Source organism: Streptomyces sp. NRRL S-37, assembly GCF_000721605.1.
In the GTDB taxonomy this organism is placed as follows: domain Bacteria; phylum Actinomycetota; class Actinomycetes; order Streptomycetales; family Streptomycetaceae; genus Streptomyces.
On sequence record NZ_JOIZ01000027.1, the window covers coordinates 1 to 55,341 of the forward strand.

Here is a 55,341-nt window from a genome sequence, read left to right on the forward strand (position 1 = left end):
GGCGAGGCCCGCCTCGACGCCTTCCGCTGGCTGAACCGCTACAACACCCGACGCCGTCACTCCCGCCTCGGACACCGCAGTCCGATCGCCTACGAGAACGCCTTCCGAACGACATCAACTACGCTGACGCAAGCCGCATAACCCGTGTCCAGGAACCGGGGTCAAGGCCCGAGCTGCTGTTCGTCGGCTCGGTGAAGTGGCTTGAGAACGCCCCGTTCGACCGGCACGATCTCGCGGCTCTGCACCGACACCGCGCCGCGCTCACGCTTGCCCCCGTGCCTGTGATCGCTGTCTCGCGCAGCGGGACCGACTGCGCGGGGCTCGACGCGGTGTACGGCCCGGCGGAACTCCTCGCGGCGTGGTCCTCCTGACCATGCCGGAACACGTGTGGATGCCGGATGTCTGTGGCTTGTCGCCCCGACTCGGGTCGACCGAGCCCCCGGCCTACCGCGCCGGTGACCTCCTTCCGCTCACGCAAACGGCCCCGGACGAGGAGTCCGAGGCCGGAGCGGTAATGCGTTGTACACCGGCAGGATTCGAACCTGCGACACCCGCTTGAGGAGTTCGATCCATCCCCGACCTGGCCGGGGCCCGTGTTGTGCACCGGTGCCACACGTGGCCGCTGTGTGTCGCCGCCGTCCAGGATCGTTGATGTCAGCGTTGGATGTCAGCGGATCAACTCCGGTAGCTCCGGTAGCGGGAGGCTCCCAAAAGCTTCACAGCACACTCGTCCTGCGCCGGTAGTACGCGAGCGTCGTGGCCGCGAGGAGGGGTGCCCACGCCAGCAGCGGGGAGTAGCAAACCACCAGGAGTACTTGCTGGGCCGGCGTCTGGGCGACACGATCGATCAGCCCTACCGCCTGAGTACAGGCGAACCACCCCACTATCGCGCACAGCGCCGCCGCCCCGAGTATTGCCGGTACCACCACCGCGAGCGTGTGCACGCGACGGCCGCCGATGAGCGGAAGCCAGCGGGGTGCGACCTCACCCCATGGCCGCACCAATCCGAGTGTGAGCAGGGCGAGACCTTCTGTTATCAAGGTCAGCAAGATGGCTACGACGGCCTCGCGACCGTTCCGGCCCAACTGGTCGGCCACCGGAAGCCCGGCCACCTGGGCGATCCGCCACAGGCCGGAGGGCAGGGTGACAAGTGGCACCGTGTGGGCGGCGAGGACAGCCCAACGTGGAACATCGGGTAACGCGTCGATCTTCACCATGAACTCCATCGTGCTCACGCCCAGATGCCCGCGCATCCGCATACAGGATGACAAGCCCTCCTCTATGGGGAGTACCTCCGCTACGACGGCGGGGGCAGACGTCGGCATCGCTGCACTCCCAAAGCTGAGACCGGTGGTCGCAATGAGCGAGCCAAGACCCGTCTTCTTGCCCCGGGTCTTGCCGGGGATCTTGGCGACCTGCGTTTTCGCTGCTCAGGACCGGTGGGCTCGTACACCTGGCCGTCGACGTCGGTCGTCATTGGCCGTTGTTGATTCGAGCTGACCGCCGTCATCCCCCATACGAGATGCGGAGCCCCGGAGCATGGCAGTCCCGGGGCTCCGTGGCCTTTCAGAGGTTGGTCTCGGGCCCTTTGTGCCCGATGAGCGCGCGGGCGGCGACAAGGACCTCTTCCTTGAGCTGCTCCAGTGGAGTGCTCCAATCGGCGTTCCAGTCGTCCAGCTGGATGGCAAGCTCGACGATCGGCTGCAGGCGGTCGGGATAGTCGAGTTCCCTCGCTGCTTCGGCCCATATGAGGTCGGCGCCGGTCGCCGGGTCCAAGGAACCGTCGACGATCTGAGCGGCCAACCAGGAGGCCAAGGCCCACTTGGCGGCGATCGGATCCGCGGGTGCCTCGAATCCCAACCCCAGCTCGTCCACGACGTGGTCGAACAGCTCCTGTGCCTCATGCTCCTCACGGCGGCCCAGGCCGGCCAGGAGGGCAAGCGACGGGGAATCGACATCGGCCAGGAGAGCGTCGAGACCGGCTTGGATCAGGCGGTCCGAGCCGACGTGACGTCCGAGTGCCCGAGCTCGTGCCAGCTGCCTCAACCGGTCGAGGCCTTCGTCTCTCGTCACGCCGGATGCACCCCGTCCCGCCCGCATTGATGCCAGAAGTGGATGTCAAAAGCCCCGGACCATGATCGGTCCGGGGCCTTTGCCCTGGTGCCCCCGGCAGGATTCGAACCTGCGACACCCGCTTTAGGAGAGCGGTGCTCTATCCCCTGAGCTACGAAGGCGGGGCCTGATCGTGGACGGTCCTGGGCGGGTGTCCCTGTCAAGCCCTGAGCGTCCTGGGCCGGTGGCTGTTGCCTGCCAGGGCGCTCGATCCACAGGGTACCGGATCGGTGCTGCGGCGGGTGGGGGTGGAGCACCGGACGGGGTTGTCGCCCCGTCCGGTGGGGAGGTGTCCTCCCGTGTCGGTGGCCGCGAGGCTTTCCGTCAGGATTCGGCGAACAGTACCCAGAGTGCCATCAGGGTCAGGAAGCCGGTCACCGCCAGTGCCGGGAGGCCGAGGATCGCGGCGGCCACCCCCCACCGGGTACGTCCTCGGGGTGCTTCCGGCGGCCCGTCGGCGTTCGCCGTCGTCCGGTGTGTGCCTGTCATGAGTCCACCTGTCGATTCGTAACTGCCTTGCAGAGTGTTTCAGTTGACACCGGATCGAAGGAACGGGCCAGTGGGTGTGGTCTGTTGTGTCGCGTCGCACCGTCCTCGTCGGCGGGATCAGTCCGAGGGCGTACGGGTCACCCGTACCCGGTACTCCTCCGCTTTTGCCGCCGTCACCGTCACCCGGACGCCCGCCCGGCGGTCCACGAAGGTCTCGCCCGGGGCGAACGTCGCGTCCGAGAGTTCCGCGTGGACGTTGGGGGAGCGGGTGCAGCCGCCGCTGTCGCGGTGGGAGTCGTGGACGGTGATGGGGCCCATGCCCGTGTCGACGCCGGCGTCGACGCGGTAGATGAGGACGCCGGGGCGGCACACGGCCTCGTCGTTGCCGGCGCGGGTGCGCAGCTCGACGGCGTAGCCGGAGTGGTCGTCCAGGGGGATGAAGACGAGTTTCGGGCCGCCCGCCCGTGCGAGGGGGGTGAGTGTGTACTCCCGTGTGCCCGGGTCCGCCGCGCAGTCGACCTGGGACGCGTCCAGCCAGCCCAGCTTCCACTTGTGCCAGGCGAGGAGGTCGTTGTTGGCGCCCCAGTCCTCGCTCATGATGTCCCAGTGGCCGACCGCGCCGCCGCCCTCGGCGGTGTAGAGGTCGGGCAGGCCGAAGACGTGGCCGTTCTCGTGCGGCAGCACGCGGTAGCCGGTGCGGTCGTAGGAGCCGGAGCCGTCGTCCTGGCGGGAGTAGACGAAGGACGCGTTGGAGACGGTGACGCCGTCCGCGCTCGGGGCCTCCTTGTTGCCGGCGAAGGTGACGGACAGGACCGTGTCGAGGGCGGTGGGGCCCGCGTTGGGGGTCACCAGGACGTTCAACAGGTCGTACGCCTGGAAGTCCACCTCGGGATCGGCCTCGGCCACGATGTCGCGGACCAGTTCGCGGTAGCCGGGCTCGAAGGGGGCGCCGCGCTCTATGCCGTACGCGCGGAACGACTTGGGCATCCGGAGCCAGTCGGGGACGGGGAGCTCGGGGCGGTAGTCGAGGCGGCCGTAGGAACTGGTGGCGAACCACTCGCTGGTCTCGGGGAAGAACTCGCGGTAGCGGTCGAGGGCGTCGCCCTCGCCGGGCGCGTCGGAGAAGTCGATCATCAGGGTGAGGGCGCGGACCGTACCGGTGGAGCGGGTGTAGCCGGGAGCCGTGGGGATGCCCTCGGACATCTGGACCTCGCCCTCCGGGCTGATCATGCAGGGGCCGTGCGCGGAGGTGCGGGAGAGGGCGCGGGGTCCGGCGCCGGCGGTGGAGGTGCCGGGGGAGAGGCCGCTGTTGCCGGCCGAGGTGCTGACGGCGAGGGTCAGGGCGGTCACCGATGCCAGGGCGGCCAGCCGGCGCGGGGATATCCGGCGGCGGCTCGGCTGCGGCTGCATGCGGGAACCTCCGCTCCACATGGCAGTCGCCGGTCTCCGACTGCGCCCTCCCGATCACCCTCCGTCGCCGGGTGGGCGGGCGCCTGCTGGGAGGTCCGATCGTGGGGCCGCGCGACCGGTGTGATGTGAGGCGGGTCACAGAAGAAGGGGGCGGGGGCGGGAAATAAGCGGGGATCGTTTCCCCGTTTAGACCTGTGTCCGAGCGAAACGGGGACTCGCTCCCCGGATCGCGGACATGACACAAGGATCACGCCACCACGACCAGGAGTGCACCGTGCAGACCGCCATCCCCGTACCGCGCAAGGCACCCCGGCCCCGCGCCGACGCCCTGCGCAACCGGGAGCGGATCGTCACCGCCGCCCGGGAGATGTTCGTCGAGTTCGGGCCCGAGGTGCCGCTCGACGACGTCGCCCGCCGGGCCGGCGTCGGCAACGCCACGGTGTACCGCAACTTCCCCGACCGCGACGCGCTGGTGCGCGAGGTCGTCTGCTCCGTGATGGACCGTACGGTGCGGGCGGCCGAGCAGGCGCTCAGCGAGACCGGGGACGCCTTCGAGGCACTGGAGCGCTTCGCGCACACGGCCGCCGACGAGCGGATCAGTGCGCTGTGCCCGATGGTCTCGAGCACCTTCGACCAGCACCACCCCGACCTGGAGGACGCACGCCGGCGCGCCGAGAGCCTCGTCGCGCAGCTGATGGACCGCGCCAAGGCTGCCGGTCAGCTCCGTACCGACGTGGAGTACGGCGATCTGATGGTGGGCGTCGCCCAGCTGAGCCGGCCCCCGGCCGGCACCGGCTGCGACAACGCCGACCGTTTCGTCCACCGCCATCTGCAGCTGTTCCTGGACGGGATGCGGGCCCCGGCCCCGACCGTCCTGCCGGGTTCGGCCGTGACCGTGGAGGATCTGCGCCGCTGAGCGATCTCTGACGCGAGCAGGATTCCGTACCGGAGCGGGATTCCCGTGCCCGAGCGGATTCCCGTACCTGAGCGGGATTCCGGTACCTGAACAGGACCCGGACCAGCGGCCGTCCCCGGGGCGAGTCGTTCCCTTGACGACACCGTTTTTTCATCTCATTTTTCAAAATTTCCGTCACACACTTCTGAAGTGGGTACCCCCATGTCTGCAACAGCCTCAGCGGCCGGAAAGGCCCGGGCCGACCGGAGCGCTCCGGCCGGCCCGGACGCCAACCGCTGGAAAGCGCTCGTCTTCATCGCGCTCGCCCAGCTGATGGTCGTCCTGGACGCCACCATCGTGAACATCGCCCTGCCCTCCGCCCAGCAGGACCTGGGCATCTCGGACGGCAACCGTCAGTGGGTGGTCACCGCCTACGCCCTCGCCTTCGGCGGACTGCTGCTGTTCGGCGGCCGGATAGCCGACCTGTGGGGGCGCAAGCGGGCCTTCGTGCTCGGTCTGGGCGGGTTCGCCGCGGCCTCCGCGCTCGGCGGGGCGGCCACCAACGAGGCCATGATGTTCGGCGCCCGCGCCCTTCAGGGCGTGTTCGGCGCGCTGCTCGCGCCCGCCGCGCTGTCCCTGCTCGCGGTGATGTTCACCGACGGCAAGGAGCGCGCCAAGGCGTTCGGCATCTACGGCGCGATCGCCGGCGGCGGCGGCGCCGTGGGCCTGATCCTCGGCGGTTTCCTCACCGAGTACCTGGACTGGCGCTGGACGTTCTTCGTGAACATCCCGTTCGCCGTGGTCGCCGCGGCCGGCGCGTACTTCGTCATCCGTGAGCCGGCCGGCGGTCGCAACCGCTCGCCGCTCGACGTCCCCGGTGTGCTGCTGTCCACGGTGGGCCTGGTCGCGCTGGTCTACGGCTTCACCCGCGCGGAGTCCGAGGGCTGGAGCGACTCGCTGACCATCGGCATGTTCGTCGCCTCCGCCGTGCTGCTCGCCGCCTTCGTGGCCGTCGAGGCCAAGGTCAAGGCGCCGCTGCTGCCGCTGCGCGTGGTCACCGAGCGCAACCGCGGCGGGGTCTACCTCTCGCTGGGTCTGGCGATCATCGCGATGTTCGGCCTGTTCCTCTTCCTCACCTACTACCTGCAGGTCGTGAAGGGGTACTCGCCGGTGAAGACCGGCTTCGCCTTCCTGCCGATGATCGCGGGCATGATCACGGGCTCCACCCAGATCGGCACCCGGCTGATGACCCGGGTCGCGCCCCGGCTGCTGATGGGCCCCGGCTTCCTGGTCGCCGCGCTCGGCATGCTCTTCCTGACCCAGCTGGAGATCGACTCCTCGTACGCGGGCGTCCTGCTGCCCGGCATGCTGCTGCTCGGCCTCGGCATGGGTACGGCCTTCATGCCGGCCATGTCACTGGCCACGCTGGGTGTCGAGCCGCGTGACTCCGGTGTCGCCTCCGCGATGGTCAACACCTCGCAGCAGGTGGGCGGCGCCATCGGTACGGCGCTGCTGAACACGATCGCGGCCTCGGCCACCACGTCCTACGTCGCCGACCACATCGGCGGCGCCACGAGCCGGTCCCAGCAGCAGCTGGTCCAGCTTCAGGGGCAGGTGCAGGGCTACACCAGCGCGATCTGGTTCGCCGTCGGGATCCTGGTGGCGGCCGCGGCCATCGCCCTGACGCTGATCAACGCCGGCCGGCCGGGCGGCACCACGGTCGCCGGGTCCGCCGACGAGACCGTCGGGGACGAGATGGCGGTGCCGGTGGCCATGCACTGACGGCGATCCGCCGATCCCTCACCGCCCGTACGGAAGAGGAGGGGACGCCTCCTCCGTACGGCTTCCCGGACCTGCCCCGGCTCCCGCTTCGTCAGCGGAGCCAGGGCAGGTCCGCGCCCGTTCCGCTCGGCTGGAGTCCCTCGGCGACGATCCGCATGATCTCGCCGAGGGACTTCTGCTGCTCGGGGGTGAGCCGGTCGAAGACCGCCTGGCGCACGGCGTCCACATGGCCGGGCGCGTGCCGGCGCAGCACCTCCTGGCCCTCGTCCGTCAGGACGGCGAACTGGCCCCGCTTGTCGGAGGGGCAGTCCTCACGGCGTACCCAGCCGTTCTTCTCCAGGCGCGCGACGGCGTGCGAGAGGCGGGAGCGGGTGATCTTCGCGGACATCGCCAGTTCCGTCATCCGCAGCCGGCGGCGCGGGGACTCGGCGAGCTTGACCAGCAGGCCGTAGTAGACGTGCGGCATTCCCGCGTCACGCTGGAGCTGACGGTCGAGGTGGTCCTCCAGGAGGGTGGCGGCCTCGATGTACGAGCGCCAGACGCGCTGCTCCTCGTCGGTGAGCCAGCGGGGCTCGTCGGCGGGCGCCGGTGATGCTGCGGGTGCCGTGTTCATGTACTCCACTGTACGGCCGCCCTTCTTGAAGATTAAACAAAATCGTCGTACAGTCGGTGGAGGAAGTTGAGACTTCAAGCAAGTTCGCCGCCCCGGAAGGGAGCCGCCGTCATGACCGCCGCCGCCCAGGAGCGCATGCCCGCTCTCTACCTCAGCCACGGCGCCCCGCCCCTGGCCGACGACCCCGTCTGGCCCGGCGAACTGGCCGCCTGGTCGGCCGGACTGCCCCGCCCGAAGGCGATCCTGGTCGTCTCCGCCCACTGGGAGGAGGCCCCGCTCGCCCTCGGCGCCACCGAGCCCGTCCCCCTGGTCTACGACTTCTGGGGCTTCCCCGAGCACTACTACCAGGTCACCTACGGCGCCCCCGGCGCCCCCGCGCTCGCCGAGTCCGTACGCAAGCTGCTGCGCGCCCCCGGTACCCCTGTCCAGGACGTCCCCGACCGGGGGCTGGACCACGGCGCCTACGTCCCGCTGGTCGAGATGTACCCCGAGGCCGACGTCCCGGTGCTCCAGGTCTCCATGCCGACACTGGACCCGGTACGGCTGATGGAGATCGGGCGCAGGCTCGCGCCGCTGCGCGACGAGGGCGTGCTGATCGTCGGCTCCGGGTTCTTCACCCACAACCTCGCCGCGCTGCGGCAGGGCGGCATCCCCGCCTGGTCGGCGGAGTTCGACGCCTGGGGGCGGGAGGCCCTGGAGGCGGGTGACGTGGACGCGCTGCTCGACTTCACCCTCAAGTCCCCGGCCGGCCTGCTGGCCCACCCGCGCACCGAGCACTTCGCCCCGCTCTTCGTGACCATGGGCGCCGCGGACGCCGCCGGGGAACTCGGGGAACAGAAGTCCGTGATCGACGGGTTCTGGCTGGGGCTGGCCAAGCGGTCGGTGCAGTTCGGCTGAGGCCGGCACGGCGGGGCTACAGCGGTTTCTCGTACCAGGCCACGTCCCACCAGCGGCCGAACTTGCGCCCCACCTCCCGGTACGTGCCGACGTGCCGGAAGCCGAAACGCTCGTGCAGCCGCGCCGAGGCGTCGTTCGGCTGGGCGACGCCGGCGTAGGCGCGGTGCAGGTCCTCGCCCGCCAGGGCCTCGAAGAGGGCCTGGTAGAGGAGGGTGCCGATGCCGCGCCGGCCGGCGCCGGGGGCGACGTAGACCGTCGTCTCCACCGAGGTCGCGTAGGCGGGCTTGGCGTGGAAGGGGCTGGAGGTGGCGTACCCCAGGATCCGCCGCGAACCGGCGCCCGTGGCAACCATCAGGCGGTACGGGCCGTCTACAGGGTGGGAGAGCAGCCAGGGGCGGCGCTCCGCCGGAGTGAAAGGCGCCGTGTCGAATGTGATCGCCGTCTCACGTACGTAGTGGTTGTACAGGTCGGTGAGGGCCGTCAGATCGCCCTCCGTGCCCGGTCTGACCTGGACCTCTTCGTGCTCCGACGGCATCGCGCCTCCTCGCGTGGCCCGACAGGGTACTGCATGATCAGAAAAATCGGGGGGCGGGTTGGGAATTCTGTCCGGATTCCAGTCGTTGTTTCCCTTGGATGCAGGGCACTCGACCAGAGTCCGGAGGGACCTGGGAGACGCGTCAGGCGTCCACAGGACCGCCCGCTGACCTCATCATCGCAAGGGAGCACGCATGGCAACCCGCGCCGTCGCCCGTCGTCAGTCCGCCACCGGCGAGACGGCCGACTCGGCACGCAATGTCCGCGCCCATGGCGGCGAGATCGCCGACCGCGACCTGGTCGGCATGTACTTGGACGAGATCGCGCGCACGCCGCTGCTCGACGCCGCCAAGGAGGTCGAGCTGTCCCAGATCATCGAAGCGGGTGTGTTCGCCCGGCAGATCCTCGACGGCCTCGAGGAGAACAAGGCAGGGGCCACCCCCGAGGAGCTCGAAGCCCTGTACGACGCCAGTGAGCGGGCCAAGGACGTCTTCATCCGTTCCAACCTGCGCCTGGTCGTCGCCGTGGCCCGCCGCTACCCCCGCAGTGGTCTGCCGCTGCTCGACCTGATCCAGGAGGGCAACGCCGGCCTGGTCCGCGCGGTCGAGAAGTTCGACTACCGCAAGGGCTTCAAGTTCTCGACGTACGCGACCTGGTGGATCCGTCAGGCCATCACCCGGTCGATAGCCGACCAGTCGCGCACCATCCGCCTGCCCGTCCACCTGGTGGAGGAGCTGGGCCGGATACGGCGCGTGCAGCGCGAGTTCAACCGTGAGCACGGCCGTGAGCCGGAGCCCGCGGAGGTCGCCGCCGAGCTCGGCTCCACGCCGGAGCGCGTCGTCGACGTGCTCGACTGGGCCCGTGACCCGGTCTCGCTGAACATGTCGGTGGACGACGAGGGCGAGACCCAGTTCGGCGACCTGCTGGAGGACACCTCGGCGGTGTCGCCGGAGCAGTCGGTGCTGACGCTGCTGCGCAGCGAGGAGCTGGACGACCTGATCGGCCGCCTCGACCAGCGCACGGCCTCCATCATCAAGATGCGGTACGGCATCGAGGACGGCCGCGAGCGCACGCTGACCGAGGTCGGCAAGGAGCACGGCCTGACCCGCGAGCGCATCCGCCAGATCGAGAAGCACGCGCTGCTGGAGCTGAAGAAGCTGGCCCGCGACACCGGGTTCGACGCGGCGGCGTGAGAACGGACGGGGTCCGGCGCGGCGGAGCGACCGCCGGGCCGGACGCGGGGGCGTGAGGGCTCACGGAGCGCGGTAGCGTGACGGGTGGGCCGTCGGAGGTGAACGGGGCGGTGCTGATGCCACCGTGCGGAACCCGGGGGAGCGACGGGGGCCGTGCAGGGCCCTGGCCGCGTACGCCGGGTGGCGAAAGACCGCGCAAAACATGGCCGTTCCTCGCTGCTTCAACCCGCTGGACCCCGGGAACAAGAATGCCAGGACCAGGAGTTCGTACGACGGGCCCCTGAGATCCTGGACCCACCGAGCCACGTCCCGACGCACAACCCCCCCCCCGGCGCCGGGACCTTCCCAAGCCGGGTTCGGCGCCCTCCCCCCGGGCGCCGGGCCCGGCTTCCTCGTGTGTGCCGCCGGCCGACGGGTCACCCCGGACCTGAACCCCGGGGTGGCCCGCCAGATGGCAGATTGTGTCACATGGGCATAGCCTGCCGGGCGTGAGCAGCACCACCCCTACGCCGCCCCCTCCTCCGCCTCCCGCGGTCTCGCTGACCGAACGACGCAAGGCCGAGACCCGTATGGAGATCGCCCGCGCGGCGGCCGGTCTCTTCGTCCGGCAGGGCCTGCGGGCCACCCGTGCCGAGGACATCGCCCAGGCGGCCGGCATCGCCCCGCGCACCTTCTACCGGTACTTCGCCAGCAAGGAAGAGGCCATCGGCCCGCTCTACGCGATGGGCGCGCAGCGGTGGGTGGAGGCGGTGCGCACCGCGCCCGCCGGCGTGCCCCTGCCCCGGGCGCTGGAGGAGGCCGTGCGTCACACGCTCACTCCCGGCCTCGGGGTGTCGACGGCCTCCTGGGACTGGGTGCGCACCCTGATCCGGCTGGCCGAGGCGAACCCCGCTCTGCGCCGGGTGTGGGCGGAGGCGTGCCAGGCGTCGGAACGGAACCTGGCGGAAGCGCTGACGGAACGGCTGACGGCGGCTCATGTCCCGTACGAGGGCGACAACGTTGCCGTCCGTACCCGGCTGGCCTTCGCCGCCGCCGTCGCGAGCGCGGCCGTCCGCACGGCCATGGAGAACTGGGCGGCGGGCGAGGCCCCCTCCGAGGGTCCCGACGGCCCGGCCGAACTGGCGCTCACCAACCTCACGGCGCTCCGGGATTTCCCGTGGGACGACTTGGAGCCGCCGCACGACCGGTCACGAAGGGCCTGACGCCGGGGCGTCGCCCGTCGTCGGCCTCACGCGGGGCCGGAGGGACGGGTGCCGTCCGGCGCGTCGCCCGTCCTGCCGGCCTCGTGAGGGGCCGACGACGGGGCGGCGGGTACCGCGCGGCTCATCCGCGCGCCCAGCTCCCGTACCGCCTCCACCAATTCCACGGGCTCCTGCACCGTGAACTCGTGTCCCAGCATCGCCAGCCGTACCGCCATCCAGTCCTTGGCGTCGCTCACCGTCGCGCGCAGCCGGCAGCTGTCCTCGCCGAGCGGCTCGGGCGGGCCCAGCCAGCCCGGCAGACGGGCCGCGACCGTCCCGGCCGGTGCGGCGAAGGTGACGACCATCTCGTACGACTCCCGCACGCGGTGCATGGACCGGCGCAGGAACTCCGCCGCGTTCCCCGTCGGCAGCTCCCTCGGCGCGAACCGTGCCCCGGTCGCGAAGGGGTCGCTCACCCGGTCGACCCGGAACGTCCGCCAGTCCGCGCGGTCGAGGTCGTACGCCACGAGGTACCAGCGCCGCCCGGTCGACACCAGCCGGTACGGCTCGGTCACCCGCCGGGATTCCGTGCCGTCGGCGGCCCGGTAGGCGAACCGGAGCCGCTCGTGCCCGGCCACCGTGGAGGCCATGACGGTGAGCGTCTCCGGCGCGATCGTCGCACCGTCACCGCTGGTCAGCGGGGTGGTCGCGGCCTGGAGCGTGCTGACGCGGTGGCGCAGCCTGCCGGGCAGCACCTGCTCCAGTTTCGCCAGTGCCCGCACCGACGCCTCGTCCACGCCCTCCAGAGCGTGCCCGGCCCCGGCACGCAGTCCGACCGCGATGGCCACGGCCTCCTCGTCGTCGAGCACCAACGGCGGCATCGCCTTCCCGGCGACGAGCCGGTAGCCGCCGTCCGCGCCCATCGTCGCCTGCACGGGATAGCCGAGCTCGCGCAGCCGGTCGATGTCCCGCCGGACCGTGCGCCGGGAGACCCCGAGCCGGTCGGCGAGCTCGCCGCCGGGCCATTCGCGGGGCGTCTGGAGGAGGGAGAGGAGCTGAAGAAGCCGGGCCGGGGTGTCCGTCGTCATGAGAACGAGGATGCCGCAGAACTAGGACCTGACCTGACCTACTTGGGTCATAGCTTCGGGGACATGAACTCCACCGACACCCCGCACGCACCACAGCCCGCCGCGGGCGACCGCCGCCGCTGGTTCGCGCTGGCGATCGTGATGACCGCGGCCTTCATGGACCTCGTCGACGTCACGATCGTCAACATCGCGATCCCGTCGATCCAGCGCGACGAGGGCGCCACCTTCAGCCAGATCCAGTGGATCACCGCCGGTTACGCGCTGGCCTTCGCCGCCGGGCTCGTCACCGGCGGCCGGCTCGGCGACATCCACGGCCGCAAGCGGATCTTCCTCGTCGGCATCGGCGGCTTCACCCTCGCCTCCGCGCTGTGCGGGTTCGCCGTGAACCCCGAGATGCTGGTCGCCTCCCGCATCCTGCAGGGCGCCATGGCGGCGCTGATGGTGCCGCAGGTGCTGTCGATCGTGCACGCGACCTTCCCGCCGCACGAGCGCGGCAAGGTGTTCGGGCTGTTCGGCGCGATCGTCGGGCTGGGCGCGGTGTCCGGGCCGCTGCTGGGCGCGCTGCTGACCGAGTGGAACCTGTTCGGCCTGGAATGGCGGCCGATCTTCCTGATCAACCTGCCGGTCGGCATCGCGGGCCTGGTCCTCGGCAGCCGCTTCATCAGCGAGTCGAAGGCGCCGCGCGCCCTGAAGCTGGACCTGGTGGGCGTCGCGCTGGTGACGCTGGGTCTGCTGATGCTGCTCTACCCGCTGACCCGCGGGCGTGAGCTGGGCTGGCCGCTGTGGGGGTACGTGTCGATGGCCGGCGCGCTGGTGGTCTTCGGGGCGCTGGTGGCGTACGAGCGGGTCAAGGGCGCGCGGGACGGTTCCCCGCTGATCGAGCTGTCGCTGTTCAGGGTGAAGAGCTTCGCGGCGGGCATCGCGGTGCAGACGGTGTTCGGGGTCGGCCTCGGCGTCTTCTTCCTGGTGTGGACGCTGTACATGCAGATCGGCCTGGGCTGGAGCGCGCTGCGGGCCGGGCTGACCGGGGTGCCGTTCTCCGTCGCGGTCTCCGCGGCGGCCGGGATGTCGGTGCAGCTGCTGGTCCCGCGCTTCGGGCGCAAGGTGCTCCAGGCGGGCGCGCTGGTGATGGCGGCGGGCGTTCTCCTCTACATCTGGGAGTCCGAGCGCTACGGCATGGACATCGCCTCCTGGCAGATGGCGCTCCCGCTGGCGGTCATGGGCGTCGGCATGGGGCTGATCGTGGCGCCGCTGACGGACGCGGTGCTGTCCGAGGTGCCGCGTGAGCACGCCGGGTCGGCGTCGGGGCTGATCAACACCGTGCAGCAGATGGGGAACGCGCTGGGGCTCGGCCTGGTGTCGGTGGTGTTCTTCGGGGTGATCGACGAGCGGCTCGCCCCGGCCGAGGTGGGCCCGGCCTTCGCGGACGGCTTCCAGCACGCGCTGGGCTATGTGGCCGCGGTGCTGGGCGTGATCTTCCTGCTGATGTTCGCCCTGCCCAAGCGCCCCGCCCAGCACGTGGAGGGTGCGGGGGAGGCTCCGGTGGCGGTGGAGAGGGAGCGGGAGCTCGTGGCCTGAGCGGGCCGACGGGAAGGGCCCGGCGCCCCGGGGGACCCCTGGGGCGCCGGGCCCTTGGTGCGTGGACGTGTGGACGCGTGGACGTACGGACACGACGGGAAGCCCCTGCGGAGATCCGGGCATGAGGGGAAGCCCGTTCATGCCCACATGTGCCCGTCTCTGTTTACTTCCCGGACATCCGGACGTACTCTGCGAGCTAAACCACACGTTCGGGCATGAACGGACTCGGAGGCACGCCACCATGTACGCACCGGAACGCCAGCAGGAGATCCTGCGGCTCGCCCGCGACGGCGGCCGGGTGGACGTGGTCTCGCTGGCCGAGGAGTTCCAGGTGACCGCCGAGACCATCCGCCGGGACCTCAAGGCCCTCGACCGCGCCGGCCTGGTCCGCAGGGTGCACGGCGGGGCCATCCCGGCCGGACGCCTCGACTTCGAGCCGGACCTCGCCGAGCGGGAGACCACCGCGGCCGACGAGAAGGACCGCATCGCCAGGGCCGCCCTCGCCGAACTCCCCGCCGACGGCACGCTGATCGTGGACGCCGGTTCGACGGCCGCGCGGCTCGCCGGGATCCTGCCGGCGGAGGCCTCCCTCACCGTCGTCACCCACAGCCTGCCCATCGCGGCCCGCCTCGCCGACCACCCCGGCATCCAGCTCCATCTCGTCGGGGGGCGCGTACGGCACCGTACGCGCGCCGCCGTGGACGCCTGGGCGCTGCGCGCATACGCCGAGATCCGCGCGGACGTGCTCTTCGTGGCCGCCAACGGGTTCTCCGCCGAACACGGGCTGACCACGCCCGACCTCGCCGAGGCCGCCGTGAAGCGCGCCGCCATGGCCGCCGCCCGGCGCGTGGTGCTGCTCGCCGACTCCTCCAAGCACGGCCAGGAGCACTTCGCCCGCTTCGGCGACCTGAGCGACGTGGACCTGCTGATCACCGACAGCGGGCTCGGCCCGGACGACGCCGCCGCGATCGAGCGCGGCGGCACGGAAGTAGTACGCGCATGATCCTCACCGTCACCCCCAACCCGTCCCTGGACCGCACCTACGAGGTCCCCTCGCTGGACCGCGGCGAGGTCGTCCGGGCCACCGGCGAACGCGTCGACCCCGGCGGCAAGGGCGTCAACGTCTCCCGCGCCGTCACCGCGGCCGGCCGGCGCACGGTCGCCGTACTGCCCCTGGGCGGCGCACCGGGCGCCCTGGTCGCCGACCTGCTCGACGCGCAGGGCATCGAGGTCGCTCCGGTCCCGGTCGCCGGCGCCACCCGCTCCAACATCGCGCTCGCCGAGGCCGACGGCGTACTGACGAAGATCAACGCGCCGGGTCCGGAACTGACTGCGGCCGAACGGGAACTGCTCCTGGACACCGTGCGCCGGCAGTCCCCGGGCGCCGACTGGATCGCCTGCTGCGGCAGCCTGCCGCGCGGACTCGCCCCCTCCTGGTACGCCGAACTGGTCGCCCGGGCCCACGCCGCCGGCGTACGCGTCGCGCTGGACACCTCCGGGCCCGCGCTGCTCGCGGCCCTGCGCGAGCGGCCCGATGTGGTGAAGCCGAACGCGGAGGAGCTCGCCGAGGCCGTGGGGCGGCCCCTGGTCACCGTGGGAGACGCGCTGAAGGCGGCCGAGGAGCTGCGGGGGAAAGGCGCCCGGGCCGTCCTGGCGAGCCTCGGCGCCGACGGGCAGCTCCTCGTGGACGACGACGGCGCCTGGTTCGGCACCGCCGCGGTGGACACCGTCCGCAGCAACGTGGGCGCCGGCGACTCCTCGCTCGCCGGGTTCCTCGTCGCCGGCGGGCGCGGCCCCGAGGCGCTCGCCTCCGCCGTCGCCCACGGCGCGGCGGCCGTCCGGCTCCCCGGCAGCGTGATGCCGGCCCCGGCCGACCTGGACCCGGCCGCGGTGACCGTCACGGCCGACGTACCCACTGACCGCCCGCTGCGGGAGCCGGTGTCATGAGCCACCCCCTCCTCACCCCCGTCCCCCCTTCCGCCCACCCCGCTGCACGGGCGATACGCGTGCGAAGGAGCCCGCGATGAGTGACATGATCACCGCGGAACTGGTCGATCTCGACCTGTCCGCCGACACCAAGGAGGCGGCGGCGCGCGCCCTCGCCGAGCGCATGGCGGCCCTGGGCCGGGTGACCGACCTGGACGGCTTCCTCGCCGACGTCGCCGCCCGCGAGGCGCAGATGCCGACCGGCCTCGACGGCGGCATCGGCATCCCGCACTGCCGCAGTGAGCACGTCACCGAGCCCACGCTCGCCTTCGGGCGCAGCGCCGCCGGGATCGACTTCGGCGCGGCGGACGGACCCGCCGACCTGGTCTTCCTGATCGCCGCCCCGGCCGGCGCCGACGACGCCCATCTGACGATCCTGTCGTCGCTGGCCCGGCAGCTGATGAACACCGAGTTCACCGGCGCGCTGCGGTCGGTGGGCGACGCGGGGGCGGCGGCCGCGCTCATCCGGGGCGAAGAGACCGGCTCCGAAGGCTCTTCGGGTTCCGAGGGCTCTTCGGGTTCCGAGGGCTCTTCGGGTTCCGAGGGCTCCTCGGGCTCCGAGGGTTCCGAGGACTCCGAGGGTTCCGAGGACTCCGTGGCGGCACCGGCGGCGGCCTCCGCCGGTGCCGCCACGGACACCACCGCCTCCGCGGGGGACCGCCCGTTCCGGATCGTCGCCGTCACCTCCTGCCCCACCGGCATCGCCCACACCTACATGGCCGCCGAGTCGCTGGAGAACGCCGGCCGGGACGCCGGCGTCGAAGTCGTCGTCGAGACCCAGGGCTCCGCCGGCTTCACCCGGCTCGACCCGGCCGTGATCGCGGCGGCCGACGGCGTGATCTTCGCCCACGACGTCCCCGTACGGGAGAAGGACCGCTTCGCGGGCAAGCCGACCGTCGACACCGGCGTCAAGGCGGCCATCAACCGCCCCGCCGAGCTGATCACCGAGGTGAGGGGCAAGGCGGAGCGCGGCGAGGTCACCGCCGCCGTGTCCGGTGACACGCCCGTCGAGCGGGCCGGCGGCAGCGGCGACGGCTATGGCACCAAGCTGCGTACCTGGCTGATGTCCGGCGTCAGCTACATGGTGCCGTTCGTCGCGGCGGGCGGTCTGCTCATCGCCCTCGGCTTCGCCATCGGCGGCTACGAGATCAACGAGGCGCCGTCGGTGATGGACCACTTCGTGTGGACCCAGGCCGACAGCTGGGGCGCCCTGCTCTTCCAGACCGGCGGCGTCGCCTTCGGCTTCCTCGTCCCGGTCCTGGCCGGCTACATCGCCTACGGCATGGCCGACCGGCCCGGCCTCGTGCCCGGCTTCGTCGGCGGCGCGATCTCGCTCACCGTCAACGCCGGATTCCTCGGCGGTCTCGCGGCCGGTCTGATCGCCGGTGGCGTGGTGATCGCGATCCAGAAGGTGCGGATACCGGCCGCGCTGCGCGGCATCATGCCGGTGGTGGTGATCCCGCTGATCTCCGCGGCGGTCGTCGGCTTCCTGATGTTCGTCGTCATCGGCAAGCCCATCGCCGAGGCCCAGAAGGGCATGACGGACTGGCTGAACGGCCTCACCGGCACCAATGCCGTCCTGCTCGGCGCCCTCCTCGGCCTGATGATGTGCTTCGACCTGGGCGGCCCGGTCAACAAGGTCGCCTACACCTTCGCCACCGCCGGGATCGCCGTCGCGAGCCCCAGCGACTCCGCGATGAAGATCATGGCCGCGGTGATGGCCGCCGGCATGGTGCCGCCGCTGGCGATGGCCCTGGCCACCACGGTCCGCGGCAAGCTCTTCGACCGCACCGAACGCGAGAACGGCAAGGCCGCCTGGGTCCTGGGCGTCTCCTTCATCTCCGAGGGCGCGATCCCGTTCGCCGCCGCCGACCCGCTGCGGGTGATCCCCGCCTCCATGGCGGGCGGCGCGGTCACCGGCGCCCTGTCGATGGCCTTCGGCGCCACCCTGCGCGCCCCGCACGGAGGCGTCTTCGTCGTCCCGCTGATCGGCAACCCGTTCCTCTACCTGGTCGCCATCGCCGCGGGCGTGTGCGTCACGGCGGCCCTGGTGATCGTCCTCAAGGGTCTGCGCAAGCCGGCCCCGGCCACCACGCGCGAGGGCACCCCGGTGCCGTCGGCGGAGACCAAGCAGGCGGTGGCCGCGTAGAGGAACGACGATGCGTCCGTTTGGGTAGGTGTGGGCGGTTCATGCCTACTGCGATATAGATCACGATCATCACGATCCAGGGTCAAAGCCCCGGATCTTGGTGTGTACTGGGCCGCATGCCTGAGTACACGACACTCTCGCGGACGACGGGTGCCACCGTCCTCACCCTGGTGGCCGTGGCCTGTGCGGCGGGTCTGGCCGACGCCCTGCGGCGCCGGCGCGGACGGACGCGCGTACGCGAACCCCTCGCCGAGGCGGCCCGCCGGCAGCACACCCCCCACGCCCCTCACGGCGCCCCGGTGATCCCGCGCCAGCGGCGGACCGGCCCCCACGCGGAAGCCGTACGGCTCACCCCGGCGGAGCGCGACGCGTTCGCCGGGCTGGTACGGCGCTTCGGCGAAGGGGACTGAGCGGGACCGGGCCGCGGCCCCGGCCGCCGGGTCAGGAGACCTGCGCCGCCCGGCGCTCCATCGCGTCCCGTGCCGCGTCCTCGCTGACGTACACCTCGCACATGTGCCGTCCGTCCGGCGTGACCGTGTGCTCGACCTCCCACACGGACATCTCCGCGCCGTCCCCCAACAGGAACGCGTGCTCGTAGAGCGAGAAGGACAGCCCGCGCCCCGCGCGGGACGGGCGGCCGAAGGCCTGCGTGATCCGGTGCGCGCACGCCGTGGCCAGCAGCGCGGCCGTCTCCGCGCCCGGCCGGTCCGGGTTCTCCGCCCGGCGCAGTAAACGCCGCGCGTGATCCGCCGAACCGTCCGGAACGTACACCTGCCGCAGCGTGGGAGGCGGCAGCAACTGCACCGTCACCGGCAGCTCGAAATCCGAGGTGTCCGGCGGCAACGGCAGCCGGGCCGTGGCCGTCCGCACCTCCTCCTCGTCCAGGTACACCTCGTGCTGCGGCTCGTCCCCCGGCACCGTGTTGTGCACGAGCTCCCAGAGCGTCAGCGCCGAACCGTCGGCGAGCAGCCAGGTGTGCCGGTACGTCTCCCGGTGCAGCCCCGCGCTGTGGTGCGCGGAGTGCAGCGAACCGTCGTGCGCCAGCGCGCAGTCCAGCCGCCGGATCGTCTCGTCCGGCAGCTCGAAGGAGTTCAGGGCACGGCCGAGGAGGCGCGCGAGGTGCTCCTCAGGAGACTCGGGTGAGTCGGGTGGTTCGTACGCTGCCGTCTCGTACGGAACGCTCAAGGTTTCTCCCGGCGTTGCTGCATGTCACCTTGTGGGTGCATACCGTAGCCCCTCGGCCGGACATCGTGTCCGGGAACTGAGAAAACGTATGGCCGAAAAACGGGCGGAGCGCAAGAGGAGTTCCCGACGGGGCCGGTACGGACATCAATTGCTCCTGGTCGAACGGTACTTCCGCATCCGGTCCCCGGCACCCCCTCAGCGCTCCCCGTACAACTCCCCGTACGACGGCCACGAACCGCCCGGACCGTCCACCGGGGCGGCGGCCCGGACCGCTCGTACGATCGCGCGGGTCACCAGGTCCGCGCCCGCCGCGAGCACCTCGTTCAGGGACAGCGGGTCCGCCGCGTCCAGCGGGCGGGCGCCCGTGGCCAGGGTGAAGACGGTGTCGCCGTCGCTGAGCAGATGGACCGGCCGTACGGCCCGCGCGATGCCGTCGTGCGCGGTGCCGGCCAGCTTCTGCGCCTGCGCCTTGGACAGGCCGGCGTCGGTGGCGACCACCGCGAGCGTGGTGTTCAGCGGCGGAGCCGCGTTCCGCCCGGCCCCCTCCGCGAGCCGCCGCAGCGCGGCCTCGTGCACCTCCGGCTCCGGATACCGCACCCGGCCCTGGAACAACTCCCCGTACAGCACCCCCGTCACCGGATCCACCGCCGACCCCGCCGCGTTGGCCACCACCAGAGCGGCCACCGTGATGCCCGACTCCAGCACCGCGCTCGCCGTGCCGACCCCGCCCTTCACCTGCCCGACCACCGCGCCCGTACCGGCGCCCACACACCCCTGCGGCACCGGCGCGCCCCAAGCGGTCGCCGCCGCGGCCTCGACCGCGGCCCGGCCGGTGGCCGCGTCCGGCCGGGCCCGGAAGTCGCCGCCCCGGCCCAGGTCGAAGACGCAGGCGGCCGGCACCACCGGCACCACGTGCGCGGGATCCGGCCCGACGCGCACCCCGCGCCCCCGCTCCTCCAGCCAGGCCATCACCCCGGACGCCGCGTCCAGCCCGTACGCGCTGCCCCCGGTCAGCACGACCGCCTCGACCGTCCGCACCAGGTTGCGCGGATCGAGCGCGTCGGTCTCCTTCGTGCCGGGCCCGCCGCCGCGCACGTCCACCGCGGCCACGGCCCCGCCCTCGGGCGCGAGCACGACCGTGGTGCCCGTGAGCCATCCGTCGCCGGTACACGTCGCGTGCCCCACGCGCAGGCCGGCCACATCCGTCAGAGCGTCAGCTGTCATGGGGGCAGTACTGCCCGGCCGGGGGCGGCCGTACCCTGGACGTATGAGCACCGCCCCCGATCCCCGCCCGAGTGGGCCCGAGCCGGCACTGGTCTTCGACGACCCGCTGGACCAGCAGTCCCCGGACGACACGGACCGCGGCTGGGGCGAGCGCCCGTCCGGCGACAGCGCGGCCGATCTGAAGCGCTTCCTCGACGAGAAGCCGCCCCACCACATCTGACCCGCCCGCAGGCGGGCCGCCCCTACCGCTCGCCGTGCCCCGTGCCGCGCTGCGCGACGAGGGTGTCGCGGATCTCCTTGAGCACCTCCAGCTCGGTGATCTCGACGACCTCGCGCGTGCCCTCCTTCGCCTTCCGGCGGGCCTCCACCCGGGCCAGGTACTTCGCCATGGGCAGCACCATCAGGAAGTAGACGACCGCCGCGGTGATCAGGAACTGCAGCGTCGCCCCGAGGACCGAGCCCCACAGGATCCTGACACCGGTCGCGGCGTCCCCGGCACCTTCGCAGGGGCCCTTCAGGCACGAGCTGTAGCTGTCCAGGTTCTTCGTGCCGAACGCGCCCACCAGCGGGTTGATGACGCCCTTCACGACCGAGTTGACGATGTTCGTGAAGGCGGCGCCGATGACCACCGCCACGGCCAGATCGACGACGTTGCCCCGCATCAGGAAGGCCTTGAAGCCCTGCAGGATGCCCGTCTTGTCCTGGTCGCTCACTTCGAGGCCTCATTTCTCGTGCGCAGGGTGCGGAGGAAAGCGCTCCGCAACCTACGTCACCCCGGTGCCGGCCTGTCCAGTCGGGCCGCCCGGCGCGAGGGTCCCACGAGCGGACGGGGACGGCAGGAGCGCCGGTCAGCACACCGTCACCGCCAGCCGTGCCGTGGCGCTCGCGCCGGCCAGGCCGGCCGCCGTGGAACGCGGCACCGACAGCACGACCAGCGCCCCGCCGTCGCCCGTTCCGCCCGCTCCGTCCGCCGGTTCCGGCACCTCGGTCACCCGCGCCCCGCGCGCGACCACGCGGGCCTCGCCCCCGGACACCGTCTCCTCGGCGGCGATCACGTCCACCCGGTCGCCCGGCCGCAGCAGCCGTACCGTGGCCGCGTCGGCGATCCGCACCGCCGCCGTGACCGCCGCGCCCGCGCCCCGCGCCCGTACGGCACGGTCCCCGGGGGACACCGAGACGGCACGGGCCGCCGGGGACCCGTCGGGACGGCCGCGGGACCGGTCCGCGTCCCGCGGCCCCGCCGCCACCAGCGCTGCCGCCGTGACCGCGAGACCGAGCGCCATGGCCCGCCTCCGGTGCCGTACGAGCCCGCCCGGGAGCGGCAGGCCGCCGCGCACCCGCACCGGGGCGAAGTGCGGCACCCCGCACGGGGGAGGGACCTCGGGGCCGGGCGGGCGGAGGGAAGAGGGGGAGCGGAACGAGGAGGGAGGACGGGACACGGATACCACCACCTGCGACGAGGGACCGGCTTGCGACTCCCACGATGAGGCCTCGCGCCGCGCCCCGCCGGGCCCTGTGGACGTGCCACGGCCCTGTGGAGAACTCCCCCACCCGAACGGTACGTTCCGCCCCGCCACCGGCTACGGCAGCGCGAACCCCGGGTCCATCCCGCCCAGCGCCGACACGCACGGACAGTCCCGCTCCTCCGTCACCGGCAGCGCGGCCACCGCGTCGAAGAGCATGTCCCGCAGCCGGTCCACATTGGCGGCGAACACCCGCAGCACCTCGTCGTGGGAGACGCCCTCACCGGTCTCGGCACCGGCGTCCAGGTCGGTGACCAGGGTCAGGGAGGTGTAGCAGAGCTCCATCTCACGGGCGAGCGCCGCCTCGGGGTGGCCGGTCATGCCCACCACCGACCAGCCCTGCGCCCGGTGCCACAGCGACTCGGCACGGGTGGAGAAGCGAGGCCCCTCGACCACGACCAGCGTGCCGCCGTCCACCGGCTCCCAGTCCCGGCCCCGGGCCGCCTTCAGCGCGGCGGCCCGCCCGGTGGGGCAGTAGGGGTCGGCCAGCGACACATGGACCACGTTCGGCACCGTGCCGTCGGGCAGCGGCAGCCCGTCGAAGTAGGTGCCGGCCCGGGACTTCGTACGGTCCACGAGCTGGTCCGGCACCAGCAGCGTGCCCGGCCCGTACTCGGGGCGCAGGCCGCCGACCGCGCACGGTCCGAGGACCTGGCGCACGCCGACCGACCTCAGCGCCCACAGGTTGGCCCGGTAGTTGATGCGGTGCGGCGGCAGATGGTGGCCGCGCCCGTGCCGGGGAAGGAAGGCGACCCGCCGGCCGGCCACCTCGCCGAGGAAGAGGGAGTCGCTGGGCGCCCCGTACGGGGTGTCCACCTGGACCTCGGTCACGTCGTCGAGGAAGGAGTAGAAACCGGAGCCGCCGATCACGCCGATCCCGGCCTTCGCCATGTTCGCCATGCCCCGCACCCTAACCGCACCCGGAAACGCCGAGGACCCCGTCGTCGGACGACGACAGGGTCCCGTAAGGAAACGGCCCTACGCGGCGGTGGTGCCGGCGGTGCTGCCCGAACCGGAGGATCCGGCCGACGAGCTCGCACCCGAGCCCGAGGAGGAGGACGACGACGTCGACGAGGTGCTCGACGACTTCGGCGACGCCGGCGAGCTGCTCGACGAGGAGCCGCGGCTGTCGTTGCGGTAGAAGCCGGAGCCCTTGAAGACGATGCCGACCGCGGAGAACACCTTCTTCAGGCGTCCCTGGCACGCGGGGCACTCGGTCAGGGCGTCGTCAGTGAACTTCTGCACCGCCTCGAGGCCCTCGCCGCACTCGGTGCACTGGTACTGGTAGGTCGGCACTGTCTTCCTCCTGGCACTCTCACTCGATGAGTGCTAACGACGGTCCATCTTGACGTATTCCGCGGGCTCAGTCCACTGCGGCGGACTCGCGGTGACCGACGCCACGTGCGACGGTGCGCCCGCGCGGGGCCGTGGCCAGCCGCGACCGCAGCGCCAGCAGCGTCGCGAGGGCCAGCACCGTACCGGCCATCGGGACGAGGAAGCCGGCGCCGCCCCACAGGCGGTCCTCCAGCTGTCCCGCGACCGTGACGGCCGCCGCCTGGCCGAGCGCGACGGCGCCGGTCAGCCAGGTGAAGGCCTCGGTGCGGGCGCCCGCCGGGACCAGGTTCTCCACCAGCGTGTAGCCGGTGATCAGGGCCGGTGCGATGCACATGCCGACCAGCAGGCCGAGCCCGGCCAGCAGCAGGGCCGAGTGGGCGGTCCACAGGGCGGACGCGGTCAGCGCGAGCGCCGTGTAGCCGATCACCAGGCGCCGCTGCGGGGCGGCCTTCCAGACGATCGCGCCGCAGGCGATGCCGGAGAGCATGTTGCCCGCGGCGAAGACGCCGTAGAGGACGCCGTTCAGTCCGGGCTCGCCGATCGACTCGGTGAACGCGGCCAGCGAGACCTGCATGCCGCCGAAGACGGAGCCGATGCCCAGGAACGTCACGATCAGCACGCGCACACCGGGGACGCGCAGCGCGGAGGCGTGCTCCACGCGCGCGTGCCCGTCGCGGCCCGTCTCGGGCTGCGTGCCCTTCTGCGCGGCGAACAGCAGACCGCCGACCAGCGTCAGCGCGGCCTCGGTGAGCAGGCCCGCGGCCGGGTCGACGGCCGTGCACAGGGCGGTGGCCAGCAGCGGTCCGACGACGAAGGTGAACTCGTCGGTGACGGACTCGAAGGCCGCCGCGGTGGTCAGCAGCGGGGAGCCCTTGAGCCGCACGCCCCAGCGGGCCCGCACCATGGGCCCGATCTGCGGCACCGAGGCGCCCGTGGGCACGGCGGCGGCGAACAGCGCCCACAGGGGCGCGCCGGTCAGCGCCAGCGCGGTGAGGGCCAGTCCGGCCGCCGCGTGGACGAGGACGCCGGGCACGAGGACGGCGCGCTGCCCGTGACGGTCGGCGAGACGGCCGCTGTAGGGGGCGAACAGCGCCATGGAGACGCCGGTGACGGCCGCCACGGCGCCGGCCGCGCCGTACGAGCCGGTGGTGTGCCGCACCAGCAGCACGATGGAGAGGGTGAGCATCGCGAACGGCTGGCGGGCCGCGAAGCCGGGGAGCAGGAACGTCCACGCGCCGCGCGTGCGCAGCAGCCGGCCGTATCCCGGTCGGGAGGTGGCCGCCGAGTCCTTCGACGTGGTGACCGTGGATGCCACGGCCCGTGCCTTTCCGCCACCTGGTAGCGGCCCGCGCGGGTCGTGCGGGGGCGCCGAGAGCTGTCCTCTTGCGCTGACTGCGGTAGATACCGGTGCCACAGCTCAGGGCGTTCCGGCCGCCATACGGTCGCGCCAGCTCTGCGTCAGGCAGAGTTGGTTCGATCTGGGGGTCGCCTGCATCGTACAGGGATCACCTGTCGCCCGCTGTGAGGCCGGGCACGCCGGCGGTGTCCCGTCCGCGGTCCGCCGGTGTCCCGTCCGATGCCCGTTCAGCGTCCCGCCTGCGGTCCGTCAGCGTCCCGTCCGCGGTCCGTCGGTGCCCAGCCAGCCGGCCAGCTTGCCGCCCCGGCCGACCGCGCGCAGGCGCCGTTCGGCGGCGTCCCGTACCGGGTCCGTGGCGACGACGAGCAGCTCGTCCCCGCGGCGCAGCACCGTCGACGGCAGCGGTACGAACGACCTTCCCCCGCGCACGACGAGGGTGACGGCGGACCCGCTCGGCAGCCGCAGCTCGGCGACCTCCACGCCGTGCATCCTCGACCCGGCCGGGATGGCGACCGACAGCAGGTGTCCGCGCAGCCGCTCCAGGGGCGCCGACTCGATGCCGAGGTCGGCGGCGGAGTCCGCGCCCAGGCGCAGCTTGCGGGCCAGCCAGGGCAGGGTCGGCCCCTGGATGAGGGTGTAGACGACGACCAGGACGAAGACGATGTTGAAGATCCGCTCGCTCCCGGCGACGCCCTGCACCATCGGGATCGTCGCCAGGATGATGGGCACGGCGCCGCGCAGCCCCGCCCAGGACATCAGCGTCTGCTCCTGCCAGGGCACCCGGAACGGCAGCAGGCAGAGGACGACGCTCAGCGGGCGGGCCACCATGGTGAGCGCCAGTCCGATGAGCAGCGCGGGCACGATGTCGTCGCCCAGTTCGTGCGGGGTGACGAGCAGGCCGAGCAGGACGAACATGCCGATCTGGGCTATCCAGCCGAGCCCCTCGGCGAAGCCGCGGGTGGCGGGCCAGTGCGGCAGCTTGGCGTTGCCCAGCAGCATCGAGGCGAGGTAGACGGCGAGGAAGCCGCTGCCGTGGGCGATGGCGCCGAACGCGTAGGCGGCGACCGCGATGGCCATGACGGCGATCGGGTAGAGGCCGGAGGCGGGCAGCGCCACGTGCCGCAGTCCCCAGGCGCCCAGCCAGCCCACCGCGAATCCGATGGCGGCGCCGATGGCCAGCTCCAGCACTATCTCGCCGACCAGGACGTACCAGTGCTCGACCGGTCCGGCCGAGGAGAAGGCGACGACCAGGATGACGACGGGCGCGTCGTTGAAGCCGGACTCCGCCTCCAGTGTGCCCGTCACCCGCGCGGGGAGCGGTATTTTCCGCAGCACCGAGAAGACGGCCGCCGCGTCGGTCGAGGACACCACCGCGCCGATGATCAGCGCCTGCCGCCACTCCAGCCCGACCAGGAAGTGCGCGGCCGACGCCGTGACGCCGACGCTCACCGCGACGCCGGCCAGGGCGAGCGCGGCGGCGGAGGGCAGGATCGGTCTGACCTCCGTCCACTTCGTGCCCAGGCCGCCCTCGGCCAGGATCACGACCAGGGCCGCGTATCCGATGACCTGGGTCAGCTCGGCGTTGTCGAAGTGGATGTCGCCGAAGCCGTCCTGGCCCAGGGCGATGCCGATGCCCAGGTAGACGAGCAGGCTGGGGAGCCCGCTGCGCGAGGAGATCCGGACCGCTGCGACGGCGACGAGCAGGACGATCGAGCAGACGAGCAGGAGCTGGTTGAGGTGGTGGACAGTCAGCGGCCGTTCCCTTCCCTGGCCCAGGCGCATCCGCGCGTGAGCTCACGTACATCGCATACGAGCCACCGCTCCCGCGGCAAACTACTTCGTTACCTTACCTAACTCTTGACGCTTTCTTGACGCGTGAGACGGCAAGATCGAACGTCCGTCCGGGCTGGTTCCCGACTCCGCGTCAAGGGGCGCGGGGCCCTGCGCCTATCGTTGCTCCAGCGCTCAGTTAAAAGCACAGCCCGACCTGCCGCTCGCGTTAGGACAGCAAGGACAGCGATGCCCACCGACACCACCGCCTCCCCGGGTCAGCAGGCCGGCGCCTCCACGGGGCAGCAGCCCGGCAAGTCCGGCAGGAAGAAGGGACGCAGAGGACGACTGATCGTGCTCGTCCTGGTGCTGGCCCTGATCGGTGCTGTCGCCTACGGCGGGTACTGGTCGGTCAGCACCGTGCGTGCCTCCTTCCCGCAGACCAAGGGCTCGATCACGCTCAAGGGCCTGACGGGGACCGTCGACGTCAAGCGGGACGGCTACGGCATCCCGCAGATCTACGCCTCCTCCGACGAGGACCTGTTCATGGCGCAGGGCTACGTCCAGGCGCAGGACCGGTTCTACGAGATGGACGTGCGCCGGCACATGACCGCCGGGCGCCTGTCGGAGATGTTCGGCAAGAGCCAGATCGACAACGACGAGTTCCTGCGCACCCTGGGCTGGGACCGGATCGCCGAGGAGGAGTACGAGAAGAAGCTCTCCCCCGCCACCAAGAAGTACCTCCAGGCGTACGCCGAGGGCGTCAACGCCTACCTGGAGGGCAAGGAGGGCAAGGAGATCTCCCTCGAGTACGCGGCGCTGGGCTTCGAGAACGACTACAAGCCCGGGAAGTGGACCCCGGTCGACTCCGTGGCCTGGCTGAAGGCGATGGCCTGGGACCTGCGCGGCAACATGCAGGACGAGATCGACCGCGCGCTGATGACCAGCCGCCTCGGCCCGAAGCAGATCGCCGACCTGTACCCGGCGTACCCGTACAGCCGGAACAAGCCGGTGGTCCAGGAGGGCCAGTACAACCAGCTCACCGGGGCGTACGAGCAGGGCGAGAGCACGGGGACGGGGACCGGCACCGGGACGGGCACGGAGACCGGCACGGGCACCGGGATCGGCACCGGCACGGGCACAGGTACAGGTACCGGGACCGGGACTGGCACCGGCACCGGCACCGGCACAGGTACAGGTACCGGGACCGGCACCGGCACCAGTGGTTCCTCCCTGGAGAGCCAGCTCACCGGCCTCCAGGAGGTCCTCCAGGACCTGCCCACCGCCGTCGGCGTCAACGGCGACGGCATCGGCTCCAACTCCTGGGTGGTCTCCGGCGAGCACACCATCACCGGCAAGCCGCTGCTCGCCAACGACCCGCACCTGTCGGCCTCGCTGCCGTCCGTCTGGTACCAGATGGGCCTGCACTGCCGCGAGGTCTCGACCACCTGCCGGTACGACGTCGCCGGCTACACCTTCGCGGGCATGCCGGGCGTGATAATCGGCCACAACCAGGACATCGCCTGGGGCCTGACCAACTCCGGCGTCGACGTCACCGACCTCTACCTGGAGAAGATCACCGGCGACGGCTACCAGTACGACGGCAAGGTGGTGCCCTTCAAGACCCGCGAGGAGACCATCAAGGTCGCCGGCGGCAAGGCGCAGAAGATCGTCGTCCGTGAGACCAACAACGGCCCCCTGCTCTCCGACCGTTCCGACGACCTGGTGAAGACCGGCAGGAAGGCCACCGTCGACAGCGCCGCTCCCGACCGGGGCGACGGCTACGGCGTCGCGCTGCGCTGGACCGCCCTGGACGCCGGCCGCACCATGGACTCGATCTTCGCGATGAACCGCGCGAAGGACTGGGACGACTTCCGCGAGGCCGCCGCCCTGTTCGAGGTGCCCTCGCAGAACCTGATCTACGCGGACACCGAGGACCACATCGGCTACACCCTTCCCGGGAAGATCCCCACCCGCGCGGAGAAGCACGACGGCTCCATCCCCGCCCCCGGCTGGGACCCCGCCTACGAGTGGACCGGCTGGATCGAGCAGGACGCGCTGCCCTACGAGTACGACCCGGACCGCGGCTACATCGTCACCGCCAACCAGGCCGTCGTCGACGAGGACTACCCGTACACGCTGACCACCGACTGGGGGTACGGCGCCCGCAGCCAGCGGATCACCGAACTGATCAAGTCGAAGATCAAGGACGGCGGCAAGATCTCCACCGACGACATGCGGCAGATGCAGCTCGACAGCTCCAGCACCATCGCCAAGCTGCTGGTGCCGCACCTGCTCAAGATCGACACCGAGGACGCGGACGTCCGCGAGGCGCAGAAGCTGCTGGAGGGCTGGGACTACACCCAGGACGCCGACTCGGCGGCCGCCGCCTACTTCAACTCCGTGTGGCGCAACATCCTCAAGCTCGCCTTCGGCCACAAGCTGCCCAAGGAGCTGCGGGTCAAGGGCCAGTGCGTATGGGTCGACCCGGTCAACACCACCGGGCCCGCCGACGAGGCGGGCAAGGTCCGCGAGTGCGGTCAGCGCGACGCCGACCAGGCGCAGCCCGACGGCGGCGACCGCTGGTTCGAGGTGGTCCGCAAGCTGATGGACAAGGAGGACAGCTCCTGGTGGAAGACCCCCAAGTCGGGCACCCGCCCCGCAGCGGACAACCGTGACGAGCTGTTCAAGCGCGCCCTGATCGACGCCCGCTGGGAGCTGACCGCCAAGCTCGGCAAGGACATCGACACCTGGAGCTGGGGCCGGCTGCACCGCCTGTTCCTGGACAACCAGACCCTCGGCACCGAGGGCCCGGACTTCCTGCAGTACATGCTCAACCGCGGCCCGTGGAAGCTCGGCGGCGGCGAGGCCACCGTCAACGCGACCGGCTGGAACGCCGCCGGCGGCTACGACGTCGTGTGGGTGCCGTCCATGCGGATGGTGGTCAACCTCGGCGACCTCGACAAGTCCCGGTGGATCAACCTCACCGGCGCCTCCGGGCACGCCTACAGCGCCCACTACGTCGACCAGACGGACAAGTGGGCCGAGGGCGAGCTGCTGGAGTGGTCGTACTCGCAGAAGGCGGTCGCGGACAGCACCAGCGACACCCTGCTGCTGAAGCCCTGACCCCCTGGTCCCCGCCGCCGGAAGCGGCCGCCACGCGCACGCGTGGCGGCCGCTTCCGCGTGTGCGGGGGCTCAGCCGAACCGGGGGCTCAGCCGAACCGGCGCACCCCGGACGGTGTCACCACCGCGTGCACCGGCCGGTCGTGCGGCTCGGCGGGGACGCGCGCGACGACCTCCGTGTCGTACAGCAGCACCACCAGCGCCGGACGCGCGCCCGCGCGGTCCAGCCGGGCGAGGACGCGGTCGTAGGAGCCGCCGCCGCGTCCCAGGCGCATCCCGCGCGCGTCGACGGCGAGGCCCGGCAGCAGGACGACGTCCGCCTCCGTGACGGCGTCCGGTCCGAGAAGCGGACCCGAGGGCTCGAAAAGCGCCATCTTCGCGCCGTGCCGCACCCGTGTGAGCGAGTCCTCGCCCTCGTACGTCCCCCAGTCCAGGTCGTTGTCGGGCAGCAGCGCGGGCAGCAGTACGCGTGCGCCCCGCGCGCGCAGCGCGTCGAGCAGCGCGAGCGTGCCGGGTTCGCTCCCCACGGAGACGTACGCCGCCACCGTGCGCGCGTGCGCCAGTTCGGGCAGTCCGAGCGCCCGCCCGGCCAGCACGGTCGCGGATTTCCGCACGTCATCCGCCGTCAACCCGTTCCTCACCGTGAGGATTTCCCGGCGCCATGCCCGCTTGTCAAGATCGCTCGGGCCTTCTGCGTGTCTCAAATCCGTACCCGTATCGTTCCAATATGCTCATATGAGCGGTAATTAACCGGAGCCCCAGATTCACTGCAAAGGGGCCCGATATGGTGGCGCACATGTCTCAGTCACACCCTCGGATCAGCAAGGCTGTCATCCCCGCAGCCGGCCTCGGCACCCGGTTCCTGCCGGCCACCAAGGCCACTCCCAAGGAGATGCTGCCGGTCGTCGACAAGCCGGCGATCCAGTACGTGGTCGAAGAGGCCGTCTCCGCCGGCCTCGACGACGTCCTCATGGTGACGGGCCGCAACAAGCGCCCCCTGGAGGACCACTTCGACCGCAACTACGAGCTGGAGTCCGCCCTCCAGAAGAAGGGCGACGCCGACCGCCTCGCCAAGGTCCAGGAGTCCAGCGACCTGGCCACCATGCACTACGTCCGCCAGGGCGACCCCAAGGGCCTCGGCCACGCCGTGCTGTGCGCCGCCCCGCACGTCGGTGACGAGCCCTTCGCCGTTCTCCTCGGCGACGACCTGATCGACCCGCGCGACCCCCTGCTCCAGCGCATGATCGACGTCCAGCAGCAGCACGGCGGCAGCGTCGTCGCGCTCATGGAGGTGGCCCCCGAGCAGATCCACCTCTACGGCTCCGCCGCCGTCGAGGCCACCGCGGACTCCGACGTCGTCAAGGTCACCGGCCTGGTCGAGAAGCCCGCTCCCGAGGACGCGCCCTCGAACTACGCCGTCATCGGCCGCTACGTCCTCGACCCCGCCGTCTTCGGCATACTGCGCACGACCGAGCCCGGCCGCGGCGGCGAGATCCAGCTCACCGACGCCCTCCAGCAGCTCGCCACGGACGAGAAGGCCGGCGGCCCGGTGCACGGCGTCGTCTTCAAGGGCCGCCGCTATGACACCGGCGACCGCGGCGACTACCTGCGTGCCATCGTCCGGCTCGCGTGCGAACGTGAGGACCTGGGCCCGGACTTCCGGACCTGGCTCCGCAGTTACGTCACCGAGGAGATGCAGCAACGTTGAGCACCGCCGCGCCCCGCACCGCAGGACCGGACCACCTCTGGTCGGTGGACGAGCACCTGGACGACATCCTCGCGACCGTCCGGCCCCTCGAACCCATCGAGCTGCACCTCCTCGACGCCCAGGGCTGTGTCCTGGTCGAGGACGTCACGGTGCCCGTCTCCCTGCCCCCGTTCGACAACAGTTCCATGGACGGGTACGCGGTGCGGGTCGCGGACGTCGCCGGCGCGAGCGAGCGGTACCCGGCGGCCCTCGAGGTCGTCGGGGACGTCGCCGCCGGCGCGGCCGGTCTCCTCCACGTCGGCCCCGGCCAGGCCGCCCGCATCATGACCGGCGCCCCGCTCCCGCCCGGCGCCGAGACCGTCGTCCCCGTCGAGTGGACCGACGGCGGACTCGGCGAGGGCCCGGCCACCGGGATGCGCGCCCGCAGCCTCGCCCCCGAGGGCGCCACCGGGCAGGTGAACGTGTACCGCCCGGCCGAGGCACGCGCGCACGTGCGCGCGAAGGGCAGCGACGTCAGGGCCGGCGACCGCGCCCTGGCGGCCGGTACCGTCCTCGGCCCGCCGCAGATCTCCCTGCTGGCCGCGATCGGCCGCGGCACGGTCCGCGTGCGCCCGCGCCCGCGCGTGGTGGTCCTCTCCACCGGCAGCGAACTCGTCCAGCCCGACGAGGAACTGCGCCCCGGTCAGATCTACGACTCCAACAGCTTCGCCCTCACCGCCGCCGCGCGGGACGCCGGCGCGATCGCCTACCGCGTGGGCGCCGTCGCCGACGACGCCACGACCCTGCGGGACACCATCGAGGACCAGCTGGTGCGCGCCGACCTGATGGTCACCACCGGCGGCGTGAGCGTCGGGGCGTACGACGTCGTCAAGGAGGCGCTGTCGTACGCCGGGGACGAGGACGAGCCCGGCAGCGGCGTCGAGTTCCGCAAGCTCGCCATGCAGCCGGGCAAGCCCCAGGGCTTCGGTTCCGTCGGCCCCGACCACACCCCGCTCCTCGCCCTGCCCGGCAACCCGGTCTCCAGTTACGTCTCCTTCGAGCTGTTCGTCCGTCCCGCCATCCGCACCCTGATGGGCCTGACGGACGTCCACCGGCCGAGGGTCCGCGCGAAGCTCACCGCGGACCGGGCGCTGACCTCGCCGCGGGGCCGCCGCCAGTTCCTGCGCGGCCGGTACGCGGACGGCACGGTGACCCCGGTCGGCGGCGCCGGCTCCCACCTCGTGGCGGCCCTCGCGCGGGCGAACGCGCTGATCGTCGTCCCCGAGGACGCCGAGTCCGTCGCGCCCGGCACCGAGGTCGAGGTGGTCCTGCTCGGCTGAGCGTGACCGGTTGACGGTACCGTGTCGCGCACAGCAGGCCCGTGCGCCGCACCGCCACGGGCCAGGACCGGGAGCGCCACACGATCATGACCGTGCCTTCCCGGGGGGAGACCCCCGGACCCTCCGACCAGCCCCGCCTGACCCATGTCGACGAGGCGGGCGCCGCCCGCATGGTCGACGTGTCCGGCAAGGACGTCACCGCGCGCACCGCGCGGGCCACCGGCCGCGTTCTCGTCTCCCCGCGCGTGATCGAGCTGCTGCGCGGCGAGGGCGTCCCCAAGGGCGACGCGCTGGCCACCGCGCGCATCGCGGGCATCATGGGCGCCAAGCGCACCCCCGATCTGATCCCGCTCTGTCACCCGTTGTCGGTGTCCGGTGTGAAACTGGACCTGTCGGTCGCGGACGACGCCGTGGAGATCGCGGCGACCGTGAAGACGACGGACCGCACGGGCGTCGAGATGGAGGCGCTCACCGCGGTCTCCGTCGCCGCGCTCACCGTGATCGACATGGTCAAGGCGGTCGACAAGGAGGCGGTCATCACGGACGTGCGGGTCGAGGAGAAGACGGGCGGAAAGTCGGGCGACTGGAGCCGGACATGACTCTCGACACTTCGATCGGCGGCGCGCTGCCCGCTCCGTACAGCGCGCTCGTGGTCACGGCCTCCAACCGGGCCGCCGCCGGCGTCTACGAGGACAAGGGCGGCCCGCTGATCGCGGAGGGGCTGCGGCGCTTCGGGTTCGCGGTCGACGGCCCACAGGTCGTCCCCGACGGCGACCCCGTGGAGACCGCCCTGCGCGCGGGCGCCGACGCCGGGTACGACGTGATCGTGACCACCGGCGGCACCGGCGTCTCCCCCACCGACCGCACCCCCGAGGCGACCCGCCGGGTCATCGACCACGAGATCCCCGGCATCGCGGAGGCCATCCGCGCGTACGGCCGTGACAAGGTGCCCACGGCCGCGCTCTCCCGGGGCCTCGCCGGCGTCGCGGGCGGCACGCTGATCGTCAACCTGCCGGGGTCCAGTGGCGGGGTGAAGGACGGTCTCGCCGTCCTGGAGCCGCTGCTGAGGCACGCCGTGGACCAGCTGCGCGGCGGGGACCACCCGAGACCGGACGTCACGGGCGGGGGTGCGAACTGAACAGCCCACACTGGCCGGTCGAGCTGGTGGACGGCGACATCGTCCTCCGGCCGATAAGGCTGCGCGACCAGAAGGCCTGGCGCGAGGTCAACCGCCGCAACCGCGACTGGCTGCGGCCCTGGGAGGCGACGATCCCGCCGCCCACGCCCAGCGGCCCGGTCACCCACCGGCCGACCTACCGTCAGATGGTCCGCCACCTGCGCTCCGAGGCCAACGCGGGCCGGATGCTGCCGTTCGTCATCGAGTACCAGGGCCGTCTCGTCGGCCAGTTGACGGTCGCCGGCATCACCTGGGGCTCGATGTGCTCGGGCCACGTCGGCTACTGGGTGGACGAGGCGGTGGCCGGCCGCGGAGTGATGCCGACGGCCGTGGCGATGGTCGTGGACCACTGTTTCCGCTCCGTCGGACTGCACCGCGTCGAGGTCTGCATTCGCCCCGAGAACGGGCCGAGCCGCAGGGTCGTGGAGAAACTCGGATTCCGCGAGGAGGGCCTGCGCCCGCGCTATCTGCACATCGACGGCGCCTGGCGCGACCACCTCGTCTTCGCGCTCACGGCGGAGGAGGTCCCCGACGGTTTGCTCGCCCGGTGGCGCCGGGCACGCTCCGAGGGGCGGTCCGGCCACGAGCGGCGTAATCCGGGAATCCCGCACGGCCCCGGAAATTGAATAAACGTTCGAATTTAAGCGGAAGGTGACCGCCTTCAAGCGCGGAATTCCCGCTTCGAGGGGGTCCCTGATCGCGCCGGTCACAAGAAAAGTTCGAAATATCAGCCAGATCGTGCGACACACCGGTCCAATTGGCGGATGGCCCCGTGCGAACCCCTCTACGGTGTGAGATGTGAGCAGCAGCGGCCTGATCTACGCAGTCATCGTCGGGGCCTGGGCCGCCTACTTGGTGCCGATGTGGCTCCGTAGGCAGGACGAGCTGAACGAGGCCCGTCCGACGGAACGCTTCAGCACCGCCATCCGATTGCTGTCCGGACGGGCGGGCATGGAGCGCCGGTACGCCAAGGACCTGCGGGCGCGCTCCGCCGACGAGGGGGAGTACGGCGTCCACGACCCGGACGCGGTCACCGACACGGTGGACGTCCGGGCCTTCGCCGTGTCCCAGACCCGCCCGCAGACCCAGGCACCCGTACCGCCGCTCCCCGGAGAACGGCCGGAACCGGCGCCTGCCCGGCCTCCGCGCGAGCACGCGGACGGGCGCACACCCGGACCGGCCGCCGCGCGGGGACGCGTCCCGGCCGCCCGCCGCGGACCGGACGCCCAGCGGGCCCGGGCGGCGCAGGCCGCCGCCGCGCGCGCCCAGCGCTCCAAGGCGCTCGCCCGCCGCCGGCGCACCACCACGCTGCTCTTCGCCGCCTTCACGCTCGGCGCGATCGTCGCGGCGGTCGGCGGACTGGCCTTCCTCTGGGCGCCCGGCGTGCCGGCCGTACTGCTGAGCGCGTACATCGCCTACCTCCGCTCCCAGGAGCGCCGCCGCTTCGCCTACCAGATGGACCGCCGTCAGGCCGAGGCCGCCGCGCAGCGGCTGCGCGAGCGGGGGCGCCAGCCGCGCCGCCGCCCGTCCGCCGAGGACACCGACCCCGACGAACCGGAGGGGCCGGAAGCGGGGGTCGACGTCGACCCGGGCATGACCGCGCTCGCCGCGGACCGGCGTGCGCTCGTCGAGCAGACCGACCACGCCGAGTGGGTCGACCAGCAGCGCGAGCGGCAGCGCCGGCCCGGCCAGGGCGGCGACAGCTGGGACCCGGTCCCGGTACCGCTCCCGACGTACGTGACCGCCCCGGTCGCCCCCCGCGCCACGGGCGACGTGGACCTGGGCGCCCCGGACACCTGGAGTTCGGCCCGTTCCAGCGCCGTACCGGCGGACGAGGCGCAGGACCCGCCCGAGGAGGCGGACCCGGCCGCCCCCGCCGACGACCGCAGCGACGCCCGCCGGGCCGCCTCGGCCCGCCGTTCCCGCGAACGCGGCCGCACCCCCCTCTTCGACCAGTACGAGGACGGGGAGCGCCCGAAGGCCGCCAACGAGTAGCGCAGGGCCGACGGATTTCCGAGCACCCCGATCGGGATGCTAAAGTTTCACTCGTTGCAAGGGCCTGTGGCGCAGTCCGGTAGCGCACCTCGTTCGCATCGAGGGGGCCAGGGGTTCAAATCCCCTCAGGTCCACTGCACATGGCCGTTCTTGAGCTGGCTCAAGGTCGGTTGGCGAAGATCCCGCGCGATCATCATGATCGCGCGGGATCTTCGTCGTTTCCGGGGTCTGCTCGCGCCTGTTCAAGGAACGGCTGGGACGGCCGACCGGGGGTTTCCGTCCTGGGCGCCCTGACGCTTCGGCCACCGGTGCCACCGGCCGGTGAGGAAGCGGTTGCGACCGGAACCCTGACAGCCGCGATCTCCACGTGACCTCGAGACTCCAGGGCCAAGTCGCCTTGGAGTGACATGAGTTGATGTCTTCCGGGCTGGTCGGGAGGCCCGGGGGCGGATACCGGGGCGGCGCGGGGTCCTATTCCGCGGGAGGTCGGCCGGCGGGCGCGTGCGAGTGGTGGGTGCCCGTCCCGTCCGGCTGGTGGGCAGCTCGAGCTGGGCGGTCCGAGGCGAAGACAGCGGCGAGCCGGTCATGGAGCGACGCCGCACAGGGGTGGGCATCGCGCCGCGGTGTGATCGTGTAGATACCGCGGGTCGGGGGATCCACGAGGCCGATCGTGGTGACATCGGCCCGCAGCGCGCTCGTCAGCACTCCGGGGATCAACGCGATGGCATGACCGGTGGCGACCAGGGCCAGCTTGCCGGGCAGATCGGCCGCGGTGAGGTCGATACCGGCGCTGATTCCGGCGCGGGCGGCGTGCTGGCGAAGGAGCGCCGCCGAGCCCTCGTTGTCCTCGACCCAGGTCTGGTCGGCCAGACTCCGAAGGGGCACCGGCCCGTGCCCGGCCCGCGGATGGCCGACGGGCAGGACGACGACCATCTCGTCCAGCCCGAGGAACCGGTGCTCGACCCGCGGGTCGACGGTCAGCCCCGGCGGAGCGTCGGTGACGACGGCGATGTCGAGATCGCCCGCGATCACCCGGCCGTGCAGCTGTGCGCTCAGGCCGGGGAGCAGACTCCACCGGAGGGATCCGGCCTGCTTCAGCAGGCCCCGGACGGCTTCAGGGACGATCCCCGCGGCGAGAGACGGCGTCGCGCCGATCGCCAGGGGACGATCACACACCCCATCGCGGACATCTCGTACCGCGCGAAGGGCACGGTCCGCCTCATGGAGCGTGGCCAGGGCATGGCGCCGGAACACCTCGCCGGCCGCCGTCGGACGCACACCACGCGCATGGCGCTCCACCAGAGCCACGCCGAGCTGCCGTTCCAGCCCGGCGATCTGCCGGGAGACCGCCGACTGCGTGTGATGGAGCTCGGCCGCCGCCGCCGACAGCGATCCGACCCGGCACACCGTCACGAAGGTCCGCCACACAGTCAGATCCATGGGGACAGTATGCCCAGCCGGTATGCGGGCTCCGCAGGGCCGGCATGCGAAATCTGCGCTTGTCGCATCCATCGGGGTGCACCACTGTGGCGCGTATGACCACACCGCACACCGTCGCCGTCCTCGGTCTGGGGCGCATGGGCGGCGCCATCGCGACACGCCTGGCCACCCAGGACTGGGACGTCGTCGGCTGGACCCGCTCAGGGCGCACATCGGGCACGGTCAAGACGACCGGCGACCCGAACGAGGCCGTGGCCCGGGCAGACCTCGTCCTCCTGGCGCTGTTCGACGGCCCGGCCTGCCGGCAGGTCCTCGACGACGTCCGTGACTCACTGCGAACGGACACGATCGTGCTCAACACCAGCACCATCGCCCCCGCCGAGGCGACGATGCTGGCCCGGCGAATCGGCCCGTCCTACATCCACGCGCCCCTGCTCGGCTCGGTGCCGGCTGCCGCCGCCGGCACCCTGCAGATCCTCGCCGCCGCCGACCAGGACGCACTCGACCGAGCCCGGCCGGTTCTGGAAACGCTGGGCACCGTCCGGCGCGCGGACGACGCCTCCACCGCCGCCGCCCTCAAGCTGATCGCCAACAACAGCCTCACCGGCGCCGTCCTCGCACTGCGCGACTCACTGCGGCAGGCCGACGCCCTCGGCCTGCCCCGTACCCAGACGCTGGACATCCTCGAACTCGGCCAGCTCGGCGCACTCGTGGCCCGCAAACGACACTTCCTCCTCGGTGAGCCGACCGCTGCCACGGCCGAATTCACGATCGGCGCGCTGGCCAAGGACATGGCACTGCTGGCCGCCGCGTCGGACACCCCTTTGCGCAGCGCGGCCGGCCTGACCGGCATCTCCGCCGCCCCCGGGACCGACGCCGACATCGCCGTCGCCGCCACGGTCCCCGCCACGGAGGACGCCGTACTCGAACCGCTCCGTGCCTACATCCGCGGACACGCCACCGGCGACCCCGCCCACTTCCGCGACGCGTTCCTTCCCACCGCCCACATCGAAGGGATCCGGGACGGCGCATTCGTCTCCTGGAGACTGGACGAGTACTGCGCCCTCTTCCAGGGCCGGCCCGCCCCGGACGAACCGACCCGCACCCGCCGCATCGACGCCGTCGATGTCCACGGCACCGTCGCGACCGCCACCATGACGCTCTCGCACGGCGCGGACACGTTCACCGACGTCTTCCTGCTGATCCACGCCGACGGCGGCTGGCGCATCGCCAACAAGGCGTATCACCGCCACTCCTGAGAGCGGGAACCGATCCCTGTCCACACAGTCGGAAGCCTCCGCCGAGAAGTCGGCGGGGGCTTCTTCGCGTGGTGCGCTCACGCCTCGACGGTGATCCAGGCGGGTAGGTGTCCTGCCGGGCAAGGCTCTTCCTGCCCCCGGCCGGCCGGTGATGAGGTGGAAGTGACTTGCCTCACAGGAGGCCCGCGGAGGGAGGCGGCCCGGTAAATTCGCGGTCTGCGATGTCGGCACGCCCGTGACCTGGATTCTCGTCGAGTATCACGTACCGCGTTCCACGGCGTGAAAGCGATGGTCCGGGGGGCGACGATCATAAAATCCGCGAGGGCTTTACCGCGCTCTCTTCCCATAGGGCTGATCCCGTTCCTGTGGACCGTCTCACTCGGTCTGTGGGGACTGTCCCGGCAGCACAGCGTCTGGCGCGACGAGGCCGCCACCTGGCAGGTCGCCCTCCGCCCCACCGGCGAGATCCTGCGCATGCTGGAGCACGTCGACGTGGTGCACGGGCTCTACTACCTGTTCATGCACGGACTCTTCGAACTCTTCGGCCCCTCGACCACGGTGCTGCGGATGCCCTCCGTCCTGGCCGTCGCCGTGGGGGCCGCGTGCGTGGGGGAGATCGGCCGGCGACTGGCCGGGAACACGGTGGGACTGGGCGGCGGGCTGGCGTTGGGACTGCTCCCGGCCGTGCAGTTCTACCTCCAGGAAGGCCGGCCGTACGCGCTGGTGGCGGCCGGGGCCGGACTCTCCACGCTGGTGCTCGTGATCCAGCTCCAGGGACGCGAACGCAAAAGGCTCTGGGCCGCCTACAGTTGCGCCGTCCTCGTCTGCGGCCTGCTGAACTGGCTCTCGCTGCTGATCCTTCCGGCGCATCTGGCGACCCTGATGTGGGCGCGCGTCGCCTCCGGTGTCCGGGCGCGCTGGGCCGTGGCCTCCGCGGTCGCGACGGCGGGCGTGTCACCGCTGATCCTCTTCAGCCGCGGTCAGTCCGCCCAGGTCTCCTGGATACCGCCGCTGACCTGGCACATGCTGATCGGCCCGACGGTCCTGCTGGCCGTCGCCGGCCTCGGCACCCTCCTCGACCGGCCCCGGACAAGGCGGCTGTCGGCGGCGGCCGTCGGACTGCCGCTGCTGGCGGTCCCGCAGCTCGGCCTGGCCGGACTCTCCTTGTTCCAGCCGCTGTTCGTGGACCGGTACGTCCTGTTCAGCCTGGCCGGCCTGGCCCTCATGACCGGGGTGATCCTCGACGCCGCCGTACGGGCGGTGTCCCGGCGGTCGGCGAGCGCGTCGCGGTGGGTCCTTCCCGCCCTGGTCGTCGTCTCCTCGATCGCCCTGCTGCCGCAGTCACTGGCCAAACGGTCCCCGGACAGCCGCGTGGACGACGTCCTGTCGGCGGCGGAACGGGTCGAACGGCTGAAGGAGACCGGGGACGCCGTCCTGTTCCTCCCCGCGGCCCGCCGGGACACCCGGATGGTCTCCCCGGACGCGTTCACCGGCCTGCACGACATAGCCCTGGCGGAGAGCCCGCAGCGTTCCGGGACCCTGAAGGGCGTGGAGGCGAGCCCCGCGCGGATAAGGTCGTCGATCCTCGCCCACCGGCGCGTCGTCCTCATCACGGACGCGGAACGGATCGCGAGGCCGACGCGTTCGGCACGCGACAGGACGAAGGTCTCCGTCCTGCGGGAGCACTTCGCCCTGGTGGCCGACGAGCAGGTCCGCGGCCGCCGGGTGTCGGTGTACGAGCGGCTGCCGCCGGGGTCCGGTGGCCCCGGACCGGGATGAAATTCCGCGGGGTCCCGCAGAAACGCCCCCGGCCAGGGATCGGGCCGGGGGCGTGGTCCGGGCGGACCGTGGGGTCAGCCGACCGTCCACTTCTGGTTGGCGGCGCCGGTGCACGTCCAGATCTGCAGGGGGGTGCCGTCGGCGGAGGAACCGCCCTTGGCGTCCAGGCACTTGTCCGCACCGATGTTGGTCAGGTCGCGGGCGGAGGTGTAGGTCCACTGCTGGGCCTTGGTGCCGTTGCAGGTGTAGAGCTGCACGGGGGTGCCATCCGCGGTGGAGCCGCCGCGTACGTCGAGGCACTTGCCGAGGGCGCGTACGGTGCCGTCGCTGCCCAGGGTCCACTTCTGCGCGTCGACGCCGGTGCAGTCGTGCAGCTGGATCGGGGTCCCGTCCGCGGTCGAGGCGCCGGCGACGTCGACGCACATGTCGCCGATGCCCTTGACGGCGCCGGTCCTGGTGGTGCCGCCGTCCCCGGAGGAGCCGCCGGAGGCGGAGACGCGTACGTAGTCGATGGTCATCGTCTGCGGGAACGCGGTGCCGGCGTTGGGGCTGCCGGGCCAGTCACCGCCGACGGCGAGGTTGAGGATGAGGAAGAACGGGTGGTCGTAGACCCACTTCTTGCCGCCGAGGTCGGCGGGGGTGCGGGTCTGGTAGGCGGTGCCGTCGACGGACCAGGTGATCTTCTCGGGGCTCCAGTCGACCGCGAAGACGTGGAAGCCGTCGGCGAAGGCCGCGCCGCCCGGCAGCGTGTACGCGGCGCCGATGCCGCCGCCACCGGAGTAGCCGGGGCCGTGGACGGTGCCGTGGACGACGCCGGGTTCGTAACCGACGTTCTCCATGATGTCGATCTCACCGCTGTTGGGCCATCCGGCCGTGCCCAGGTCGTTGCCGAGCATCCAGAACGCGGGCCACATGCCCTGACCGCGGGGCACCTTGATCCGTGCCTCGAAGTGGCCGTAGGCCTGGGTGAAGGTCTTGGCGGTGTTGAGGCGGGCGGAGGTGTACTGGCAGGCCCCGTACCAGCACTGGAGCCCGGTGTCGGTGTTCTTGCGGGCGGTGATGACGAGGTTGCCGTTGCCGTCGAGGGCGGCGTTGTCCCTGCTGTTCCGGTAGTACTGCAGCTCGTGGTTTCCGTTGCCGCCGCCACCGGTCTCCAGGGTCCACTTGGCGGGGTCCGGGGCGCTGCCGGCCGGGCCGTTGAACTCGTCGGACCAGGTCACCGCGGTGGTGGCGGCGTCGGCCCGGTCGGCCGACGGTCCCGTGGTGAGGAAGGTGAAGGCGGCGGCGACCGCGGTGGAGACCAGCAGGACGGACCCGCCGAGCGACCACCGGCGTGCGCGGTGAGTGGCCATGACTGAACACACCTTGTCTGTGGGGAAGTTGCGTGTGGGGGGAGTGGGGTGGGTCGTTGGGAGCCCCGATGCTACGGACGGTTGACGGTGCAACCAACTGTCCGGTTTGTGTTCCAACTGGCTCTGACCTGCGGTTATTTGACGCTCTAAACTCTGTGGCTGATCGCTTAATGAGCGTTTAAGGGCGACTTAAGCAGGCGTGGGCGGAACGGACCGACGCGGCCAGCGGCTCAGGATCACCGTGGGCCTCCGCGATGTGCCGCCGGGTGCAGGGGGGTTGGGTGAGACGGAGATGTGAAGGTCGAGCCTCGGCGGGAGACGGGCCTGGGGGCGTCCGGCGGCGCGTCGGCCCTCAGTCGACGGTCCCGTCCTCGCTTCCGGGTGCCTCGGAGGACGCTTCGGGGCGTACGAACGTGCCCTTGATGGGGACGGTGATGACCAACCCTCGGTCGCGCAGGTCACGGACGGCTCGGCGGACGGTGTTGACGGCCACGCCGTACTGCTCCGCAAGGTCACGCTCGGCGGGAAGACGCGCACCCGCTCGTAGCCGCCCCGCCCGGATCTGTTCCGCGATGTGGTGTACGACCTGCAGATACACGTAGACGTGACTCGTCGGGTCGGGTCTCCACTCACGCTCATCGGCCATGCCTGCACGCTAAAGCGAGGAAAAGCACCCCACCACGTACGGGTGCAACCGTATGCTTCCTATTGCTACCTAACGCACCCTGATGCAAAGGTGCTGAAGTGAAACCCCGGCGGCCTGGCAGGGCCCCGGGGTGTGGTCAACGCTGAATCGGAGCGTCAACATGCATGACCTTATCCGCCGTATCGTCCGGTGGCTGGGCTTTCTCCTCGGGCCCGGTGCCGGAACTCGCCGCGTGGGACACCGGAGTCCTGCTTCCGATGTCGGCGACTCCGCCCGCCTCCCGCTCCACCGCTCCCCGTACTGCCTGCACCCCCCGCTCGACGGAGCGGAGTCCCGGCTCGTTCGCCCGTACCTGGACCCCGACCAGTACGTCGTCGGGGCGGGGAAGGCGGCCGCGTGATGGAGCCGACCCCCTCACTGCGACTGCTGCCCTGGTCCTCGCCGGAAGGCAAACCCTGCTTCCTCCTCAACGGCGGCGAGGGCGGGTATGTCTCGCGGCTGGCGGACGAGACGGAGGCTCGGCAACTGGCCGACGGCCTGGAAACGCTTGGCCGCGCCCGAAGGGTGCTGGACGATCCCCTGTCCCCGAACGTCGAGGTGCGCTACACCGCCGTCCGGCTCACCGAGCGCCTGGCCGACGCACTGCGCGTCGCGGAGTCCCGGGGTCGACGCCTGTCCTCGCCGGACGCGCACGACACCGAAGGCGCCGTCGGCAGCGGGACCGGTGACTGCGCCCCGGGGGCGTACTCATGAGTCCCCGGGCCGTGCAAGGAGCCAAAATCGAACAGCTCACCCAAGGCGTCGAGGCGGGCTATCGTCGTAGGCACGGTGCACTGAAGGAGCACGAAGGAGTACACCCGGTCATGACCGCACACGCAGCAGAATCCACGCCGGCCGTTCCGCCCATGCCCGAGCGGAACCCCAAGGCGCTGCGTGCTGCCATCGCTCAGCACGCTCCCCAGCTTCTTCCGGACTTCGACGAGCACTGGAAGTGGGCCGTCGCGGACGCGTATGACATCAGCACGGTGCCTGCGTTCATGGCCCGCTGGTGGGGTGAGTACGCGGTCGCACGAGATCGGGAGCTCGATGCCCATATGGCTGATCTCCACCACCGTGCGGCAGAGTCCACCGACATCGCCGAGGCCAAGGCGCTCCTGGAAGAAGCCTCCCACATCCGACACGAGGTACAGCGGCTGGAGCCTGGTCAGTGACCGACGACGGGTTCATGGGACCGCCGTGGCAGATGGACTGGACGCTCAAGGCTCAGGCCGTTCGCGACACCCTGCCCGAGCATGTGCGGAAGACGGTCGACGCCGTGCGCGCTGAACTCGTCACGGCGAAGGACCCGTACTTCCGGGGCATCGACACGGATGCGGACCTTCCCGACGGCATGAGGGTCCGGCCGGTCCGGTCCAGCGTTCCGAAGGGCCCTCGCATCTTCTTCTTCGGTCATGGGCACGGCTGGCTGCGCTACACCTTCATTCGGCGTGTGGAGGACCCCCGGATCATCGTGGAAGAGGTCTTCTGGCAATGACCCGGCGCCGGTCTCAGAGCGTCTTCGCGTAGCAGCGGCTGTCCTCGTGGAAGCGGTAGTAGCCGAACTTCTCGCAGGGCTCGTAGCCGCTGGAGACGTAGAGGGCGATGGCCTCCGGCTGCTTGGTGCCGGTCTCCAGGACCATGCGGACGCGGCCGGCCGCGCGGGCGTCCTCCTCCAGGGCGGCCAGGATGCGGCGGGCCAGGCCCCGGCCGCGCATCTGCTCGGTCACGTACATGCGCTTCAGCTCGGCGTCGCCGTCCCGGTTGCCCTCGTCGTTGGCGTCCTGCGTGCGCCAGCCGCCGGAGGCCACGGGGACGCCCGCCTCGTCGTAGGCGATCAGGTAGGTGCCGTTCGGGGGACGGAAGTCCGCCGGGTCCATGGGGGTGGCGTCGCCGCCGTCGCCGTAGCGGACGTGGTATTCGGCCTGGACCTCTGCGTCCAGTTTCACGGCGTCGGGGTGGTCGTAGGGGACCGGGCGGATTTCCATGCCGAATACCGTAAAACACGCCCGGACCTGGAGTGTCGTATCGTGCCCTGATGCTCACTGTGACCTCCGTCAACGTCAATGGACTGCGGGCCGCCGCCAAGAAGGGCTTCGTGGAGTGGCTGGCCGGGACCTCCGCCGATGTGCTGTGTCTGCAGGAGGTGCGGGCGGAGGCGAAGCAGTTGCCGGAGCAGGTGCGGGAGCCCGAGGGGTGGTACGTGACGCACGCGCCCGCCGCCGCCAAGGGGCGTGCGGGGGTGTCCCTGTACTCCCGGCGTGAGCCCGAGCGGGTGCGGGTGGGGTTCGGGTCGGACGAGTTCGACGACAGCGGGCGGTATGTGGAAATCGACCTGCCCGGGGTGACCGTCGCCTCGCTGTACCTGCCGTCCGGGGAGGTCGGGACCGAGCGGCAGGAGGAGAAGGTCCGGTTCATGGACCAGTTCCTGGTTTATCTGAAAGGGCTGCGGGAGCGGGCCGCCGCCGACGGGCGGGAGGTCGTGGTCTGCGGGGACTGGAACATCGCCCATGAGAAGGCCGACCTGAAGAACTGGCGGGGGAACACCAAGAGCTCCGGGTTCCTGCCGGAGGAGCGGGAGTGGCTGTCCCGGGTGCTCGACCCGGCGGACGGCGGGTACGTCGACGTGGTGCGGGCGCTGCATCCGGACGTGGAGGGGCCGTACACCTGGTGGTCGTACCGGGGGCGGGCCTTCGACAACGACACGGGGTGGCGGATCGACCTCGCCGTGGCGACCCCGGGGCTCGCGGCCCGCGCGGCCGAGGCCCGGGTCGAGCGGGCCGCCACGCACGCCGAGCGGTGGTCGGACCACGCTCCGGTGACGGTGGTCTTCGACCGCTAGCCGCGGTCAGTCCCGCTTGCGCAGCCGTCGGTCCAGGGCCAGGGACAGTTCCGCGTCGACCACGCTGCGGGCCAGCGGGCGCAGGCGGTGGAGGGACTCCTCCGGGGCGTGACGGAGGATCAGGCCGGCGAAGAGGTCGGCCAGGGTGTCGGCGTGGGTGCGGACCTCCGCGCCGGCGCGGAGCACCTCCGCGAGCGGGATGCCCTCGCGGACCAGGGCCGACGACACGTCCAGCAGGCGCCGGCTGATGTGGACGATCTCCTCGCCGTCGACGCCGAGGTAGCCGAGGTCCAGCGCGGCGGCCAGGTTCTCCGGGGTGACCTCGCCGGCGAAGTGGTCGGCGAGCTCCTCGGGGGTGAGGCGGACGGGGACCTCGTCGGTGGGGGTGTCCATGCCGAGGAGGTCGCCGACGTCACGGCCGTGGTCGAAGGCCTCGGCGAGTTCCGCTATGCCGTTCAGGGTGTGGCCGCGTTCCAGGAGCGCCGTGATCGTGCGCAGGCGGGCCAGGTGGTGGTCGTCGTACCAGGCGATACGGCCCTCGCGGCGCGGTGGCGGGATCAGCTTGCGCTCGCGGTAGAAGCGCAGCGTGCGCACCGTGATGCCGGCCAGCCGGGCCAGCTCGTCCATGCGGTACTCGCGCCGCTCACCGGGTCCTGCGCTCTCTTCTGCCACGCCTGAAGCCTAGGGCGTACCGGCGGTAACTTTCCTCGCGTGCCCCCTACCCATCAGTACGGAGCTGCTCTACGCTCCCATTGCGCCAGTGTTCACTGGCGGAGTTCTGAGCGATGCGTGGAGGCTTCGGGATGGCCGAGCACGAGCACGAACAAGGTCATGAGCACGTACGGGTGGCGGTGGTCGGGTCGGGATTCGGCGGACTCGGGGCCGCCGTGCGGCTGCGGCGCGAGGGGATCACCGACTTCGTCGTCCTGGAACGGGCGAGCGGTGTCGGCGGCACCTGGCGCGACAACAGCTACCCCGGCTGCGCCTGTGACGTGCCGTCGCACCTGTACTCGTTCTCCTTCGCGCCCAACCCCGACTGGCCCCGCTCCTTCTCCGGGCAGCGGCACATCCGCGCCTACCTGGAGCACGTCGCCGACGTCTTCGGGCTGCGGCCCCACATCCGCTTCGACTCGGAGGTGAAGCGGATGGTGTGGGACGGCGAGCAAATGCGGTGGGAGATCGAGACGAGCAGCGGGAACCTCAGCGCGGACGTGGTGGTGTCCGCCACCGGGCCGCTGTCCGAGCCCAAACTGCCGGACATCCCCGGCCTCGACACCTTCCCCGGCAAGGTCTTCCACTCCGCCCGGTGGGACCACGACTACGACCTGCGCGGCAAGCGGGTCGCCATGGTCGGCACCGGGGCGTCCGCGATCCAGATCGTGCCGTCGATCCAGCCCCTGGTGTCCCGGCTCACCCTCTTCCAGCGCACCCCCGCCTGGGTCCTGCCCCGCGTCGACCGGCCCATCAGCGAAGCCGAGCGCGCCCTGCACCGGACGCTGCCCGTCACCACCAAGCTGCGCCGCGGACTGCTCTGGGGCATCAGGGAGCTGCAGGTCCAGGCGTTCACCAAGCACCCCGGCGAGCTCGGCTTCGTCGAGCGACTGGCCAAGCGCAACATGGCCCGCGCCATCAAGGACCCGGCCCTGCGCGCCAGGCTCACCCCCGACTACCGCATCGGCTGCAAGCGGATCCTGCTGTCGAGCACGTACTACCCGGCGCTCGCGCAGCCCAACGTCGACGTCGTCGCGAGCGGTCTGAGCGAGATCCGCGGGTCCACCGTCGTCGGCGCCGACGGGACCGAGGCCGAGGTCGACGCCATCGTGTTCGGGACCGGGTTCCACGTCACCGACATGCCCATCGCGGAACGGGTCGTCGGCGCCGAGGGGAAGACCCTCGCCGAGAGCTGGACCGGCGGGATGCAGTCCCTGCGCGGCGCGACCGCCGCCGGGTTCCCCAACTGGATGACGATCATCGGGCCCAACACCGGCCTCGGGAACTCCTCCATGATCCTGATGATCGAGTCCCAGCTCAACTATCTCGCCGACTACCTGCGCCAGTTGGACGTCCTGGGCGGGCGGGTCGCCCTCGACGCCCGCCCCAGCGCCGTACGGGCCTGGAACCACCGGGTGCAGGAGCGGATGAAGCGCACGGTGTGGAACACCGGCGGCTGCACGAGCTGGTACCTCGACGAGAACGGGCGCAACACCACCGTCTGGCCCGGTACGACGAGCGAGTTCCGGCGCGCGACCCGGCGGGTCGACCTCGCCGAGTACGCCGTCCTGCGGGCGCACCCCAACAGCACGGTCACCCAGGAGAACGCCGAGGTGACCGCGTGAACCCCCTCACCTCCGGGCCGTACGCCCCGCCCGCCGCCGTCCGTGAACCGGCCGTCCGCTCCGCCGACGGCGCCCGGCTGCACGTCGAGGTGCACGGCCCCGAGGAGGCGCCGGCGGTCGTCCTCGCCCACGGCTGGACCTGCTCGACCGCGTTCTGGGCGGCGCAGATCCGCGAACTGGCCGCCGACCACCGGGTGATCGCCTACGACCAGCGCGGCCACGGACGTACGCCCGCGAGCCCGGCGTGCGGCACCGACGCGCTCGCCGACGACCTCGAAGCCGTCCTCACCGCCACCCTCGCGCCCGGCGAACAGGCCGTGGTCGCCGGGCACTCCATGGGCGGGATGACGGTGATGGCCGCCGCCGCGAGACCCGCGTTCCGCGCGCACGTGGCCGCCGTCCTGCTGTGCAGCACCGGCAGTTCACGGCTGGTCGCCGAGTCGACGGTGGTGCCGATACGGGCGGGCCGGGTACGGACCTGGCTGACCGGGCGCATCCTCGGCTCCCGGGCCCCGCTCGGACCGGTCACCCCGCTCGCCCGCCGGATCCTCAGGTACGCGACGATGGGCCCCGCCTCCACCCCGGACATGGTCGAGGCGTGCGCCCGTATCGTGCACGCCTGCCCGCGCGCGGTGCGCCACGCCTGGTCGCGCGTGCTCGACGGGCTCGATCTCGACCATGGACTCGCCGAGTTGCGGGTACCGGTCGAGATCGTCACCGGCGGCGCGGACCGGCTCACCCCGCCGGTGCACGCCCGGTCGCTGGCCGCCGCGCTGCCGGACTGCCTCGGCGTCACCGAACTGCCCGGCATCGGCCACATGACCCCCGTCGAGGCGCCCGGCCTGGTCACCGGGAAGATCCGCGCCCTGGCCGCCGCCCACATCACCGCCGTCGAGGAGAGCGCATGAGCAGGAGGACCGTTCTCGAAGGAAGGGTCGCCGTCGTCACCGGAGCGGCACGCGGGGTCGGGGAGTCGCTGGCCCGCAAGCTCTCCGCGCGCGGGGTGAAGGTGGCGCTGGTCGGGCTGGAGCCGGACGCGCTCAAGGACGTCTCCGCGCGGCTGCACGCCGACAGCGGCCACTGGTACGCGGACGTCACCGACCACACGGCGATGGCCCGGGTCGCCGAGGAGGTCCGGGAGCGGTTCGGCCGGGTCGACATCGTGGTCGCCAACGCCGGTGTGGCGACGGGCGGTCCGTTCGCCGGCTCCGATCCGGAGTCCTGGCGGCGGGTGATCGAGGTGAACCTGATCGGATCGGCGGTCACCGCGCGGGCGTTCCTGCCGCTGCTCGCCGAGAGCCGGGGCTATCTGCTCCAGATAGCCTCCCTCGCCGCGATCACCCCCGCGCCGATGATGACGGCGTACTGCGCCTCCAAGTCCGGTGTGGAGGCGTACGCGCACGCGCTGCGCGCCGAAGTCGCCCACCAGGGCGTGAAGGTGGGCGTCGGATACCTGTCGTGGACCGACACCGACATGGTGCGCGGGGCCGATCAGGACGACGTGATGCGGGAGTTGCGGCAGCGGCTGCCGTGGCCGTCGAACAAGACCTACCCGCTGGGGCCCGCGGTGGACCGGCTGGTGGCCGGCATCGAGCGGCGGGCGAGCCATGTGTACGGGCAGTGGTGGCTGCGCGGGATGCAGGGCGTGCGCGGATATCTGCCCGCGGTGATCGGGACCGTGGGACAGCGGGAGATGCGGCGGTTCGGGGACCGGCTCGCGGGCGTCCGCACGGGGTTGGTCGGAGCGGGCGGCAACGCCGATGAGCAGCACCGGAACACGGTCCGTGACTGATCGACATGCGCGGGGTGACGGGGCGTGTGAATCTGATCGGGCAAGTTCCCCCCACCCCACAACGGGAGTGAACCCACATGGGTATGAAGGATCAGTTCCAGGAGAAGTCCGAGCAGTTCCAGCAGCAGGCCAAGCAGCGCGCCCAGCAGGGCAAGGAGCAGATGCAGGGCCGCGGCCGCCGGCGGGACGAGAACATGGACGACCCGCAGCGCCGGCGGGAGCCCCGGGAGTCCGAGGAGCGCTTCGACCAGGACTACGACGAAGTCTGACGACGAGCGGCCGAGACGTCCGAGGACGTCCGAGGACGCCTGAAGACGCCTGAAGACGCCTGAACGTGTCTGAACGCGTCGTGCGCTGAAGCGGAAGGGGTGCCCCATGGCGAAGGGGGCACCCCTTCCTCACGACCGGGGCGGCAGCTTCGGCCGGGAGCGGTCGGGCAGGTCGCGGTAGGCCGGGGGCATCGCCGGCGGGTTGTCCTCCAGCAGCTCCAGGGCGAGCCGCACCGCGTCGCCGAGCACCGCGTAGCGGCCCTCGGCCCAGTCCAGCGGGGTGCGCAGCGCCTCCAGGTCGGGTTCGACGCCCTTGTTCTCCACGGACCAGCCGTACGCCTCGAACCAGGCCGCGTTCATCGGCACCGTGATCACCGTGCCGTCGCCGAGCCGGTGCCGGCCGGTCATGCCGACCACCCCGCCCCAGGTGCGCTGGCCCACCACAGGGCCCAGACCGAGCAGTTTGAACGCGGCGGTGATCATGTCTCCGTCGGAGCTGGTCGCCTCGTCCGCGAGCGCCACGAGCGGCCCGCGCGGGGCGTTGGAGGCGTACGAGACGGGCTGGGCGTCACGGGTGAGGTCCCAGCCGATGATGGTGCGGGTCAGCTTCTCCACGACGAGTTCGCTGATGTGGCCGCCGGCGTTGCCGCGCACGTCCACGATCAGCGCGGGGAGGGACATCTCCCTGCGCACGTCGCGGTTGAACTGCGCCCAGCCGGAGCCTCCCATGTCGGGGATGTGCAGATAGCCGCAGCGGCCGCCGCTCAACTCCCGGACCACGGCGCGGCGTTTGGCGACCCAGTCCTGGTAGCGCAGCGGCGTCTCGTCGATCAGCGGGACGACGGCGACCCTGCGGGGCGGGCCGGCGCCCTCCGCCGGGAGGAACGTCAGCTCCACGGTCGTACCGCCCGCGCCCGCGAGCAGCGGGTAGGGGCCCGTGACCGGGTCCACCGGGCGGCCGTCGACGTGGGTGAGGACCGCGCCCTCGCGGATGCCGGTGCCGGCCAGCGGGGAGCGGGCGCGGGAGTCGGAGGAGTCGCCGGGCAGGATCCGCTTGACGGTCCAGCCCTCCTCGCGGAGGACGAGGTTGGCGCCGAGCAGGCCCTGGCGGCGCTGGTAGTGCGGGGGACCCTCGTTGCGGCGGGCGGCGGTGACATAGGCATGGGAGGTGCCGAGTTCGCCGAGCACCTCGCGCAGCAGGTCCGCGAACTCGTCGGGGGAGGCGACCCGTTCGACCAGCGGACGGTACTGCTCCAGGATCGCGTCCCAGTCGATGCCGCCCATGCCGGGTTCCCAGAAGTAGGCGCGGATCAGCCGCCCGGCCTCCGCGTACGCCTGGCGCCACTCGGAGCCCGGGTCGGCCTCGTGCAGGATGCGGCGGGAGTCGATCCACACCGTGGAGTCGCTGTCGCCGGGCTCGGTGGCGGGCACCGCGCGCAGTTCGCCCTCGTCGGCCACGACCAGCCGGGTGCCGTCGCCGCTGACCGCGAAGAAGTCCAGGTCGCCGACGAGTTCGGTCCTCTTCGCCTTGCCGATGGCGAAGTGTTCGAGGGTGGGCCGGCCGCTGGTGTCGCCGGGGTTGGCGAAGGTCTCGCCGAGCGCGCCGGAGATCGGCCAGCGCAGCCAGACCAGACCGCAGCCCGCGACCGGGCACAGCCCCGAGTACTTGGAGGCGGAGACCGGGAAGGGGGTGACCCTGCTCTCCAGGCCCTCCGCCTCGACGGTCACCGTGCCGCCCTCGCCGCCCTCCTCGGCCTCCTCGCGCTCGACCGGGTCCAGCCCGCCGGCGGCCGGACGGCCCTCGGGGTTCAGCGCGAACGGGGAGGGGGTCGCCGACGACAGCGGCACCAGGTACGGGCGGCAGCCCAGCGGGAACGACAGGTCACCGGTGTGCACGTCGTACACCGGGTCGAAGCCGCGCCAGGACAGGAAGGCGAGATAGCGGCCGTCGAGGGTGAAGACCGGGTTCTCGTCCTCGAAGCGGCCGTTGGTGACGTCGAGGACCAGCCGGTCCTTGATCCGGGCGAGTTTGATCTGCCGCAGCGACCGCCCGATCACCGGGTGGGACCAGGCCAGCCAGGCCCCGTCGGGGGAGAAGGCGAGGTCGCGCACCGGCCCGTTGCCGGAGTGGATCAGCTCGGTGACCTCCCCCCGGTCCTCCTCGCCGGTGCCGACCAGCAGCAGCCGTCCGTCGTGCGCGGCGACGGCCAGTCGCCGCCCGTCGGGGTCGGCGACCATCTCCAGCACCCGGCCCAGCTTCCCGGCGGCCAGCCGCCGGGGGGCGCGCTGGCCGGTCGCCCGGGGCAGGGAGGCGATCTCGATCGCGTCCTCGCCCTCGGCGTCCGTCACGTACGCCACCTGGTCGCCCGCGCCGAGCATCTCCGGCAGCCGGACCCGTACGCCCGGGGTGTCGGTGAGGGTGCGCGCGGGACCGTCGCGGTGGGTGAGCCAGTACAGGCTGCCGCGTACGACGACGGCGCTCGCGCGGCCGGTCTCGTCGACCGAGAGGCCGTCGAGGTGGCGGGCGGCGGGCACCTGGTAGGGGCGCCGCCCGGAGCGCGGCCCGCTCGGCGTCACGTCGAGCCGGCGCGGGGTGGCGCCGGGGGACAGGTCGTCCACGAGCCACAGGTCGCCGGCGCACTGGTAGACGACCCGGGTGCCGTCGGTGGCGGCGTGCCGGGCGTAGAAGGCGTCGTGGTCGGTGTGACGGCGCAGGCCGGAGCCGTCGTACGCGCACGAGTAGAGGTTGCCGACGCCCTCGTGGTCGGAGAGGAAGGCGATCCGGCCGGCGACGAACATCGGGGAGTGCAGATGGCCGTCGAGGCCGTCGAGCAGCCGGTGCCCGTGCAGCCAGAGCCTGCCCGTGGCGCCGCCCCGGTAGCGCTTCCAGGAGGCCGGTTCGTGCGGCGGGGTGCCGGTGAGCAGCAGCGACCTGCGCTCGCCCTCGATGTCGGCGACCTGGATGTCGGAGACCGGGCCCCAGGGCAGTTTGCGGCCGGGGCTGCCGTCGCAGGCGAGTTTGTAGGCCCAGGTGAAGTACGAGAAGGGCTCGCCGTGGGAGGCGACGGCGAGGATCTCGGCGTGGCCGCCCTCGTCGGGGGGCGTCCAGCCGCAGACCCGGGTGTCGGAGCTGCCCCAGTAGGTGAGGCGCCGGCCCGGTCCGCCGTCCACCGGGATCAGGTGCACCTCGGGGTCGAGGCTGCGCCAGCTCGTGTACGCGATGTGGCGGCCGTCGGGGGAGAAGCGGGGGTGGCCGAGCTTGGTGCGGTCGGCGGTGAGCCGCCAGGCGCGGCCCGGTCCGTCGAGCGGGGCGAGCCAGAGGTCGTCCTCGGCCACGAAGCACAGCAGGTCGTCCTTGAGGTGGGGCAGACGCAGATAGCTCACCTTTCCCATGCTTTGCCGGGGCCTGGGGCCCGGCAACTTATAAGTAACCGACAACCGTGACGCAGACCACGAACGAAACCGTTTCGTTTCGCTAGAGGGGTGGGGTACCTTCGTCTTGTACGAAACGGTGTCGTTTCTTTGACACCTGGGACGCGGAGCGGAAAGGTGAACGGTATGAGCGAGACAGCGACGACGCGGCGCAGCCGGATCACCCCCGAGCGCGAGGCCGAGCTGTACGGCGCCGTGCTCGCCCTGCTCCGCGAGGTCGGCTACGACGCCGTCACCATGGACGCCGTGGCCGCCCGCACCCGGTCCAGCAAGGCCACCCTCTACCGCCAGTGGGGCGGCAAGGCCGAGCTGGTGGTGAGAGCGATGCGCAGCCAGAAGCCCGGCGGCATCGCCGACATCGACACCGGGACCCTGCGCGGCGACCTGCACGCCATCGTCAGCCGTGAGGACGACTGCGTCATGGAGCAGAACGCCGCCCTGATGCGCGCGCTCGCCATGGCCGTGCACATGAACGACGATCTCCGCCAGGCGTTCAAGGAACTCCTGGTCGAACCGGAGATGGAGGAGTTCCGGCGGATGATCCGGCGCGCGGTCGACCGGGGCGAGATCAGCCCCGACAACCCGGCGCTGGACTACATGGTGCACATGCTCGTCGGCGCGTTCGCCACCCGGACGCTGATCGACGACCTGCCGCCCACGCGGGAATTCCTCACCTCGTACATCGACGCCGTGGTGCTCCCCGCCCTCGGCGTGACCCCTCACTGACCGTCCCCGCGGTCAGCCATCACCACCTGACGTCACCGCTCACGTCGTCGGGCTGAGCACCCCTGCCCCGAAGCAATCACGACCTGACCGGGAGTACGCCCTCGTGGCCACTTTCCTCTATCGAATCGGCCGGTTCGCCTTCAGGCGACGGCATCTCGTAGCCCTCATCTGGGTGGCGCTGCTGGCGCTCGCGGGCGTCGGCGCGGCCGGCGCCCCGGCGGCCGGCAACTCGTCCTTCTCCATCCCCGGCACCGAGGCCCAGAAGGCCTTCGACCTGCTGGAGGAACGCTTCCCCGGCTCCAGCGCCGACGGGGCGACCGCACGCGTCGTCTTCAAGGCACCGGCCGGCGAGAAGATGACCGACGCCGATCACAAGGCGACCGTCCGGAAGACCGTCGACGAGCTCTCCGACGGCTCCGAGGTCGCCCGCGTCACCGACCCGTACCAGGGCGGCGGCGTCAGCCAGGACGGCACCATCGCCTACGCCTCGGTGAGCTACAAGGTCTCCGGCATGGAGCTGGAGGACGCCTCCCGCGACGCCCTGGAGGGCGCCGCCGAGGACGCCCGCGACTCCGGGCTGACCGTGGAGATCGGCGGTGACGCCCTTCAGGCCGTCCCGCACACCGGTGCCGCCGAGATCATCGGCATCGGCGTCGCCGCGGTCGTCCTCGTCATCACCTTCGGCTCGCTGCTCGCGGCCGGGCTGCCGCTGCTCACCGCGATCGTCGGCGTCGGCATCGGCGTCTCCAGCATCACCGCCCTGGCCAGCACCCTGGACCTCGGCTCCACCACCTCCATCCTGGCCTCGATGATCGGCCTCGCGGTCGGCATCGACTACGCGCTGTTCGTCGTCTCCCGCTACCGGGCCGAACTGGCCGAGGGCCGCGGGCGCGAGGAGGCGGCCGGCCGGGCCGTCGGCACCGCGGGCTCCGCCGTGGTCTTCGCCGGTCTCACCGTCGTGATCGCCCTGGTCGGTCTGTCCGTCGTCAACATCCCGATGCTGACCAAGATGGGCATCGCCGCCGCCGGCACGGTCGCCCTCGCGGTCCTGATCGCCCTCACCCTGGTCCCCGCCCTGCTCGGCTACGCCGGCCGCCGGGTCCGCCCCGCCGGCGAGAAGAGCAAGCTGCTCGGCGGGGGCCGCGCCGCGGAGAAGCCGCAGCGCCCGAACATGGGCACCCGCTGGGCGAGCTTCGTCGTACGCCGTCCGCTGGCCGTGCTGCTGCTCGGCGTGGTCGGCCTGGGAGCCGCGGCCGTCCCGGCCGCCTCGCTCGAACTGGGCCTGCCCGACGACGGTTCCCAGCCGACGTCCACCACCCAGCGCCGCGCCTACGACCTGCTCTCCGAGGGCTTCGGCCCCGGCTTCAACGGCCCGCTGGTGGTCGTGGTCGACGCCAAGGGAAGTGACGACCCGCAGGCCGTCTTCCAGCAGGCCGGCGACGACATCAAGGGCCTCGACAACGTCGTGAACGTCGCCCCGGCCGCCCCCAACAAGGCCGGCGACACGGCGACGATCACCGTCGTCCCCGACTCCAAGCCCTCCTCGGTGACCACCGAGGACCTGGTGCACGACATCCGTGACACCGGCGCGGACATCAAGGCCGACACCGGCGCCGACGTCCTGGTCACCGGCGCCACGGCCATGAACATCGACGTCTCGCAGAAGCTCAACGACGCGCTGGTGCCGTACCTGGTCCTGGTGGTCGGCCTGGCGTTCCTGCTGCTGATCGTCGTCTTCCGGTCGATCCTGGTCCCGCTGAAGGCGGCCCTCGGCTTCCTGCTGTCGGTCCTCGCGGCCCTCGGCGCG

At 71.9% G+C, this 55,341-nt stretch carries 52 protein-coding genes, 2 tRNA genes and 1 pseudogene (1 of these 55 only partly in view); 32 read left to right on the forward strand and 23 right to left on the reverse strand.

Annotated elements, in window-relative coordinates:
• Positions 1-170: 170 nt before the first annotated feature.
• Positions 171-371, forward strand: a pseudogene (locus IH50_RS0131695) (ATP-binding protein); the annotation flags it as partial.
• Positions 372-716: 345 nt separating this feature from the next.
• On the opposite strand, the gene IH50_RS0131700 reads toward IH50_RS0131695, so the two are convergent.
• The 5 genes from IH50_RS0131700 to IH50_RS0131720 form a co-directional block, all read right to left on the reverse strand.
• A complete protein-coding gene (locus IH50_RS0131700) occupies positions 717-1,217 on the reverse strand; it encodes a hypothetical protein (RefSeq protein ID WP_030870129.1) in 501 nt (166 codons plus the stop codon).
• A gap of 349 nt (positions 1,218-1,566) precedes the next feature.
• The gene (locus IH50_RS0131705; RefSeq protein ID WP_030870132.1) at positions 1,567-2,073 is read right to left on the reverse strand and encodes a hypothetical protein; all 507 of its coding nucleotides are present in this window, start codon (positions 2,071-2,073) and stop codon (positions 1,567-1,569) included.
• Positions 2,074-2,158: 85 nt separating this feature from the next.
• Positions 2,159-2,234 (reverse strand) — tRNA-Arg (locus IH50_RS0131710).
• A 202-nt stretch (positions 2,235-2,436) separates the two neighbouring features.
• Complete coding sequence (locus IH50_RS41760) at positions 2,437-2,601, reverse strand: hypothetical protein (protein ID WP_158801338.1); 165 nt, start codon at positions 2,599-2,601, stop codon at positions 2,437-2,439.
• Between the two features lie 117 nt (positions 2,602-2,718).
• On the reverse strand, positions 2,719-4,011 hold the full coding sequence (locus IH50_RS0131720) for a M6 family metalloprotease domain-containing protein (RefSeq protein WP_030870135.1): 1,293 nt from the start codon (positions 4,009-4,011) through the stop codon (positions 2,719-2,721).
• Positions 4,012-4,246: 235 nt separating this feature from the next.
• On the opposite strand from IH50_RS0131720, the gene IH50_RS0131725 reads away from it, so the two are divergent.
• Together IH50_RS0131725 and IH50_RS0131730 are read left to right on the forward strand one after the other, a co-directional pair.
• Entirely contained in the window at positions 4,247-4,927 is a 681-nt protein-coding gene (locus tag IH50_RS0131725; protein WP_051767523.1) for a TetR/AcrR family transcriptional regulator, read from the forward strand.
• A gap of 201 nt (positions 4,928-5,128) precedes the next feature.
• A complete protein-coding gene (locus tag IH50_RS0131730) occupies positions 5,129-6,688 on the forward strand; it encodes an MFS transporter (RefSeq protein ID WP_030870140.1) in 1,560 nt (519 codons plus the stop codon).
• A gap of 91 nt (positions 6,689-6,779) precedes the next feature.
• Here the strand turns inward: IH50_RS0131730 and IH50_RS0131735 are convergent, their stop codons facing one another.
• The gene (locus tag IH50_RS0131735) at positions 6,780-7,301 is read right to left on the reverse strand and encodes a MarR family winged helix-turn-helix transcriptional regulator (RefSeq protein ID WP_030870142.1); all 522 of its coding nucleotides are present in this window, start codon (positions 7,299-7,301) and stop codon (positions 6,780-6,782) included.
• 111 nt (positions 7,302-7,412) lie between these two features.
• Between IH50_RS0131735 and IH50_RS0131740 the strand changes: the two genes are divergently transcribed.
• The gene (locus IH50_RS0131740) at positions 7,413-8,198 is read left to right on the forward strand and encodes a dioxygenase (RefSeq protein WP_030870147.1); all 786 of its coding nucleotides are present in this window, start codon (positions 7,413-7,415) and stop codon (positions 8,196-8,198) included.
• A gap of 16 nt (positions 8,199-8,214) precedes the next feature.
• Here the strand turns inward: IH50_RS0131740 and IH50_RS0131745 are convergent, their stop codons facing one another.
• Positions 8,215-8,733 (reverse strand): GNAT family N-acetyltransferase, encoded by a 519-nt coding sequence (locus IH50_RS0131745; RefSeq protein WP_030870150.1) that lies wholly within the window; start codon positions 8,731-8,733, stop codon positions 8,215-8,217.
• A 193-nt stretch (positions 8,734-8,926) separates the two neighbouring features.
• Here IH50_RS0131745 and IH50_RS0131750 point away from each other — a divergent pair, with 193 nt between their 5' ends.
• Together IH50_RS0131750 and IH50_RS0131755 are read left to right on the forward strand one after the other, a co-directional pair.
• Positions 8,927-9,925: a sigma-70 family RNA polymerase sigma factor gene (locus IH50_RS0131750; protein ID WP_030870153.1), complete on the forward strand. Its 999-nt coding sequence runs from the start codon at positions 8,927-8,929 to the stop codon at positions 9,923-9,925.
• A gap of 488 nt (positions 9,926-10,413) precedes the next feature.
• A complete protein-coding gene (locus IH50_RS0131755) occupies positions 10,414-11,127 on the forward strand; it encodes a TetR/AcrR family transcriptional regulator (RefSeq protein ID WP_030870155.1) in 714 nt (237 codons plus the stop codon).
• A gap of 26 nt (positions 11,128-11,153) precedes the next feature.
• Here IH50_RS0131755 and IH50_RS0131760 read toward each other — a convergent pair whose 3' ends face one another.
• A complete protein-coding gene (locus tag IH50_RS0131760; RefSeq protein WP_078914162.1) occupies positions 11,154-12,194 on the reverse strand; it encodes a helix-turn-helix transcriptional regulator in 1,041 nt (346 codons plus the stop codon).
• A 63-nt stretch (positions 12,195-12,257) separates the two neighbouring features.
• Between IH50_RS0131760 and IH50_RS0131765 the strand changes: the two genes are divergently transcribed.
• From IH50_RS0131765 to IH50_RS0131785, 5 genes are all read left to right on the forward strand, one after another.
• A complete protein-coding gene (locus IH50_RS0131765; RefSeq protein WP_030870159.1) occupies positions 12,258-13,772 on the forward strand; it encodes an MFS transporter in 1,515 nt (504 codons plus the stop codon).
• Between the two features lie 241 nt (positions 13,773-14,013).
• Positions 14,014-14,775: a DeoR/GlpR family DNA-binding transcription regulator gene (locus tag IH50_RS0131770; protein WP_030870162.1), complete on the forward strand. Its 762-nt coding sequence runs from the start codon at positions 14,014-14,016 to the stop codon at positions 14,773-14,775.
• Complete coding sequence (pfkB, locus tag IH50_RS0131775; protein WP_030870164.1) at positions 14,772-15,719, forward strand: 1-phosphofructokinase; 948 nt, start codon at positions 14,772-14,774, stop codon at positions 15,717-15,719. The genes IH50_RS0131770 and pfkB overlap by 4 nt, the downstream gene beginning before the upstream one ends.
• A 76-nt stretch (positions 15,720-15,795) precedes the next feature.
• Positions 15,796-17,907 carry a PTS fructose transporter subunit IIABC gene (locus tag IH50_RS0131780; protein ID WP_030870165.1) on the forward strand — a complete coding sequence of 704 codons (2,112 nt, stop codon included), beginning with the start codon at positions 15,796-15,798 and terminating at the stop codon, positions 17,905-17,907.
• Positions 17,908-18,023: 116 nt separating this feature from the next.
• On the forward strand, positions 18,024-18,317 hold the full coding sequence (locus IH50_RS0131785) for a hypothetical protein (protein ID WP_030870167.1): 294 nt from the start codon (positions 18,024-18,026) through the stop codon (positions 18,315-18,317).
• 31 nt (positions 18,318-18,348) lie between these two features.
• On the opposite strand, the gene IH50_RS0131790 is transcribed toward IH50_RS0131785, so the two are convergent.
• Together IH50_RS0131790 and IH50_RS0131795 are read right to left on the reverse strand one after the other, a co-directional pair.
• Positions 18,349-19,092 carry a DUF6227 family protein gene (locus tag IH50_RS0131790; RefSeq protein WP_030870169.1) on the reverse strand — a complete coding sequence of 248 codons (744 nt, stop codon included), beginning with the start codon at positions 19,090-19,092 and terminating at the stop codon, positions 18,349-18,351.
• A 195-nt stretch (positions 19,093-19,287) separates the two neighbouring features.
• Positions 19,288-20,316: a P1 family peptidase gene (locus IH50_RS0131795; protein WP_030870170.1), complete on the reverse strand. Its 1,029-nt coding sequence runs from the start codon at positions 20,314-20,316 to the stop codon at positions 19,288-19,290.
• A 43-nt stretch (positions 20,317-20,359) separates the two neighbouring features.
• Between IH50_RS0131795 and IH50_RS41265 the strand changes: the two genes are divergently transcribed.
• The gene (locus IH50_RS41265) at positions 20,360-20,536 is read left to right on the forward strand and encodes a hypothetical protein (RefSeq protein ID WP_107062199.1); all 177 of its coding nucleotides are present in this window, start codon (positions 20,360-20,362) and stop codon (positions 20,534-20,536) included.
• Between the two features lie 22 nt (positions 20,537-20,558).
• Here IH50_RS41265 and mscL read toward each other — a convergent pair whose 3' ends face one another.
• The 6 genes from mscL to IH50_RS0131830 form a co-directional block, all read right to left on the reverse strand.
• Entirely contained in the window at positions 20,559-21,029 is a 471-nt protein-coding gene (gene mscL / locus IH50_RS0131805; RefSeq protein WP_030870173.1) for a large conductance mechanosensitive channel protein MscL, read from the reverse strand.
• A gap of 135 nt (positions 21,030-21,164) precedes the next feature.
• Complete coding sequence (locus IH50_RS0131810) at positions 21,165-21,677, reverse strand: hypothetical protein (RefSeq protein ID WP_078914163.1); 513 nt, start codon at positions 21,675-21,677, stop codon at positions 21,165-21,167.
• A gap of 219 nt (positions 21,678-21,896) precedes the next feature.
• Positions 21,897-22,739 carry an S-methyl-5'-thioadenosine phosphorylase gene (locus tag IH50_RS0131815; protein WP_030870178.1) on the reverse strand — a complete coding sequence of 281 codons (843 nt, stop codon included), beginning with the start codon at positions 22,737-22,739 and terminating at the stop codon, positions 21,897-21,899.
• 78 nt (positions 22,740-22,817) lie between these two features.
• On the reverse strand, positions 22,818-23,135 hold the full coding sequence (locus tag IH50_RS40270) for an FmdB family zinc ribbon protein (protein WP_078914164.1): 318 nt from the start codon (positions 23,133-23,135) through the stop codon (positions 22,818-22,820).
• Between the two features lie 67 nt (positions 23,136-23,202).
• Positions 23,203-24,489: an MFS transporter gene (locus IH50_RS0131825; protein ID WP_030870181.1), complete on the reverse strand. Its 1,287-nt coding sequence runs from the start codon at positions 24,487-24,489 to the stop codon at positions 23,203-23,205.
• Between the two features lie 291 nt (positions 24,490-24,780).
• Entirely contained in the window at positions 24,781-26,313 is a 1,533-nt protein-coding gene (locus IH50_RS0131830; RefSeq protein ID WP_030870183.1) for a potassium/proton antiporter, read from the reverse strand.
• Positions 26,314-26,550: 237 nt separating this feature from the next.
• Between IH50_RS0131830 and IH50_RS0131835 the strand changes: the two genes are divergently transcribed.
• A complete protein-coding gene (locus IH50_RS0131835; RefSeq protein WP_030870187.1) occupies positions 26,551-29,427 on the forward strand; it encodes a penicillin acylase family protein in 2,877 nt (958 codons plus the stop codon).
• Positions 29,428-29,515: 88 nt separating this feature from the next.
• Here IH50_RS0131835 and IH50_RS0131840 read toward each other — a convergent pair whose 3' ends face one another.
• On the reverse strand, positions 29,516-30,055 hold the full coding sequence (locus tag IH50_RS0131840; protein ID WP_051767524.1) for a 5-formyltetrahydrofolate cyclo-ligase: 540 nt from the start codon (positions 30,053-30,055) through the stop codon (positions 29,516-29,518).
• Between the two features lie 167 nt (positions 30,056-30,222).
• Between IH50_RS0131840 and galU the strand changes: the two genes are divergently transcribed.
• The 7 genes from galU (at position 30,223) to IH50_RS0131875 (ending at position 35,759) form a co-directional block, all read left to right on the forward strand.
• Positions 30,223-31,134, forward strand: a complete 912-nt coding sequence (gene galU / locus IH50_RS0131845; protein ID WP_030870193.1) for a UTP--glucose-1-phosphate uridylyltransferase GalU — start codon at positions 30,223-30,225, stop codon at positions 31,132-31,134.
• On the forward strand, positions 31,131-32,453 hold the full coding sequence (glp, locus tag IH50_RS0131850; RefSeq protein ID WP_030870203.1) for a gephyrin-like molybdotransferase Glp: 1,323 nt from the start codon (positions 31,131-31,133) through the stop codon (positions 32,451-32,453). The genes galU and glp overlap by 4 nt, the downstream gene beginning before the upstream one ends.
• 86 nt (positions 32,454-32,539) lie before the next feature.
• Positions 32,540-33,052, forward strand: a complete 513-nt coding sequence (moaC, locus tag IH50_RS0131855; RefSeq protein ID WP_030870206.1) for a cyclic pyranopterin monophosphate synthase MoaC — start codon at positions 32,540-32,542, stop codon at positions 33,050-33,052.
• The gene (locus IH50_RS0131860; RefSeq protein ID WP_051767525.1) at positions 33,049-33,591 is read left to right on the forward strand and encodes a MogA/MoaB family molybdenum cofactor biosynthesis protein; all 543 of its coding nucleotides are present in this window, start codon (positions 33,049-33,051) and stop codon (positions 33,589-33,591) included. Before moaC ends, IH50_RS0131860 begins: the two co-directional genes overlap by 4 nt.
• Positions 33,592-33,617: 26 nt before the next feature.
• The gene (locus IH50_RS0131865) at positions 33,618-34,256 is read left to right on the forward strand and encodes a GNAT family N-acetyltransferase (RefSeq protein ID WP_037873243.1); all 639 of its coding nucleotides are present in this window, start codon (positions 33,618-33,620) and stop codon (positions 34,254-34,256) included.
• Positions 34,257-34,428: 172 nt separating this feature from the next.
• Complete coding sequence (gene glpR / locus IH50_RS0131870) at positions 34,429-35,625, forward strand: gephyrin-like molybdotransferase receptor GlpR (protein WP_030870212.1); 1,197 nt, start codon at positions 34,429-34,431, stop codon at positions 35,623-35,625.
• 60 nt (positions 35,626-35,685) lie between these two features.
• A tRNA-Ala gene (locus IH50_RS0131875) sits at positions 35,686-35,759 on the forward strand.
• Between the two features lie 337 nt (positions 35,760-36,096).
• On the opposite strand, the gene IH50_RS0131880 is transcribed toward IH50_RS0131875, so the two are convergent.
• The gene (locus tag IH50_RS0131880; protein ID WP_078914165.1) at positions 36,097-37,065 is read right to left on the reverse strand and encodes a LysR family transcriptional regulator; all 969 of its coding nucleotides are present in this window, start codon (positions 37,063-37,065) and stop codon (positions 36,097-36,099) included.
• Positions 37,066-37,160: 95 nt separating this feature from the next.
• On the opposite strand from IH50_RS0131880, the gene IH50_RS0131885 reads away from it, so the two are divergent.
• Positions 37,161-38,324 carry a nuclear transport factor 2 family protein gene (locus IH50_RS0131885; RefSeq protein ID WP_030870218.1) on the forward strand — a complete coding sequence of 388 codons (1,164 nt, stop codon included), beginning with the start codon at positions 37,161-37,163 and terminating at the stop codon, positions 38,322-38,324.
• A gap of 288 nt (positions 38,325-38,612) precedes the next feature.
• Entirely contained in the window at positions 38,613-40,103 is a 1,491-nt protein-coding gene (locus IH50_RS0131890) for a glycosyltransferase family 39 protein (RefSeq protein ID WP_051767526.1), read from the forward strand.
• 74 nt (positions 40,104-40,177) lie between these two features.
• Here the strand turns inward: IH50_RS0131890 and IH50_RS0131895 are convergent, their stop codons facing one another.
• Both IH50_RS0131895 and IH50_RS0131900 read right to left on the reverse strand, forming a co-directional pair.
• Complete coding sequence (locus IH50_RS0131895; RefSeq protein ID WP_030870224.1) at positions 40,178-41,455, reverse strand: glycoside hydrolase family 16 protein; 1,278 nt, start codon at positions 41,453-41,455, stop codon at positions 40,178-40,180.
• Positions 41,456-41,807: 352 nt separating this feature from the next.
• A complete protein-coding gene (locus tag IH50_RS0131900) occupies positions 41,808-42,101 on the reverse strand; it encodes a GntR family transcriptional regulator (RefSeq protein WP_030870227.1) in 294 nt (97 codons plus the stop codon).
• Between the two features lie 399 nt (positions 42,102-42,500).
• Here IH50_RS0131900 and IH50_RS38110 point away from each other — a divergent pair, with 399 nt between their 5' ends.
• The 3 genes from IH50_RS38110 (at position 42,501) to IH50_RS0131920 (ending at position 43,635) form a co-directional block, all read left to right on the forward strand.
• Positions 42,501-42,854 (forward strand): hypothetical protein, encoded by a 354-nt coding sequence (locus IH50_RS38110; RefSeq protein ID WP_037873247.1) that lies wholly within the window; start codon positions 42,501-42,503, stop codon positions 42,852-42,854.
• A gap of 110 nt (positions 42,855-42,964) precedes the next feature.
• The gene (locus IH50_RS0131915; protein ID WP_030870237.1) at positions 42,965-43,312 is read left to right on the forward strand and encodes a hypothetical protein; all 348 of its coding nucleotides are present in this window, start codon (positions 42,965-42,967) and stop codon (positions 43,310-43,312) included.
• Entirely contained in the window at positions 43,309-43,635 is a 327-nt protein-coding gene (locus IH50_RS0131920; RefSeq protein ID WP_324617159.1) for a hypothetical protein, read from the forward strand. Before IH50_RS0131915 ends, IH50_RS0131920 begins: the two co-directional genes overlap by 4 nt.
• A gap of 13 nt (positions 43,636-43,648) precedes the next feature.
• Here IH50_RS0131920 and IH50_RS0131925 read toward each other — a convergent pair whose 3' ends face one another.
• Positions 43,649-44,125: a GNAT family N-acetyltransferase gene (locus tag IH50_RS0131925; protein WP_030870241.1), complete on the reverse strand. Its 477-nt coding sequence runs from the start codon at positions 44,123-44,125 to the stop codon at positions 43,649-43,651.
• 50 nt (positions 44,126-44,175) lie between these two features.
• Here IH50_RS0131925 and IH50_RS0131930 point away from each other — a divergent pair, with 50 nt between their 5' ends.
• On the forward strand, positions 44,176-44,979 hold the full coding sequence (locus IH50_RS0131930) for an exodeoxyribonuclease III (protein ID WP_030870244.1): 804 nt from the start codon (positions 44,176-44,178) through the stop codon (positions 44,977-44,979).
• A gap of 6 nt (positions 44,980-44,985) precedes the next feature.
• Here the strand turns inward: IH50_RS0131930 and IH50_RS0131935 are convergent, their stop codons facing one another.
• Positions 44,986-45,606, reverse strand: coding sequence for a MerR family transcriptional regulator (locus tag IH50_RS0131935; protein WP_030870246.1), 621 nt, complete (start codon positions 45,604-45,606; stop codon positions 44,986-44,988).
• A gap of 176 nt (positions 45,607-45,782) precedes the next feature.
• Here IH50_RS0131935 and IH50_RS0131940 point away from each other — a divergent pair, with 176 nt between their 5' ends.
• From IH50_RS0131940 to IH50_RS0131955, 4 genes are all read left to right on the forward strand, one after another.
• The gene (locus tag IH50_RS0131940; RefSeq protein ID WP_030870249.1) at positions 45,783-47,315 is read left to right on the forward strand and encodes a flavin-containing monooxygenase; all 1,533 of its coding nucleotides are present in this window, start codon (positions 45,783-45,785) and stop codon (positions 47,313-47,315) included.
• Positions 47,312-48,223 carry an alpha/beta fold hydrolase gene (locus tag IH50_RS0131945; RefSeq protein ID WP_030870253.1) on the forward strand — a complete coding sequence of 304 codons (912 nt, stop codon included), beginning with the start codon at positions 47,312-47,314 and terminating at the stop codon, positions 48,221-48,223. Before IH50_RS0131940 ends, IH50_RS0131945 begins: the two co-directional genes overlap by 4 nt.
• Positions 48,220-49,107, forward strand: coding sequence for an SDR family oxidoreductase (locus IH50_RS0131950; RefSeq protein ID WP_030870256.1), 888 nt, complete (start codon positions 48,220-48,222; stop codon positions 49,105-49,107). Before IH50_RS0131945 ends, IH50_RS0131950 begins: the two co-directional genes overlap by 4 nt.
• A 77-nt stretch (positions 49,108-49,184) precedes the next feature.
• Positions 49,185-49,376: a hypothetical protein gene (locus tag IH50_RS0131955; protein ID WP_030870258.1), complete on the forward strand. Its 192-nt coding sequence runs from the start codon at positions 49,185-49,187 to the stop codon at positions 49,374-49,376.
• 129 nt (positions 49,377-49,505) lie between these two features.
• Here the strand turns inward: IH50_RS0131955 and IH50_RS0131960 are convergent, their stop codons facing one another.
• A complete protein-coding gene (locus IH50_RS0131960; RefSeq protein WP_030870261.1) occupies positions 49,506-52,760 on the reverse strand; it encodes a S41 family peptidase in 3,255 nt (1,084 codons plus the stop codon).
• A 174-nt stretch (positions 52,761-52,934) separates the two neighbouring features.
• On the opposite strand from IH50_RS0131960, the gene IH50_RS0131965 reads away from it, so the two are divergent.
• Entirely contained in the window at positions 52,935-53,534 is a 600-nt protein-coding gene (locus tag IH50_RS0131965; RefSeq protein ID WP_030870266.1) for a TetR/AcrR family transcriptional regulator, read from the forward strand.
• A 103-nt stretch (positions 53,535-53,637) separates the two neighbouring features.
• On the forward strand, positions 53,638-55,341 hold the 5' portion of the coding sequence (locus IH50_RS0131970; protein ID WP_030870269.1) for an MMPL family transporter. It continues 504 nt past the right edge of the window; the window shows 1,704 of its 2,208 coding nt (coding positions 1-1,704); it begins with the start codon at positions 53,638-53,640; the stop codon falls past the right edge of the window.

What these genes read in the sequence shown, in the direction of transcription:
- IH50_RS0131770 (WP_030870162.1), top strand. Translation starts at nt 14,014, where the DNA reads ATGTACGCACCGGAACGCCAGCAGGAGATCCTGCGGCTCGCCCGCGAC.
- IH50_RS0131835 (WP_030870187.1), top strand. Translation starts at nt 26,551, where the DNA reads ATGCCCACCGACACCACCGCCTCCCCGGGTCAGCAGGCCGGCGCCTCC.
- IH50_RS0131860 (WP_051767525.1), top strand. Translation starts at nt 33,049, where the DNA reads ATGACTCTCGACACTTCGATCGGCGGCGCGCTGCCCGCTCCGTACAGC.
- IH50_RS0131795 (WP_030870170.1), bottom strand. Translation starts at nt 20,316, where the DNA reads ATGACAGCTGACGCTCTGACGGATGTGGCCGGCCTGCGCGTGGGGCAC.
- IH50_RS0131735 (WP_030870142.1), bottom strand. Translation starts at nt 7,301, where the DNA reads ATGAACACGGCACCCGCAGCATCACCGGCGCCCGCCGACGAGCCCCGC.
- IH50_RS0131925 (WP_030870241.1), bottom strand. Translation starts at nt 44,125, where the DNA reads ATGGAAATCCGCCCGGTCCCCTACGACCACCCCGACGCCGTGAAACTG.
- IH50_RS0131930 (WP_030870244.1), top strand. Translation starts at nt 44,176, where the DNA reads ATGCTCACTGTGACCTCCGTCAACGTCAATGGACTGCGGGCCGCCGCC.
- IH50_RS0131965 (WP_030870266.1), top strand. Translation starts at nt 52,935, where the DNA reads ATGAGCGAGACAGCGACGACGCGGCGCAGCCGGATCACCCCCGAGCGC.
- IH50_RS0131765 (WP_030870159.1), top strand. Translation starts at nt 12,258, where the DNA reads ATGAACTCCACCGACACCCCGCACGCACCACAGCCCGCCGCGGGCGAC.
- IH50_RS0131750 (WP_030870153.1), top strand. Translation starts at nt 8,927, where the DNA reads ATGGCAACCCGCGCCGTCGCCCGTCGTCAGTCCGCCACCGGCGAGACG.
- IH50_RS0131830 (WP_030870183.1), bottom strand. Translation starts at nt 26,313, where the DNA reads ATGCGCCTGGGCCAGGGAAGGGAACGGCCGCTGACTGTCCACCACCTC.
- moaC (WP_030870206.1), top strand. Translation starts at nt 32,540, where the DNA reads ATGACCGTGCCTTCCCGGGGGGAGACCCCCGGACCCTCCGACCAGCCC.
- IH50_RS0131730 (WP_030870140.1), top strand. Translation starts at nt 5,129, where the DNA reads ATGTCTGCAACAGCCTCAGCGGCCGGAAAGGCCCGGGCCGACCGGAGC.
- IH50_RS41760 (WP_158801338.1), bottom strand. Translation starts at nt 2,601, where the DNA reads ATGACAGGCACACACCGGACGACGGCGAACGCCGACGGGCCGCCGGAA.
- IH50_RS0131780 (WP_030870165.1), top strand. Translation starts at nt 15,796, where the DNA reads ATGAGTGACATGATCACCGCGGAACTGGTCGATCTCGACCTGTCCGCC.
- IH50_RS0131955 (WP_030870258.1), top strand. Translation starts at nt 49,185, where the DNA reads ATGGGTATGAAGGATCAGTTCCAGGAGAAGTCCGAGCAGTTCCAGCAG.
- IH50_RS0131895 (WP_030870224.1), bottom strand. Translation starts at nt 41,455, where the DNA reads ATGGCCACTCACCGCGCACGCCGGTGGTCGCTCGGCGGGTCCGTCCTG.
- IH50_RS0131935 (WP_030870246.1), bottom strand. Translation starts at nt 45,606, where the DNA reads ATGGACGAGCTGGCCCGGCTGGCCGGCATCACGGTGCGCACGCTGCGC.
- IH50_RS0131700 (WP_030870129.1), bottom strand. Translation starts at nt 1,217, where the DNA reads ATGGTGAAGATCGACGCGTTACCCGATGTTCCACGTTGGGCTGTCCTC.
- IH50_RS0131745 (WP_030870150.1), bottom strand. Translation starts at nt 8,733, where the DNA reads ATGCCGTCGGAGCACGAAGAGGTCCAGGTCAGACCGGGCACGGAGGGC.
- IH50_RS0131725 (WP_051767523.1), top strand. Translation starts at nt 4,247, where the DNA reads ATGACACAAGGATCACGCCACCACGACCAGGAGTGCACCGTGCAGACC.
- IH50_RS38110 (WP_037873247.1), top strand. Translation starts at nt 42,501, where the DNA reads ATGGAGCCGACCCCCTCACTGCGACTGCTGCCCTGGTCCTCGCCGGAA.
- IH50_RS0131900 (WP_030870227.1), bottom strand. Translation starts at nt 42,101, where the DNA reads ATGGCCGATGAGCGTGAGTGGAGACCCGACCCGACGAGTCACGTCTAC.
- IH50_RS0131815 (WP_030870178.1), bottom strand. Translation starts at nt 22,739, where the DNA reads ATGGCGAACATGGCGAAGGCCGGGATCGGCGTGATCGGCGGCTCCGGT.
- IH50_RS0131915 (WP_030870237.1), top strand. Translation starts at nt 42,965, where the DNA reads ATGACCGCACACGCAGCAGAATCCACGCCGGCCGTTCCGCCCATGCCC.
- IH50_RS0131885 (WP_030870218.1), top strand. Translation starts at nt 37,161, where the DNA reads ATGACCACACCGCACACCGTCGCCGTCCTCGGTCTGGGGCGCATGGGC.
- IH50_RS0131950 (WP_030870256.1), top strand. Translation starts at nt 48,220, where the DNA reads ATGAGCAGGAGGACCGTTCTCGAAGGAAGGGTCGCCGTCGTCACCGGA.
- IH50_RS41265 (WP_107062199.1), top strand. Translation starts at nt 20,360, where the DNA reads ATGAGCACCGCCCCCGATCCCCGCCCGAGTGGGCCCGAGCCGGCACTG.
- IH50_RS0131740 (WP_030870147.1), top strand. Translation starts at nt 7,413, where the DNA reads ATGACCGCCGCCGCCCAGGAGCGCATGCCCGCTCTCTACCTCAGCCAC.
- IH50_RS0131940 (WP_030870249.1), top strand. Translation starts at nt 45,783, where the DNA reads ATGGCCGAGCACGAGCACGAACAAGGTCATGAGCACGTACGGGTGGCG.
- pfkB (WP_030870164.1), top strand. Translation starts at nt 14,772, where the DNA reads ATGATCCTCACCGTCACCCCCAACCCGTCCCTGGACCGCACCTACGAG.
- IH50_RS0131880 (WP_078914165.1), bottom strand. Translation starts at nt 37,065, where the DNA reads ATGGATCTGACTGTGTGGCGGACCTTCGTGACGGTGTGCCGGGTCGGA.
- IH50_RS0131760 (WP_078914162.1), bottom strand. Translation starts at nt 12,194, where the DNA reads ATGACGACGGACACCCCGGCCCGGCTTCTTCAGCTCCTCTCCCTCCTC.
- galU (WP_030870193.1), top strand. Translation starts at nt 30,223, where the DNA reads ATGTCTCAGTCACACCCTCGGATCAGCAAGGCTGTCATCCCCGCAGCC.
- IH50_RS0131890 (WP_051767526.1), top strand. Translation starts at nt 38,613, where the DNA reads ATGGTCCGGGGGGCGACGATCATAAAATCCGCGAGGGCTTTACCGCGC.
- IH50_RS0131785 (WP_030870167.1), top strand. Translation starts at nt 18,024, where the DNA reads ATGCCTGAGTACACGACACTCTCGCGGACGACGGGTGCCACCGTCCTC.
- IH50_RS0131720 (WP_030870135.1), bottom strand. Translation starts at nt 4,011, where the DNA reads ATGCAGCCGCAGCCGAGCCGCCGCCGGATATCCCCGCGCCGGCTGGCC.